We start from the raw sequence: 57,671 nt of genomic DNA, 5'->3' as shown, positions 1-57,671 counted from the left end.
GCCCGTGCCCTGGGCCGGCGTCCGCTTCCCGCCCGGTGTCGCCCCCGCCCTGCTCGGCGTCCCCGCGCACGAGCTGCGTGACCGCAGGGTCGACCTGGCCGAGCTGCGCCCGGCCACACAGGTACGGCGGCTGCGCGCCCTGATCGAGGCGGCGTCCGACCCGATGAGCGGCCTGGAGGCGGCGGCCGCGCGGCTCGCCGCCACCGCGGAACGGCCCGATCCGCTGCTGCGCCGCCTGGTCGCGGCCCTGGCCGCGGGCCGCCCGGTCGCCGCCACCGCCGACGAGCTGGGCCTCGGCGCCCGCACCCTGCACCGCCGCTCGCTCGCCGCGTTCGGCTACGGCCCCAAGACGCTGGCCCGCGTGCTGCGTCTCCAGCGGGCCCTGGCGCTGGCCCGGGCCGGTCTGCCGTTCGCACAGACGGCGGCCCGGGCGGGCTTCGCGGACCAGGCCCACCTGGCGCGGGACGTCAAGGAGCTGACGGGTCTCCCGCTCGGGCGGCTACTGGGCCGGTAGCGGCGCGAACAGGTCGACGCCGTTGCCGTCCGGGTCGTGCACGACGGCGTACCGCTGCCCCCACACGGCGTCCCACGGCTTCAGCTCGCCGTGGTGACCGGCGCCCACCAGCTCCTCGTACACCGCGTCGACCTCGGCGGGACTGTCGCAGCGCAGCGCCAGCGACGCCCGGGAGGCGGTCCCGGACGGTGGCTGCCAGCCGGGGTGGAAGGACTTCACGGTCTCCTCGACGTCCAGCATCAGCCGCAGCCCGCCGGGCAGTTCGGCCTCCGCGTGCGGCAGCTTCTCGGCTCCCTCGGGGAACGCGAAGCCCAGGCGGCGGTAGAAGGCGACGGAGGCGGCCATGTCGGAGACGACCAGACCGATGGCATCGAAACGTGGACTCATGCGGCCACCATAGGCAGGGCGGTGGCGCGGTGTATTGAAGGAATCGGACAGCCGACAGCCGACAGCCGCCGGCCGGCGACCTCGCGCGACACGGCCGAACGCCAAGAGCCCCCGTCCCTCCGAACGGAGGAACAGGGGCTCTTCTCGGAGCGCCGGGCAGGCCTTGCACCTGCATCTCCCCGCAGGAAGCGGGGCGTCTTTCCTTGGACCACCAACGCCTGACCGGTGACCGGTGTTCTCCGGCGGCCGGGCAAGATCGACTATACCCCAGGGGCGCGGTCGCGTCCAACGCGCTGCGGACGAGCTCCGGTGGTCAGTCGAAGGTGACGGGCGCGCGCGGGGTGCGCGGCGACGCCGTCCGTCAGCCGCCAGGCGAGGAGGGTGCCGTCGGGGGTGCGGCGGCTCATCGCGTGGGCGGGGCCCGGGTCGTAGCCGCGGGCGCGGGCGGTGGTGACGGCCGCGTCCAGGTCGGTGGTGCGCAGCGCCCAGGTGACCGTGCGGGGGCCGGTGAGCGCGTCCACCGCGAACGGGCGGGGGCCGGACGGAACGGACTGCTCCGGGTCGGGGCCGATGATCTCCAGATGGGCGCCGCCGCCCAGGCCGGCCAGATGGTTGCGGGTGCCGAGGCCGGAGTGGGTGCCTCCGGCGGTCGGTGCGACCCCGGTCCGCCGGGTGAACTCGGCCACCGTCGCCGCGAGATCGGGGGTGGCGGCCCCGAGGTGGTCCAGAGGTGCCGGGATCGCGTCCATCGCCGCCGAGAGTACGCCGGGCCCCACCCGGTCGTGGAACACCTGTGCGGAAAGATGAGGGGCATGACCCGTCTGCCGCGTGCCCTGCCGTACGCCTCCTTACTGCTGCCCGCACTGCTCCTGACCGGCTGCGGCGACGAGCGCCGCGCCGCGGACCCGGACGACGTAGCCTCCCGCGCCCGCGCGATGGGGATCGCGCCCGAGCACGTCTACGCCATCGAGGCCGACGGCTTCACCGTGGCCCGGCAGTCCGTCGGCGTGTACGGCGGCGACGGCTACTCGGCGGTCTACGTCTCCCGGTCCACCGGCGGCCAGATCCACCTGCGCGTCGACCGGGGCGAGATGACCGCGGCCACCTGCCCGGAGCTGCCGGCCGGTGATGTCTCCGGCGGGCGGACCGCATGCCGGAAGGACGGCGAGGCCTGGTACCGCAGTTCCGGTGACCAGCGTGAGTACGCCGTCCCGAAGGACGGTCACGTCGTCCGGGTCGGCGCCGGCCCCGAGGTCGGCCGCGACGTGCTGCGCGAGGCCGCCCTCGGTGCCCATCACCCCACCACGGACGAACTCGACGCCCTGCTGCCGGAGGGTCAGGGCGGCGCCGAGCCGCCGGTGGAGCGCGGCGACCTTCCTCCGGAGGGCGACGGGGCGCCGGACAACGACGTGGACGCGGGCGGCTGAGCCGGGCGGGGACACCTGTCCGGGAGGGGCGGGGGGAGTGCGGGAGCGCGGCCGAGGGCGCCAAGCCGCCGAGCCCCCCGGCACACCGCACACGCCGGGCACGTTGAGCCCTCAGCGCGCCGTGTGCGCCGGGAATCTCGCGATCGCCCACTCCCCCCGAGGCCGTGCCCCGCCCCGGCTTAAGGTCGTCACATGGCCCCCAGACTGCTCGTCTTCACCCGCACCACCGACTACCGCCACGACTCCATCCCCGCCGCCGTCGCGGCTGTCCGCGCGCTCGGTGCCTACGGCGTCGACCACACCGAGGACCCGGCGGCCCTGGAGGCGCCGTTGGCCGGATACGCCGCCGTCGTCTTCCTCTCCACCAGCGGCGAGGTGCTGACGCCGGCCGGGCGGGAGCGGCTGGCGGAGTACGTGGAGGCGGGCGGCGGGTTCGTGGGCGTCCACGCCGCCGCCTGCACGGAGTACGAGTGGCCCTACTACGAGCGGCTGCTGGGCGCCCGTTTCGACCGGCACCCCGCCCTCCAGCCCGGCAGGGCCCTCGTGGAGGACCGCGCCCATCCGGCCACCCGGCACCTGCCCGCCGTATGGAAGTTCACCGACGAGTGGTACGACTTCCGCACCAACCCCCGCGGCACGGTCCGCGTCCTGGTCGGCGCCGACGAGTCCTCCTACGAGGGCGGCGGTATGGGCGCCGACCACCCCCTCGCCTGGTGCCACGCCCAGGGCGCCGGCCGTGTCTTCTACACCGCCCTCGGCCACGCCGCCGAGGCGTACGCCGACCCCGCCTTCCGCGAGCATCTGCGCGGCGGCCTCGCCTGGGCGGCCGGGCTGACGGAGTGAGCCGACGGCGGGACGAGGCCCGCCCGCTCGGCCTCAGTCCCGTGGCGCCGCCGTGCTCTCGCGCGCGATCAGACGGGTCGACAGCTCCGTGCGGGTGCTCTCGGGGCGGTCGCCGTCCATCAGGCGGACCAGGAGGCGCAGGGCGGTGGCGGCCATCTCGGAGACGGGCTGGCGGACGGTGGTGAGGGCGGGGGAGGCCCAGCGGGCCTCGGGGAGGTCGTCGAAGCCGACGACGCTCAGGTCGTCGGGCACCCGCAACCCCCGTTCGGCCAGGGCCTCGTAGACACCGAGGGCCATGCGGTCCGAGCAGGCGAAGACGGCCGTCGGCGGCTGCGGCAGGTCGAGCAGTTCCCGCGCCTGCCGCCGGGCGGCGGCCTCGTCGGGCCCGGTGTGCCGGATGTACTCGGGCCGGTGCGGCAGCCCAGCCGAGGCGAGCGCCGACCGGTAGCCCGCCAGCCGCGCCCCGCCGCACAGCGTGCGCCGGGGGCCGGCGAGCACGGCGATCCGCTCATGGCCGAGGGACAGCAGGTGCTCGGTCGCCATCACCCCGCCCTGCCAGTTCGCCGCCCCCACCGACACCACGCCGGGCGGCGGTTCGAGCAGCGGGTCGATCATCACGAACGGGATGCGGTGCTGCTCCAGCCAGGTGTACTGCGCCTCGGTCAGCTCGGGCAGGTCGAACAGCACCCCGGCCGAGCCGCGCGCGGACAGCTTGTCCAGCCAGCCGCGTTCGGGGCGCCCGGCCCGGTTGCGGGAGAGCGCCGCCGAGACGACGACGTCCAGCCCGGCGTCGTGCGCCGCCTCCTCCACGCCGTGCAGCACCGCCCCCGACCAGGAGCTGGCCAGGGAGCGCACGACGAGGTCCACCATGCCCGGGGTGCGCGCCGCGTCGAACCGCGGCCGGCGCACGTAACCGAGGCGGACCAGGGCCTCGGTGACCCGGCGGCGGGTCTCGGGCGCCACGTCCTCGCGGCCGTTGACCACCTTGGACGCGGTCGGCACGGACACCCCCGCCTCCCGGGCCACCACCGCCAGCGTCGGACCGGCCGTCGTGCTCGAACGTGCCGTTCGGCCCATCGGAACCCACCCCTCCGGCCCGCCCGAGGGCCCTCGAACGTCACGACCCGCAGGCGGCTGCGGGGCCGTGACCACGACCGCATAGAAAGCGCTTCCTACCTTAGGTGGGTGCGGGGGAGTCGTGAAGAGAGGGGAATCGGCGGAGTGCGCCCGCGTGAACTCTCGCAACGCCGTGGGGCGAGGGTGCCCGGTGAGGGGCCAGGGGCGTGAGGTGCGGCTGTCAGGCGACCCTGGTCAGGTCCGCGTGGCGTACCTCGTGGGCCGGTGGCAGGCCCCGCGCCAGCCGCTCCAGCTCCTCCACGACGACCCCGCCGAGGCGCGCCAGCTCATTACCGAGCGAGCCCGCGATGTGCGGGGTCAGGAACACGTTGGGCAGCGTGTGGAGCGGCGAGCCGGGCGGCAGCGGCTCGGGGTCGGTCACGTCGAGAACCGCGCTCAGCCGCCCCGACACCAGCTCCCCGACGAGCGCTTCCTGGTCGACCAGGGCGCCCCGCGAGGTGTTGACCAGCACGCCGCCGTCCCGGATCAGGGCGAGTGCGGCCCGGTCCAGCATGTGGCGGGTCTCGGGGATGTCCGGCGCGTGCAGGGTGACGGTGTCACTGCCGCGCAGCAGCTCCTCCAGCGAGACCAGGCGCGCACCCAGCGCGGCGGCCTCGGCGGCGCCCACGTACGGGTCGTACAGCAGCACCTCGAAGTCGAACGGCCGCAGCAGCTCCAGCAGCCGGCGGCCCACCCGCGAGGCGCCGACGACACCGACGCGGCGGCCCAGATTGCCGAGGGCGGCGGTCTCGGCGGGCGACGGAAAGGGGTGCCCGGCGCGGTAGCGCTCGCGGTGCCCGAAGGCGTCCTTCCCGGTCAGCAGGATCATCGCGAGCGTGTACTCGGCGACCGGCAGCGCGTTGGCCGTGACCGCGCTGGAGACGGTCACCCCGCGCCGCCACAGGACGTCGCCCACCAGCGAGCGCACCGAGCCCGCCGCGTGCAGCACCGCCCGCAGCCCGGGGGCGGCGGCCAGGGCGCGCTCGTCGAGCCGGGGGCAGCCCCAGCCGGTGATCAGGACGTCCGCGCCGGCCAGCGCCCCGGCCGCCGCCGGATCGGCGAAGTCCCGTACGACCAGCGCGGGGTCGAGCTCGGCCGTCCCCCGCAGCCGGGCCATCAGCGGATCCGGGAACAGACGCGGGAGATGCACCGGGTCCATCGCGAACACGGCCCTGGGCAACCGGACGCTGGGCATGGGGCTCCTGACATGTGCCGGACGATCAGAACCGGTCGGTGAAAGCGCCTTCTACCGTAGGTGCGGGGGCGGGTGCGGGCAATCACGCAAGCGCCGGAATCGGCCCTCGCCCGGGCCCCGCCGCCGCCCGTGCCGCCCCCCCGTCGTCCTTCCGCGGAATAGATCCACTCGATGCGATGCTCTGACATGAACGGAGCGTCAGCGCGCGAGGAGCTGGTGGCGGATGGCGGCGGCAGACGGGACGGGAGACCGGACAGCAGACGGGACAGGACGCCGGGCAGCCGGCGGAACCGGGGACCGGGCAGCGGACCGGGCCGGCCCTGTGGTGCGCACGCCGTACGGGGCCGTACGCGGCCGGTACGAGCACGGTGTCGCCGTGTTCCGGGGCATCCCGTACGCGGCACCCCCCTTCGGCCCCCGCCGCTTCCGGCCGCCGGTCCCGCCCGAGCCCTGGCACGGGATCCGGGACGCCCTCGCCTTCGGACCCACCCCGCCCAGACCGCCGTACTCCGAGGCCTTCGCGCAGTACCTGTCCGACCCGGTCGTGCCCGGCGACGACTGTCTCAACCTCAACGTGTGGACGCCCGAGCCGGGCCCCGCAGCCCGCCTCCCGGTGCTCGTCTGGCTCCACGGCGGCGCGCTGACCAGGGGCTCCTCCGGTGTGCCGGTGTACGACGGACGCACCTTCGCGCGGGACGGCGTCGTCTGCGTGTCGGTCAACTACCGGCTCGGCGTCGAGGGCTACGGACTGTTCCCGGACGCCCCCGCCAACGCCGGTCTGCGCGACCAGCTCGCCGCCCTGCGCTGGGTGCGCGAGACGATCGAGGCCTTCGGCGGCGACCCGGACCGGATCACCCTGGCCGGGCAGTCCGCCGGCGCCATCAGCACCGGCGCCCTGGTCGCCGCGCCGCAGGCCCAGGGCCTGTTCCGGCGGGCCGTCCTGCAGAGCGGGGCGCCCGAGGCGGCCGACCGGGACAAGGTGCGGCGCATGGTGCGCCGGATGGCCGCCCGGCTGCGGATCCCCGCCACCGCCGAGGCCTTCGCCGCCGTCGACCGCGAGCTGCTGCTGCGCACCCAGGCCGAGGTGGGCCGGCTCGGCGGCCCCGTCCTCGGCGGACCCGCCTTCGGGATCGTCGTCGACGGCGACCTCGTCCCCCGCGACCCGCTCGAAGCGCTGGTCGACGGCGGGGCCGCGGCCGGCGCCGAACTGCTCATGGGCTGGACCCGTGACGAGTACCGGCTGTGGCTGGTCCCCGGCGGCCTGCTGGAGCGCGTCGACCGGCTCGGCGCCGTCGCCCTCGCCGGTGCCATGGCCCGCTGCCACGCCGGCCACGAAGTTCCGCGCGGCTACCGCGCCCTGCGGCCCGACGCCGGCACCGCCGAGATCGTCGGCCAGATGATCACCGACCACCTGCTGCGCCGTCCGCTGCACGGCCTGGCCGACGCCCGCCCCGGCACGTCGTACGTCTACGAGTTCGCCTGGCCCTCCCGGCTGCCCGGCCTCGGCGCCTGCCACGCGCTGGAGCTCGGTTTCGTGTTCGACAGCGGTGACGTGCCGGAGTCGGCGAAGCTGGCCGGCCGGGGCGCCCCGCGGGAACTGGCCGAGCGGATGCACCGGGCCTGGGTGCGGTTCGTCACCGACGGGGACCCGGGCTGGGAGCCGTGGGACTCCGCTCACCCGGTGCGCGTCTTCGGCGAGACGACCGAGCCGGGGGCGGACGGTTCCCCCGCGGTGCGCGCGCCCTACACGGCGTACGGTCCGCGGGACGCCGAGCTGGCGCTGTGGGCCGCGGCCGACGCCCTCGCCCGGGAGTCCACACCCGCGTCGGGCCCGGCCCCGGCTCCCGTGTCACCCACGCGCGGTGCGGAACTGCGGTCGGCGGTACGGCGGTTCCGCCGCTCCTCGGGCGCCCGCCGGTACTGATCACCGTCTCCAGGTCTACTCGGCGGCGGTGAGCAGCTGCGTCAACTCACGCGCTCACGTGCCGAGTCGGGCGTCGCACCGGCCTGTCCGGCCGGCTGCCGGGCCGCCGCCTCAGCGACTGCCTGGCTCCCGCTCCGCGACCGCACGAACCGCGCCTCGCCCCTGACCGGGCTGCCGTGCCCCGTGGGTGCCCGCCCCTGACCGGGCTGCCGTGCCCCGTGGGTGCCCGTCCCTGACCGGGTTGCCGTGCCCTGTGGGGTTACTCGCCCACGACCCCGCTGCCCATACCCCCCGCCCCCGACCGGCCGGGCCGCCGTACCGGTACGCCCGGCGCCAGCCCCGGCCACCCCGCCCCGCCCCGACGGCCGCCCCGCCCCCGCCGCCCGCGGGTCCGCTGCCGCCCGCGGTGGCGGTCCCCCGGAACGCCGGGGTCACGGCGTCAGCGTCGCCGCGATCGACGCGATCGCCTCCGGGCCCACCCGGCAGCAGCCGCCGATCAGCCGGGCCCCGGCGTCGCGCCAGCCGAGGACCTGGTCCGGGGTGAAGGTGGTGCGGCCCCGCCAGGCGCGGGCCTCGGCGTCCCAGGCCTCACCGCTGTTGGGGTAGACGATCACCGGCTTGCCCGTCACCCGCGCCGCGGTCTCCACGGCCGCGTCGACGTCGTGCGGGGCGCAGCAGTTGACGCCGACCGCGATGATCTCGTCCGCGTCGGCGGCCGGCGCGAAGGCCTCCTCCAGCGGCTGCCCCGCTCGGGTGCGGGTGCCGTCCACGGTGTACGACAGCCAGGCCGGCACCCCCAGCCCGCGCACCGCCCGCAGCAGGGCCGCCGCCTCGTCGGCGTCGGGGACCGTCTCCAGCGCCAGCACATCGGGCCCGGCCGCGGCCAGCGTCTCCAGCCGCGGCCGGTGGAAACGTTCCAGCTCGTCGACGCTCAGCCCGTAGCGGCCCCGGTACTCGGAGCCGTCCGCGAGCATCGCCCCGTAGGGGCCGGCCGACGCGGCCACCCACAGCGGCCGTGTCACACCCCGGTCGCGGGCCCGCGCCGCGGCCCGGCGGGCCAGCTCCACGCTCAGCGCGAGCAGCCGGGCCGCCTCCTCGCGGTCGATGCCGCGCTTCGCGAACCCCTCGAAGGTGGCCTGGTAGCTGGCGGTGATGGCGACGTCCGCGCCCGCCTCGAAGTAGGCCAGGTGCGCTTCGGTGACCGCCTCGGGCCGCTCGGCGAGCAGCCGTGCGGACCACAGCTCGTCGCTCAGGTCGTGTCCGGCGGACTCGAGCTGGTTGGACATGCCGCCGTCGAGGACGACGGTTGTGGAGGCGAGCGCATCGGCGAGGGGGAAGGTGCTGGTCATGCCGTCGACGGTAGTCGAGCCGGGGCCGGATCCCCCGCCCGAGTGTGTCCACCTCGTGAACGGATCGACGGGGCGCGGGAGTGCCGCCTCCGTCGGACCCGTTGACCGCCCAGCGGTACGCCCTTACCTTGTCGGCGTTCGGAATGACAGATGACGTTCGACATGTCGATCGACCGTCGAGCTCGTCCCCCTCGGTGCCAAGCTCGTCCCCACGACCGTCAAGCTCCTCCCCACGACTCGTCCCCCACGAGAGGCAGTCCGTATGAGCCGCGAGCACGTCCTGCCCCAAGAGCCCAGCCGACGACTGCTGTTCAAGGGAGCCGCGGCCGCCGGCGCCCTGGCCGCGGTGCCCGGCGTCGTCCAGGCGGCCGGGCCCGCCGCATCCCCCGAGGCGGCCCCGTACGTGAACCCCCTGGTCCGCAACCGCGCCGACCCGCACATCAACCGGCACACCGACGGCTTCTACTACTTCACGGCCACCGCCCCCGAGTACGACCGGATCGTCCTGCGCCGCTCCCGTACCCTCAACGGCCTGTCCACGGCGGCCGAGTCGGTCATCTGGCGGGCCCGCCCCACCGGTGACATGGGCGCGCACATCTGGGCGCCGGAACTGCACCGCGTGGACGGCAAGTGGTACGTCTACTTCGCCGCCGCGCCCGCCGAGGACGTGTGGCGCATCCGCATCTGGGTCCTGGAGAACGCCCACCCCAACCCCTTCCAGGGCACCTGGGTGGAGCGGGGGCAGATCAAGACCGCCTGGGAGACCTTCTCCTTGGACGCCACCACCTTCACCCACCGCGGCACCCGCTACCTCGCCTGGGCCCAGCACGAGCCCGGCATGGACAACAACACCGCCGTCTGGCTGTCGAGGATGGCGAACCCGTGGACCCTGACCGGCCCGCAGATACGCCTCACGACACCCGAGTACGACTGGGAGTGCGTCGGCTTCAAGGTGAACGAGGGCCCGTACGTCCTGCAGCGCAACGGCCGTGTCTTCATGACCTACTCCGCGAGCGCCACCGACCACCACTACTGCGTCGGCCTGCTGACCGCCGACGCCCGCAGCGACCTGATGAACCCGGCGAGCTGGTCGAAGTCCCCGACGCCCGTCTTCACCAGCAACGACGCCACCCGGCAGTACGGCCCCGGCCACAACTGCTTCACCGTCGCCGAGGACGGCCGCACCGACGTCCTCGTCTACCACGCCCGCCAGTACAAGGAGATCACCGGCGATCCGCTGAACGACCCCAACCGGCACACGCGCGTGCAGAAGCTCGGCTGGAAGCCGGACGGCACCCCCGACTTCGGCGTCCCGGTCGCCGACACACCGGCACGGGCGGAGGACTGAGATGAGACGTGCGTACGCGCTCCTCCTCACCCTCTGTCTCACCCTGCTCGGCGCCCTCGCCGCCGCCGGCCCCGCTCAGGCGGCACCGCAGACCGTCGTCAACGGCACCCAGTTCACCGACACCTCGGGCAACCCGGTGCACGCCCACGGCGGCGGGATCATCAAGGCGGGCTCGTACTACTACTGGTTCGGTGAGCACCGCAACGCCGACAACACCTTCCGCTACGTCGACGCCTACCGCTCCACCGACCTGCGGAACTGGGAGTTCAGGAACCACGTCCTGACCCAGGCCACCCACCCCGAACTGGCCGTCGCCAACATCGAGCGGCCGAAGGTGATGTACAACGCGGCCACCGGCACGTTCGTGATGTGGATGCACAAGGAGAACGGCAGCGACTACAGCGAGGCCCGCGCCGCCGTCGCCGTCTCCGACACCGTCGACGGGAACTACACCTGGCGGGGCAGCTTCCGCCCGCTCGGGCAGCACATGTCCCGCGACATCACGGTCTTCACCGACACCGACGGCACCGGCTACATGATCTCCGCCGCCCGCGAGAACTACGACCTGCACATCTACCGGCTCACCGCCGACTACACCGGCGTCGCGAGCCTGGTCGCCAACCCGTGGCCGGGCGGCCACCGCGAGGCGCCCGCCCTGTTCAAGCGCAACGGCGTCTACTTCATGCTGACCTCCGGCGCGACCGGCTGGAACCCCAACCAGCAGCGGTACGCCACCGCGACCAGCCTCGCCGGCCCCTGGTCGGCCATGGCCGATGCGGGCGACGCGACCGGCTACGGCTCCCAGACCGCGTACGTCCTGCCGGTGCAGGGCGCCTCGGCCACCTCCTACCTCTACCTCGGCGACCGCTGGGGCAACTCCTTCGGCGGCACGGTCAACGACTCGCGCTACGTCTGGCTGCCGCTGGCCTTCCCGACCGCGACCACCCTGTCGATGTCCTGGACCCCGGAGGTCACCGTCGACACGGCCGCCGGGACGGTCACCGGCACCAGCGCCGCGTACCACACGCTCATCGCCCGGCACTCCGGCCGGTGCGCGGACGTCACCGGCCAGTCGCAGTGGGCGGGCGCCCAGCTCAAGCAGTACGACTGCAACGGCGGCGGCAACCAGAGGTTCTGGTTCAAGCCCCTCGGCGGCGGCCACCACCAGCTGGTGGCCCGGCACAGCTCCCTGTGCCTGCGGGAGAACGCGAGCACGGTGACGCAGGAGAGGTGCGACACCTCGTCGGCCGCCCAGCAGTGGTCGCTCACCACCACCGGCTCCTACGTCACCGTCACCTCCCGCGCCACGGGCGAGTGCCTGGACGTGAACGGCGCGTCCACCGCCAACTCCGCCGCGATCATCACGTACACCTGCAACGGCGGCACCAACCAGCAGTGGACGCGCGGCACCTGACGGACCGTCGACTCCGGGTGAGCCGGGTCGGGTCAGATCCCGGAAAGGGCTAGAAAGCGCTTGCTGGACGCGGTACGGTCCCCGCCGGACCACGTCGTCGTGATCGAGGAGCGGGAATGAGACGTTTCGGTACGGCCGCGCTGGTGGCGGTCACCCTGGGGACCGCGCTGTCCGCCCTGCCCGCGCACGCCGACAGCGGACCCGGCGGCGGGCCGCGCCCGCTCGGCATCGAGCACTGCGCCGCCGGCACCTGCCACTTCGACGTCCCGCCCGGCACCTACGACGTGAAAGTCGTCCTCGGTGGCGAGACCGCGTCCAGCACCCGCGTCACCGGCGAGACCCGGCGCGCCCTGCTCCCCGAGACCGCGGTTCCCGCCGGTGAACGCGTCGCCCGCAGCTTCACGGTCGACGTCCGTACCCCCGAGGGCGAGCCGACCGGCCCGGCCGGCAGCGCGGGTCTGGACCTCGTCATCGGCGGCTCGGCCCCCGCGCTCGCCGGCATCCGCGTCACCCCGGCCGCCCGGGCCCGCCAGATCTTCCTGATCGGCGACTCCACGGTCTGCGACCAGCCCGGCGACCCCTACGCCGGCTGGGGCCAGCAGCTCCCGCAGTACCTCCGCAAGGGCCTGTCCGTCGCCAACCACGCCGACTCCGGCGAGAGCACGGTCACCTACCGGCAGGACCCGCGGCTGTGGGCCACCGTCCAGCCGCGCGTCCGCCCCGGCGACCTGGTCCTCGTCCAGCTCGCCCACAACGACAAGACGACCGACGGCCCCACCTACCGCGCCAACCTCGAAGCCCTGGTGGACGGCGTCCGCGCCGCGGGCGGCCGGCCCGTCCTCGTCACCCCCGTCGTCCGCCGCTGGTTCAGCCCCGACGGCACCCTGAACAACCCCACCGCCCTCCTGGTCAACGGCCTCGGCGTCGACCACCCGGCGGTCGTCCGCACCCTCGCCGCCGACCGCGACCTCCCGCTGATCGACCTCACGGCGAAGACGAAGGCCGTGGTGGAGGCCCTGGGGACCGAGGCGTCCAAGCCCCTGTACCTCTACAACGAGAAGCGCGACAACACGCACACCTCCGTGCACGGCGCCACGGTCTTCGCGGGACTGGTCCGCGACGAACTCGTCGCCCGGCACCTGGTGCCGCAGGGCCTGGTCCGCACCGGATGAGCCCATGAAGCCTCGGGGCCGCTCCTACACCCCCGTCGTGATCTCGATCGGCTCCGGGCTCTGGAGGGCGCGCAGGGAGAACCGCCACACCTGGCCCTCGTACGTGCTCGATGCCGTTCGCTGCGCCGCGTGGAGGCCGCGGCCACCGCGCGCGGTGTGACGCGTGGTTCGGCCGTGACGTCGACCTCCCGCAGGCTCCCCGTCTGGTCGCTGTTGCCGGTGTACGCCTTGCCCCTCCCGTCCAGGGCCACTGCCGAGGTGGACGTCCCCAGGCCCTCGGCCGGCTTCCTCGGGCTCTCGTCGGTCCGCAGGCCGACCTCGTACAGCAGCCCGTTCACGGTCGTGACGTACGCCTTCTCGCGCGACGGGTCCACCGCGACGTCCGGGGAACTCCCCATCCCGCCGACGACCAGGACCGCGCCCGCGGTGCGGCCGCGCGAAGCGGCAGTCGCCGGGACGGGCCACGGGGAGGGGTGCGCGGAAGCAGGAAGGCGCATCGGTGACCACTCGGGTAGTCATCCGATTGTCGGGATAGCCTCGTGCCCGGAGACGTCGGATGCCGGGGGACGCCGAGGGTGTCCGCTGTGAGGAGGCTGATGGTGCTCAGTCGGGGCGCGGGGTTGCTGGTGGGGGCCTTGGCCGTGGCCTGCCTGGTGCTCTTCGGCCGGAGCGCGCCGAGTGATCAGCCCGCCCGGTCACTGCCCGCGGAGGCGGTCCGGGACGTGGTGGCGAACCGGGTCATGACATGGAACATCTGCAACCCCTGCGAGGAGAGCGACCTCGACCGGGCGGCGGAGATCGCGACGTACGCGCCGCAGGTCGTCGGCTTGCAGGAAGCGTGTGTGCGGGACGTCGAGCGGATCAGGGACCACCTGGAGCGGCACTACGGGCTGGTCTACCACGTGGAGTACGGGGCGGTCCTGCGGAACTGGGGCCGGTGCGGAGGAGTGCCGTGGCGGCCGGGGGAGTACGGTCAGGCCGTCCTGTCCGCGGCTCCCATGACCGACGTGGTCGACGAGGAGTACCCCGACGGCGGGTCGGAGGACCGGGGGTACATGGCGGTCACGACCACGGTGGGCGGCCAGTCCGTCCGGGTCTTCAACACCCACCTCGCCGAACGACGCCAGGAGGCGGTGCGGGCGGAGCAGGCCGGCGTGCTCGCCGCGGAGGTCGCCCGGCACGACCGCGCGATCGTCCTCGGGGACTTCAACGCCGTACCGGGCGCCCCCGAACTGGACGACCTGTGGGCGCTGGCCGAGGACGCGGACCCGCAGTGCCATCCCACGGACCTCGGCGACTGCGAGGTCACCACCGACTGGCACAGCAAGTTCGACTACGTCTTCCTGCGCGGCATCGCCCCGCTCGAACACCGGGTGCGGCCCAGCCGGTTCTCGGACCACCACATGCTGTACACCGACCTGCGCACCGGCCGGGAGCACCGCGCCGCGTGACCGCGCCGCTCGTCACCGCCGAGGAACGAGGCCCCATGCAGCTGCCGCCCGAGGACCGCACCCGCAGCCCGTACACCGGCTGCACCCGCGCCCACTGGGAGGCGGCGGCCGACCAGCTGCTCTGCGCGGTCGAGCCGTACGCCACCGGGGACCGGGCCCTCTACCACCTGCCGGGCGACCGGGTCAGCTGGTCGGGCCGGCTCTCCGACGGCCTGGAGGGATACGCGCGTACGTTCCTGCTGGCCGCCTTCCGCCGGGACGAGACCGCGTTGCAGCGCTACGCCGACGGGCTCGCGGCCGGCACGGCGGGCGTCTGGCCGCGGGTCGAGAGCCGTACGCAGCCGCTGGTGGAGGCGGCGTCGATCGCGCTCGCGCTGCGGCTGACCCGGCCGCTGCTGTGGGACCGGCTGGACGAGCCGGTGCGGCAGCGCGCGGCGGACTGGCTCGCGGACGCGCTCGACGCGCAGGCGTGGCCGTGCAACTGGGAGTTGTTCCCGGTGACCGTCGGCGGGTTCCTCCAGGAGATCGGCCACGAGACGGCGGCGTCCCGGGCGGCGATCGACCGCGGCCTGGAGCGGATCGAGACGTGGTACCTCGGCGACGGCTGGTACACGGACGGCGACGGCCGGAAGTTCGACTACTACAACGGCTGGGCGATGCACCTGTACCCGGTGCTGCACGCGTGGCTGGCCGGCGACCGCGATCTGCTCACCCGGTACGGCAGGCGGTTGTCGCGGCACCTCACCGATTACGCCCGCCTCTTCGGCGCCGACGGCGCCCCCGTCCACCAGGGCCGCTCCCTCACCTACCGCTTCGCCACCACGGCGCCCCTCTGGCTCGGCGCCCTGACCGGCCACACGCCGCTCCCGCCCGGAGAGACCCGCCGGCTCGCCTCCGGCGCGCTGCGGTACTTCCTCGACCGGGGCGCGGTCGACGAGCGCGGACTGCTCACCCTCGGCTGGCACGGCCCCGACCCGTCCGTCCTCCAGGGCTACTCCGGCCCCGCCTCCCCCTACTGGGCGAGCAAGGGCTTCCTCGGCCTGCTCCTGCCGCCCGGCCACCCCGTCTGGACGGCCCGCGAGGAGCCGGGACCGGCCGAACGCGAGGACGCCGTCACCCCCCTCCGGCCGCCCAACTGGTTGCTCCAGTCGACCCGTTCGGACGGCGTCGTCCGCCTCCACAACCACGGCAGCGAGGACGTCCGCTACGACCCGCACTACACCCGCCTCGGCTACTCCACCGTGACGCGCCCCGACCCGTCGTACGACAACAGCGTGATCGTCGGCGGCGACGCGAGCCGCACCGGCATCGTGCCGCTGGGCGTGGGCGACGGCTGGGCCGCCTCGCGGCACACCGCGGGCGGCAAAGCCCGTGTCACCAGCGTCGTCCTCGCGCACGGCGCCACCGAGGTGCGGGCGCACCTGGTGACGGGCGCCGCCCCCGGCACGCCGGTCCGGATCACCGGCTGGCCGGCGGGGGACGGCCTACGCGCCGAACTGCTCCCCGCGCTCGGCCTCTCCGACACCCTCACGGGCGTCACCGCCGACGGCCCCACCCTCTTCGTCGCCCTCGCCCGCCTCACCGCCGAATCCCACCCCGCTCCGCTGCCCACGACCGTCACCGTCCGCACGGCCGGCGACCCGCACACACTGGAGATCCACTGGGCCGAGGGCACCGGGGCACGGGTCCGGCTGACCCCCGAGGAAGCCGACGTCACCCCTCTCTGAGCCCGCGACTCCGAGCCCGCGACCACACGGCCCCGGCCCGTGGACCGGGCCGCGCGCGGACGTTTCGGTGGGGGCCGAACGGAGTGGGGCCTAGCGTGCTTCCATGAACGCCTTCACCGAGCTTCACCGTGCCGGGGAACCGCTTCTCCTGCCCACCGCCTGGGATCACGCGTCGGCGCGGTTGTTCGCCGCGCAGGGGTTTCCCGCCATCGGTACCACGAGCCTCGGCGTCGCGGCGGGTGCCGGGCTGCCGGACGGGGCGGCCGCGACGCGCGACGAGACGCTGCGTCTGGCTCTCGCTCTCGGCGCGGAGCCGTTCCTGCTGTCCGTGGACGCGGAGGGCGGGTTCGGCGACGACCCCGACGAGGTGGCGCAGGCGGCTCGGGAGCTGGCCGACGTGGGCGTCGCCGGGATCAACCTGGAGGACGGCCTCGGGTCGGCGCGGCGGCACGCGGAGAAGATCGCGGCGGTGAAGGCGGCGGCGCCCGGGCTGTTCGTCAACGCCCGTACGGACACGTACTGGCTGGGTGACGGGGAGGACACCCGGCGCCGCCTGGAGACGTACCGGCAGGCCGGCGCCGACGGGCTGTTCGTGCCCGGCCTCACCGACCCGGCCGAGATCGCCGCCCTGGTGCGGGACTTCGACGGCACGCCCCTCAACGTGCTCTACGCGCCCGACGGGCCGGGCGTGACCCGCCTCGCCGACCTCGGGGTGCGCCGGATCAGTCTGGGTTCGCTGCTGTACCGGCGGGCGCTCGGCGCGGCCGTGGACGCGCTCGCGGACATCCGCGCGGGACGGCGGCCCGGCGGGTTCGTGCCCTCGTACGGGGAGGTGCGGGCGCTGAGCGATCAGCGTCGGGCCGGGGACTCGAAGATCTCCGTGAGCCGGTCGGCGAACGCGACCGGGTGCTCCAGCGCTCCGAGGTGACCGCCGGGCAGCTCGGCGAAGCCGCCGCCGGCGCGCCGGGCGAGGAACGCGGCGGTGCGGTGCAGCAGTCCGCCGCGTGAGGTCTCGCCCGCCGCCAGGGTGAGCCGGGTCGCGGTGGACGCCGCCGTCAGGCCGGGGACGTAGGAGGTGAACGGGACCAGGACGTGTGCCAGGAACAGAGCCTGCGGGCTCGAGCGTTCCTCGGCTGGGGAGAGGGGGCGGCCGTCCGGCACGGCGTCCGGTGCCCGCTCCTCCAGGACGGCCGTGAGCCGGGCCGCGGCCGCCGCCGGGCCCGCGGCGCGGTAGGTGCCGTACACCTCCCGGAACGCCGCGCGCTGCCGCGCCCCGTCGGGCAGGACGGCCACGCACGGCGACTCGTGGGCGACGACGTGCCGCAGCCGCCGCGGGTGCCGGGCGAGCAGGTCGAGTGCGGCGACGGCGCCGGAGCTGGTGCCGAGGACGTACGCCGCCTCCCCGTCGGGGAGCACCGCGTCCAGGACCTCCCGGGCGCCGTCGCTCCACGCCTCCACCCGCTGGTCTTCGACGGGTCGGCCGAGCCGTCCGTGGGCGAGGCCGAGCGGGTCGTACGTCACCACCGTGCAGCGTTCGGCGAGCCGCCCGGTCAGCGGGCCCAGACCCATCGGGTGCCCGGCGCCGCCGGGGAGGACGAGCAGGACGGGTCCCTCGCCGCGGACGTCGTGGTCACTCATGGGGCTCGTCGCTCTCCTCGCGGGGCCAGTGGGTCAGGGCCGTGTGCAGGGCGTCGACCGCCCGGTCCCAGGACGCGTTCACATCACGGGGGGCGCCGAAGCCTCCGGCGGCCTCCAGGACGCAGTAGCCGTGGAAGGTCGCGCGCAGCAGGCGGACGGCGTCGGTCAGGGCGGGTTCGTCAAGGCCGTAGGCGCGCAGCATGCCGTAGGTGATCTCGGTGGTGCGGCGCAGGGCGGGGGAGCCGGCGACGAGGGACTGGTCGATGCGGATCTGCGTGGCCGCGTACCGGCCGGGGTGCTCCCGCGCGTACGCCCGGTAGGCGTCGGCGAACGCGGTCAGCGCGTCCTTGCCGGCGCGGCCGGCGACGGCCGCCGCGATGCGGTCGATCAGCTCGCCGCCGGCCCGCAGGGCCATCCGGGCGCGCAGGTCCTGGAGGTTCCTGACGTGCGAGTACAGGCTGGCGTCCTTCACCCCGAAGCGGCGCGCCAGCGCGGACAGGGTCACGTTCTCGAACCCGGTCTCGTCGGCGAGTTCGACCGCAGCCGTGACGAGGCGGTCCGCGGTGAGACCGGCGCGGGGCATACGACCTCCCTGCCTAGGGCTTCTAGGTAACAGCCTAGGGGAGGAAGGCGGGCGTGGGACAGCAAGTTTCAGCCGATCGGCGCGTACAGCACCCCCAGCTTGTCGATCTCGTCGCCCGCGCGGCCGGTGAAGCCGGCGATCTGCCAGCCGGGGGGTGCCGTGAAGGTGGTCGCGTCCGAGGCCGGGGTGCCGGCGGCGAGGGTGCGGCCCCGGTCGGTGGTGAACGCGGCCGAGAAGATCCGCGTACGGCCGTCCCTCTGACCGCGTGTCAGCTTCACCGAGGTCAGGTGCTCGCCCGCCGGCAGCGTCAGCGACGCCGCGGTGCCGCCCGTGCCGCCGTGGGACAGGGTCGTGCCGTCGGCGTGGGTCAGGGCGACGGCGTCCAGGCGGGCCGCGCCGCGCAGGGTGAGGGTGCGCGGGGACGGGCTGTCCGGCAGGTCGTCGGCGTCGTTGAAGGCGGTGCCGTGGGGGCCGCCGAAGAAGTCGCTCGCGCGCAGCGCCGGGGCGAGGGTGTAGGAGAAGGCGGTGGTGTGCGGGAAGTGGTCGGACAGGTGCGTGCCGTCGGACCGCAGGAACCCGGCCCAGTCGTTGTGGTAGCGGGTGGCGGTCAGGGACACCAGGCCGTTGCCGCGGTAGAGGATCTTGTCGACCACCTCGCAGTCGTCGGCGGGCGCGGCCGGGTCGCAGAGCAGCGGCTCGCCGCCCTGTGCCGGGGCCGTGCCGCCCTTCACCAGCCGCACCCAGGCGTCGGTGAGGCCGTTCTCCGCGGCCAGGGCGCGGATGTTGTCGCCGGCGCGGGTGTAGCGGGTGTTGGTGTCGCCCATGACGATCACCGCGTTGCCCGCGGAGTGCGCCTGGACGAAGTCCGACAGCTGCTCGACGTTGGCGCGGCGCGCGGCCAGCGCCGCGTCCGTCACCTCGGCGTTGGTGTGCACGTTGTAGAGGTCCACGAAGACGCCCTCGGCGAGCCGGACGCGGGCGAGCGTGAAGCCCTTCGGGGTGAGGCAGTCGGTGCCGGCGCAGGACTTCCAGCCGACCCGCTGGAAGTCCTCGAAGGGGTGATCGGAGAGGGTGTTGAGCCCGTCGCCGATGCCGGCGCCACCGCTGGTCGCCGTCCGGTACGGATGGGTGTCGTGGGCGTAGAGGGCGGCGTGGTAGTTGAAGTCCTCCTGGACGTTGACGATGTCGTACGCGCCGAGCCGCTGCCCGATGAGCGGGGTGTTGGTCGCGGGGTCGCTGTCGCCGAGGCCGAGGGGGAGGCCCGCGATGTTGTACGTCAGCACGGTGAAGGAGCCGGTGGGGGAGGCGGCGGGGGAGCCGGGCGCCGCCGTGGCGGGGGCGGAACCGGAGGGGGCGAGTGCGGTGGCGGCCAGGGCGGCGGCGGTGAGGGCGCCGCGCAGTCCTCTTCTCATGGGGTCTCCGAGAGGCGGGAGGGAGGTGAGCGGTGTTCAGCTTCTTCAGACAACGTCCCTCACCACAAGGCGAGTCGGAGAAAGCTGTGAGCCGTGGGGCGAGCGGCCGTGTCCGGGACTCCTCATGCTCACCCCCGAGTCGTTCAACATTCATCTTCCGCCTTGATCCTCCTCACGCGGCGCACCAGCGCACCGCGGAAGGCGGCCGCGAGAAGGCAGCGGCATCGAGGAGGCACACCCATGGGCCACGCCCACCACCACGGTCACAGCCACGGCCACGGGCATCACCACCATCACCACGACCACCCGCACGACACCGCGGCCCTGCCCGCCGCCTTCGACACCTCCGTGCCCGACGAGGCCCTGACCCCCGAGCAGCGGTCCCGCCGCTCGCTGCTGCGCCGCGCCGGACTGCTCGGCGCGGGCCTGGCCGCCGCGAGCGTGCTCACCCCGCAGGCGGCGCCCGCGTACGCCGCGTCCGGCGGCCGCAAGCGCGACGGCTTCCTCTGGCTCGCGGGCGACCACCACATCCACACCCAGTACAGCAGCGACGGCAAGTACCGCGTCGTCGACCAGGTCCGCCAGGGCGCCCGGCACGGCATGGACTGGCTGGTCATCACCGACCACGGCAGCGCCACCCACGCCAGGATCGGCGTCGAGAAGGTCAACCCGGACATCCGCGAGGCCCGCGCCGCCCACGAGGACACCCTCGTCTTCCAGGGCCTGGAGTGGAACATCCCGGCCGCCGAGCACGGCACCGTCTTCGTGCACCCGGGCAAGCACGAGGTCGCCGTCCTCAAGCAGTTCGAGACCGACTACGACGGCTCCGTCAAGGGCGCCTCCGACTCCACGCCCGCCAACGAGGCCCTGGCCATCGCCGGCCTGAACTTCCTCTCCGAGCAGGTCCGCCGCCGCAAGGTCAAGGACGCGCTCATGCTCGCCAACCACCCCGCGCGGCGCGGCGTCGACTCCCCGCACGAGATCCGCGCCTGGCGCGACGCGACGCCCGCCGGGCACCGGATAGCCGTCGGCTTCGAGGGCGCCCCCGGCCACCAGGCCGCCGGTCTGCCCGCACCCCTCGGCATGGCCCGCGCCCGCGGCATCTACGACAACAACCCGGGCGCCAACTCCTTCCCGGGCTACCCGCCGGAGTCGTACCGCACCTGGGGCGGCTTCGACTGGATGACCGCCACCGTCGGCGGCCTGTGGGACAGCCTCCTCGCCGAGGGCAAGCCCTGGTGGATCACCGCCAACTCCGACTCCCACCAGGTCTACGGCGACACCGCCGTCCGCGGCCCGGGCGGCGACTTCAACGCCGACGGCCGCTACCAGGACCCCGTCTACGGCGGCAGGATCGACATCACCCAGGGCGACTACTGGCCCGGCCAGTACAGCCGCACCCACGTCGGCGCCGACGGCTTCTCGTACGCCGCCGTCATGGACGGTATCCGCGCGGGCCGGATCTGGGTCGACCACGGGCAGCTGATCAGCGCCCTCGACGTACGGCTCACCGGCGGCGGCCGCTGGGCCACGCTCGGCGGCGCACTGCACGTGAAGAAGGGCACGCGGGTCACGCTGACGGCGGACGTGGCCCTGGCCGGCGGCCCCAACTGGGCGGGATTCGTGCCCACGCTCGCCCGTGTCGACGTCATCCAGGGCGACGTCACCGGCGAGGCGCGGGACAAGGACACCTTCACCGCACCCACCGCCAGGGTCGTCAGGTCGTACGAGGTGAACAAGTCGACCGGCACCGTCCGCCTCACCTACGACCTCGGCCGGGTCGACCGCCCCGTCTACGTCCGGCTGCGCGGCACCGACGGCAACCGCACCGCCGTCGGCCCCATGGGCGCCGCCGTCGACCCGGCGGGCCCGGCGATCGACGTCGTCGGCGACGCCGACCCGTGGCGCGACCTGTGGTTCTACTCCAACCCGGTGTGGGTCCTGCCGTCATGACCCCGCCGCACCCCGCCCCGCCGCACGTCCTCACCGTGGACGCGGACCTGAAGGACCTGCGCGCGGCGGACCACCTGCTGCGGGAGCTGGCCGCCGAACTCGCCCTCCGGGAGGGTGTGTTCGGCTGCACGCACCTGGTGCGGGACGGCCGGCCGCGCGTCGTCCTCTCGCTCGCCACACCGCTCCCGGTGGACCGCGAACGGCTGACCGCGCGCGGCCACGAGGTGACGGACGGCGCGCCCGACGCACAGGGCCGCGCGGTGCTCTATCCGGGCGCCGCGCGGCTCACCGGCACCCTGACGGTCGCCGAACTGCTGGCCCGCTCCGCGATCGACCGGGTGACCGTGCTGGGCGGACCCGGCGACCCCGACCCGCGCACCCCGCTGGTGACCCGGGACCACGTCCGCCCCCAGTGGCAGCGGGGCGAGCTGGTGCTGACCGCCATGCCCGCCGCGGGCGGCCGGCTCACCCCGTTCGAGGTGCCGGATCCGACTCCCTGCTGCGCCGATCACTGAACTCCCGTCAGCCCGGCCCGCGGGGGACACCCGGAGCAGCCGCCCCCGACCCGGGGCACCCGCCCCCACGAGCGGCCGGCCGGTCACCCACCGGGGACCGGCCGGCCGCGCCCGTCAGCCGTCGGCCTCCGACAAGACGAAGGCGAAGGCGGCCGGCTCGGCCCGCAGGTGATATCGCGGCAGCACGCCGGGCCCGCAGGACTGGGAACCGATGCCCATCTGCCCGTGGTCGAGGTTCACCCACACCGTGTCGCCCGCGGTGAGGTCGGTGAGGTGCCCGGCCGCGTCGAGCTGCTCGCTGGTCCAGCGGCGGGCGGTGAACCAGAACACCGGGTCGCCCTCGATCCGCAGCCCGCCCAGCTCCGCCCAGCGCACGTCGGCGCGGGCACCGTTCTCCTGGGGGCGGACGTACGGCGTCTGCAGCTCGTCGACGGTCGAGTGCCAGCGGCCCACCCGCGACGCCGCCCTGGTGTCCGGGTAGGCCTCGCCGGGGCCGCCGCCGAACCACGTCACCGCGTCCGCCCGCGCCAGCCCCAACCGGACGCCGAGCCGGGGCAGCGGCAGCGTCCAGTCGCCCTCGGGGGTCACCGAGACGGCGAGCCGCAGCCGCTCGCCGTCCGAGGTCCACCGGTAGACCGTGCGCAGCCCCAGGTCGGTGCCGGCCGGCGCCACCCGGGTGCGCACGGTCAGCGCCTCGTCCGACAGCTCCACCCCGTCCAGCCGGTGCCGCATCCGGTGCAGGCCCAGCTGCCGCCACAGCAGGCCGTAGCGGGCGTCCGGCTGCCAGGGCGCCCCGTTGTCGTTGTCGGTGGGCGCCCGCCACACGTCCAGCCGCAGACCGGTCACCGCCACGCCGCCGACGGCCCGCAGCGCCCCGGTGCGCGCGTCGAAGGCGGCCGGCCCGAGGCGGATCACCCGCCCGTCCGGCGCGGGCCGGGCACTCGCCGCGACGGACGGCGCGGGCCGCTCGGTGACGGCCCACTGCCCCCACGCCACCACATGGTCCGCCGGCGCCCACGCGGTCGCCTCCGCCGCCAGCGCCCGTACCGTCCACCGGGTCTCCGCGCCGGCCGGAGCGCCGGCGGGCGGGCTCGGCAGCTTCACCTCCGCCGACTCGCCCGGCGCCGCCGCGGGCGCCGGCAGCGGGCCGGACGCCACCGTCTCGCCGTCGACCTCGTACGACCAGGTGAAGGCGAGCCCCGACAGGTCCGCGAAGTCGTAGCGGTTGGTCACCCGGACCGAGCCGCCGCCGTCGCCCTCGATCCGGACCGGCTCGATCACCTTCTTGTACTCGGCCAGCCCCGGCGACGGCGTGCGGTCGGGGAAGAGCAGCCCGTCGCAGACGAAGTTGCCGTCGTGCAGCTCCTCGCCGAAGTCGCCGCCGTAAGCGAAGCCCAGCTCCGGGTGGGTGATCCCGTGGTCGATCCACTCCCAGACGAAGCCGCCCTGGAGCCGGTCGTACGACTCGAACAGCCGCTGGTAGTCGGCGAGTCCGCCGGGCCCGTTGCCCATGGCGTGCGCGTACTCGCACAGGATCAGCGGCAGCCGGCGGCGCTTGGCGGTGCCGCCGTCCAGGCCGCGGCCGATCCGCTCCACCTCGTCGTGGGAGGCGTACATCCGCGAGTACACGTCCGTGTCCCGGCAGTCCGGGTCGCCCTCGTAGTGCACCGGGCGGGAGCCGTCCCGGCCGCGGATCCACTGCGCCATGGCGGTCAGGCCGCGCCCGGTGCCGGCCTCGTTGCCGAGGGACCACACGACGACGGACGGATGGTTCTTGTCCCGCTCGACCATGCGCGCGGCGCGGTCCAGCAGGGCCGGCGTCCAGCGGTCGTCGTCGACGGGGTTGTCCCGCCAGGCCTGCTCCACGAAGCCGTGGGTCTCCAGATCGCACTCGTCGATCACCCACAGCCCGTACTCGTCGCACAGGTCGAGGAAGGCCGGGTGCGGCGGATAGTGCGAGGTGCGCACCGCGTTGACGTTGTGCCGCTTCATCAGCAGCACGTCCTCGCGCATGGTCTCCGGGTCGAGGGCGCGGCCCCGCTCGGGGTGCCACTCGTGCCGGTTGACGCCCTTGAACAGCAGCGGCCTGCCGTTGACCTTGATCAGCCCGTCCTCCAGGACGACCGTGCGGAACCCGATCCGCAGCGGCACCCGCTCGCCCGGCGTGGCCAGCACCCCGTCGTACAGCCGGGGCGTCTCCGCCGTCCACGGCTCCACCGGGACTGTGACCTCCTCACCGGTCGCGATGTCCACGCCCAGCTCGGGGACGGTGACCCGCCCGGCGACCTCGGAGTCGACGCGCAGCGTGCCCTCGCCACCGACATGGTCGTAGGAGGCGTGCACGAAGAAGTCACCGGCGGCTCCCTCGGGGCGGTGCAGCAGGGTGACATCACGGAAGATGCCCGGCAGCCACCACTGGTCCTGGTCCTCCAGGTAGGACCCGGCCGACCACTGGTGGACCCGGACCGCCAGCACGTTGCCGCCGGGGCGCAGCAGAGGGCCGACCGCGAACTCGTGCGGCAGCCGCGAGCCCTTGAACTCGCCCAGCTCCGTGCCGTTCAGCCAGACCCGCGCGCAGGACTCCACGCCGTCGAAGCGCAGCACCGCGCCGCCGTCCGCCGGCCAGTGCGGGGGCAGGTCGAAGACGCGCAGATGGTCACCGGTCGGGTTCTCGGTCGGCACGTGCGGCGGGTCGACCGGGAAGGGATACAGGTGGTTCGTGTAGACCGGCGCGCCGTGGCCCTGGAGGACCCAGTGGCCGGGGACCGCGATCTCCGTCCAGTCCCCGGCGTCGTAGCCGGGCGCGGCGAACGCGTCGTCCTCGGCGTCCGCCGTCGCGGACAGCCGGAAGCGCCAGCGGCCGTTCAGGGACAGGGAGGGCGCGTCGGAGGAGGCGTACCAGGCGCGCGGCGGCAGGGTGCCGCGGCCGGGCGAGACGTCCTCCACGTAGGCGAGGGGGGTGGTGCGCACAGATATCGGTCTCCTAGGTCAGCCCTGGATGTCAGCCCTTGATGCCGGTCTGCGCGATCCCCTGCACCAGCCAGCGCTGGAGGAAGAGGAACACGAACACCAGGGGCAGAAGGGAAATGGCCGTGGCCATGAAGATCAGATGGAAGTTGACGGTCTGGTTCGTCATGTACGAGGAGAGGGCCACCTGCACGGTCCACGCGCTCGGGTCCTGGCCGATGACCAGGGGCCACAGGAAGGCGTTCCAGCCGCTGATGAACGTGATCGTCGCCATCGCCGCGAAGAAGTTCAGCGAGTTCGGCACGACGATCCGCCAGTACGCGCCCCAGTAGCCGAGGCCGTCCACGCGCGCCGCCTCCTCCAGCTCCTTGGGGAACCCCAGGAAGTACTGCCGGAACAGGAAGCAGGTGAAACCGCTGAACAGGCCGGGGATGATCAGTCCGCGGTAGGTGTCCACCCAGCCGAGTGACGACACCAGCACGAAGCTGGGCACGAAGGTGACGGCGGTCGGGACCATCAGGGTCGCCAGCACGGCGTAGAACACCTTGTCGGCGTGCCGGTAGGGGATGCGGGCCAGGCCGTATCCGGCCAGTGAGCACACCAGCAGCGTGCCGGCCGTGTGCAGCACGCCGACGACCAGCGAGTTCCACAGGGAGCGGGCGAAGTCGACGGTGGGGTCGTCGAACGGCTCGGTGATGTTGCCCCACTGGATGTCGGTGGGGAAGAACGCCCACTCCTCGCCCGTGATCTCCGGATCCGTCATCAGGGCGTTGCGGACGATCAGGTAGAAGGGGACGAGGAAGAGGAGGGCGGCGGCCCCGGTGGCGACGTAGAGGCCGGTGGAGGCGAGGACGCTGCCGCGCCGGACCTTGCTCATCGGGAGCCCTCACCCCTTCCGAAGCCCATGAACCTGCCCTGGAGCAGGGTGACGAGGCAGATCAGCAGCGTCAGGATCACGGCGCCCGCGCTGCCGGCGCCGTAGTCCTGGTTCTCGCCGAGGGCGACGTAGTACAGCTCGACCAGCGGCGGGCGGCCCCAGGTGGCGTTCGACAGCAGGTTGAAGAACTCGTCGAAGGCCTGGTACGCCTGCACGAGCAGCAGCAGGATCACGGCGGTCGAGGTGGCCCGCAGCTGGGGCAGGGTGATGTGCCGGAAGGTCTGCAGGCCCGGTTTCGCCCCGTCGATGGCGGCGGCCTCGTACAGCTCCCGCGGGATGTTCTGCAGCGCGGCCAGGAACAGGATCATGAAGAACCCGGCCTGGAGCCACAGCCGGACGGTGACGACGACCAGCCAGTACCACGGCGGGTCGGGGCTGGCCAGCCAGGCGATGTCCTCGGCGCCGAACCAGTCGAGGACGGTGTTCATCAGCCCGAAGCGCACCCCGCTGAAGATCGACATCTTCCAGATCAGCGAGGCGGCGACGTAGCTCACCGCCGTCGGCAGGAAGAACACCGACCGGAAGAACGCCCGCAGGAACCGCAGCCGGTTCACCATCAGCGCGAGCGCCAGCGAGAACGCCCAGGTGGTGGGCACGATGAACGCGGCGAAGACGGTGAAGGTGACGAGCGACCCCATGAAGTCGTCGTGCGTCAGCATGTACCGGTAGTTGTCGAAGCCGATGAACTCGCTCGGCGTGACGGTGAACCGGGCGTCGAAGAAGGACAGCCACAGGCTCCAGCCGATCGGGACGTAGACGAAGACCGCGAGCCCGATGAGGAAGGGGCCGGTGAAGAGCCAGAAGTGGGCGGTGGCGCTGCCCCGCAGGCCGCGCCGCGGCCCGGCCGGGGAGGCCGTGGACGCCGGGGCGGGGCCCTCGACGTCGCGCGTGGTCGTGGTCGGCATGACGTGGTCTCCCTGCCCGCCGGGTTATCCGAAGAGCTTCTTCAGCTCGCGGTTCACCTTGCCGTCGGCCTTGTCCAGCGCGGCCTCCGGGTCCCCGCCGGCGCGGACGCAGTCGCCGACCACGTCCTCGATCGCGTCGATCATGGCCTGGGTGAAGCCGATGTTGTCGAAGTGGCCGTACTCGTCGAACAGGCGCACGCCCTCGGCGGGCAGTCCCGACTTCAGCTTCCCGGCGGACTCGGCGATCGACAGGCGCGGCGGGATGTGGAAGCCGTAGGAGAGCGCCCAGTCCTCCTGGTACTCCTTCCGGTCGATCCACAGCCACTTCACGTACTCCTTGGCCGCGTCGACGTTCCCGCTCCTGGCGTTGACGAACATCGACCAGCCGCCGTTGTACACCGCGGGCCTGCCCGCGTCGGTCACCTTCGGGAAGGGGAAGACGCCGAGGTCGTCGCCGAGGGCCTGCTGCATCTGCGGCATCGCCCACATCCCGCACCACTGGATCGCGGTCAGGCCCTGGTTGAGCGCGGAGGGGTCCCAGAAGTCGGTCGGGGCGCCGAGCAGCAGATGACCGCTGGTGAACAGCTCGCGCAGCTTGACCAGGCCCTCCTTGACCCCGTCGGTGTGGTAGGCGATCCGGTTGTTCTCGTCGAGGGTGTCGGCACCGGCCGCCCAGATCAACGGCCGGACGATCGCGTCCAGTTCGTTGCCGAGGAAGACGCCCTTGACCTTGTCGGTGGTCAGCTTGGCGGCGGCCTCGATCAGCTCGTCCAGCGTGGCCGGCACGCCGACACCGGCCTTCTCGAACATCGACTTGCGGTAGAAGAAGAACTGCGGGTCGTCGATCATCCGGACGCCGTATATCTTCCCGTCGACCGTGTGCGAGGCGATGTCGGCGTGGTGGAAGTCGTCCTTCACCGGCTCGACGAGGTCCGTTAGATCCGCCACCTGACCGCTGCGCACGAGCTGGATCTGCGGGTGGAACTCGAACAGGTCCGGCGCGTTGTCCGTGAGCAGTGCCGAGAACAGCTTGCTCTCGAAGTTCTCCCCGGTGATCCACTGCGTGCGGACGTTCGCCTTCCGGTAGGCCTTCGCGTACCGCTTGACGGCCTGCTCGGTGCCGGGCTCGCCGTAGGCGTGGAAGTACTGCACGAGGTTCTCGCCCGAACCCGCGCCGCCGCCCCGGCCGTTGTTGCCGCCGCACGCGGCCAGCCCGCCGGCGGCGGCCAGGCCCATCGCGGCCCGCAGGACGGAACGGCGGTCCCAGGAGGTGGTGCTGAATGCCGGCATGCGGACGTCCTTGTCTGTCGAGTGCGGCTGCGGTCGGTGCGGGACGCTAACCTTCGGCTAATCCTTCGGCAAGGGGTTGAACGAAGTCTGTTCGAAACGTTGCGTGACGTTCGGGATGCCGAACGTGAGGGGGTGGCGGGAGCCGCATCGACAGCGCCCGCCACCGCCCCGGACGATGAACTACCGCCGGAACCACGCCTGGTTGGCGCCACCGGTGCAGCTGTAGAGGATGACCCGGCTGCCGTCGGCGGTCGCCTCACCGCTGACGTCCAGGCAATTCCCGGACGCCTCACTGACGATCTGCCCGTTCGCGTTGAGCAGCCAGCGCTGCCCCGCCGCCCCCGTGAACCCCGAGCTGGTCGTGAGCCCTGAAGCAGTCGCCGTCAAATACCCGCCGGCGCCCTTCAGCGCGCCCCGCGCGTCGTACGACCACGACTGCTCCGCGCCGCCCGTACAGGTGGCGATCGAGGCCCCCGAGACGTCGGCCGTCAGGCACTTCCCGGACTGCTCGCCCTGCCAGGCACCGGTCAGGGCCGAGGCGCCGGGCCCGCCCCTCCGGTCGAGGACGTACGTCGTGATGGAGCGGGCGGGCAGCGTCGCGGAGACCGTGCCGCCGCTCACGGCCGGCTGGGCCACGGAGGCCCAGTCCTCGGTGGCCGAGGTGCGCACCGCCTTGGTCACGCGGACCGGCGTCTTGCTGTTGAAGTGCAGGTTCAGCGCGGTGTCGGTGGTGTTGTGGTTGTTGACCACGACGACCCACGTGCCCTTCCGGTCGTACGCGCTGACCTCGACGCCCGGCGGCGCGCCGGTCACGTTGTGCAGCACCGCGCCCGGCTTCACGAACTTGCTGTACTGGCCGAGCGCGTAGTACCGCTTGGTGAAGTACAGCGTCTGGTTGCCGTTCTCCGCGTAGTCCGGGTCGTAGTAGATCAGGCCGTCGTTCCAGCCCTGGTCGTTCTTCGCGTACGGGTCGGTGCCGATCATCTCGGACAGGGCGACCCACCAGTGGAACGCCGAGTCGTGGGCGGTCGCGAAGTCCTTGTACACGATCCGCGAGAGGTTCAGGCCGCCGTCGATCGTCGGGTCGTACTCCTGCGCCCAGCCGGTGCCGCCCTTGCCGAAGCAGCAGATCTCCGTGGACCAGGACGTCCTGCCGGCGGACTTCGCCGTCTCGTGCACCTTCGCCCGGTCGCCGTCGGACGGGTTGTCGTAGGTGTGGTGGGCGAGCTTGTCGACGTACCGGGCCGTGTCCGGCTGGGAGATCCAGCGCGGGACCTCGTCGTTGAACTTCACCGTGCTGGTGGACTCGTCCGCGATGATGCCCGTCCGCTGCTTCCGGGCCCGCTGCTCGGCGCCCAGCGCCCGCACGATGTCGTCGCGCTGCCCGACGTCGACGAGCATGCCCTCCTGGCCGCAGGAGTCGAAGCTGTTCGTCGGCTCGTTGAACGGGCTGATGTAGTCGAGCCGGATGCCCCGCTTGGCGAAGTGGTCGGTGACGTCGGCGATGTAGCGCGCGAAGTCCCGCTCGTGCCCGGCCTTCAGATGGCCGCCGCAGCTCTTGCCGTTGGTCTTCCACTCGGCGGGCGCGCTGTTGACGAACCCGATCAGGTCCTCCACGCCGTACTCGGCGGCGTACTTCAGGAACGTACGGCCCGCCTCGTCCCTGCTCCAGTCGTACGTGCCGTCGTCGTCGCGGAAGTCCTCGGGGGCGCGGGGCGCGTACGTCACGCCGGTGCCGCCGCCGCCGATGTTGTAGCGGTAGGCGCTGAGATCCAGGCCCTTCTTGGAGAACAGCAGCCGGGCGACCCGGGCCCGGACCCGCGGGTCGAAGTTCTTCAGGTCGTTGACCCACCAGGCGCCGGACGCGCCGATGTTGTCGATGGTCTGGGCGGGGTGGGGGGACACCTCGGCGGTCGCGGCGGCCGTGCTCGGTGCGGCGGCGGCCGATGGGGGCGCGGGGTCGGCCGGTCGGGGTGCGGCGGCGGTCGATGGGGGCGCGGACATCAGGGCTCCGGTGACGGCCAGCGCGGCCGCGGCCGTCCCGAGGATCGATCTGCTGGTGCGCAACGTGCATCCCTTCCGTCGTCATGAAGGCGGTGCGGTACGGCTCCTCGCAGGGGTGGTGTGACGTCGTACGGCCCTCTGCGCCCCGGCCGGCCGCAGCGCGCCCTCCAGCGCGAACGTCGCCGCGCCCAGGCACACCGGATCGGTGGGGATCGGGGAGAGGACGATCTCGGTGGCGGCCAGCGGACGCCGCAGCGCGTGCCGGGCGACGGCCTCGCGCACCTCGGCGAGCAGCGGCTCGCCCAGCGTGGCCGCGACCCAGCTGCTGAGCACGACCACCTCGGGGTTGAGCAGGTTGACCAGGTCGGAGATCGCGGCGCCGAGATAGCGGGCGGTGTCCCGGACCACCTTGACCGCGACCGGATCGCCCGCGGCGACCCCGCGCGCCAGCGCGTCCACGGTGGCGGTCTGGTCCTCCGGGTGCAGCAGGGCGCTGCCGGGGCTCAGCTCCCGCAGGTTCAGCATGATCCCGGGCGCGCCGACATACGTCTCCACGCAGCCGTGGTTGCCGCAGTGGCACAGCCGGCCGTCCAGCACGAGCGTGGTGTGCCCCCACTCGCCGGCGCTATTGCTGACCCCGCGGTGCAGCCCGCCGCCCAGCACCAGACCGGCGCCGACCCCGGTGCCGAGGTTCACCACCACGGCGTCCCCGCGCCCGCGCGCCGCCCCGAACCACAGCTCGGCCACGGCGCAGGCGCGCAGCGGGTTGTCCAGGTGGACGGGGTAGGCGATGTGCTCGCCGAGCAGGTCGAGCAGCGGCACGTCGTGCCAGTCCCAGTTGGGCGCGTACTCCGCGACCCCGGTCTCCCGGTCCACCTGCCCCGGCACGCTCACCCCGACGCCCAGCACCCGGGCGCCCGCCACCCCGGCCTGCGCGACCACCGAGCCGACCGCCGCCGCGACATGGCCGACGACCTGCTCGGGGCGGCTCTCGCCGGGCCGCATGTCCTCCTCGGCGCGGGCCAGCACGTTCAGCGCCAGGTCGAACAGCTCGACATGGACGTACGTCTCGGCGATGTCCACGCCGATCAGCGCGCCCCCCGACGCGTTGACGGCGACCAGGCCCCGCGGGCGCCCGCCCGCCGAGTCCTCGAACCCGACCTCGGTGATCATTCCGAGGTCGAGCAGCTCGCCGACGAGGGTGGCGACCGTGGCGAGGCTCAGGCCGGTCGCGGCGGCCAGCTCCTGCCGGGAGGTGGGGGACGCGGCGATGATCTGGCGCAGCACCTCGTAGCGGTTCGCGGTGCGGATGTCGCGGGATGTGCGCTTCACCGGGTCTGTCCCCCCGTCCTTCGGCTCGTGCGCGGCCGGGCACGTCGGCACCGGCGCGCGGCAAGGCTATGGGGAACGGGTACTTTCGACAAGGGGTTCGGAAAGGGGCTTGATAAAGTCCGGCGGCGGTGCGTCCGGTGGGTCAGCCCGCCAGGACGTCCCGCACGAAGACGTTGGCGAACGTGCCGGAGGGGTCCAGCTCCGCGGCCAGCGCAGCGAACTCCCCGAGCCGCGGATACCGCTCCCGCAGCACCGCCGGCGGCACGGTGAAGACCTTGCCCCAGTGCGGCCGCGCCCCGAACGCGTCCAGCGCCGCCTCCACCCGCCGCACCACCGGCAGCGCGACCGCTGTGTCCGCGACCCAGGTGAAGTGCACGGCCACCGAGTCCCGCCCGTGCGCCGGGCTCAGCCACTGCTCGTCGGCGGCGACCGCGCGGACCTCGCAGGTCTGCAGGACCGGGGCGACCGCCCCCCGGACCGCGTCCAGCGCGGACAGCGCGTCGATTGCCGACGCCCGCGGCAGCAGATACTCCGACTGCAGCTCGTCCCCGCTGCTCGGCGTGAACTCCGCCCGGAAGTGCGGCAGCCGCTCGTGCCAGGGCCCCGCCACCCCGAACTGCGCGGTGCAGTTCACGGCCGGCATCCCCGGCACCGGATGCATCGCCTCGGTCGCGGGCGCGGCCCGGTCGAACCCGGCGTACGGCTGATCGGTCCGCCGCTTCACCCACACCTGCCGGAAACCGGGCGCGCCCCAGTCGGTGAACAGGCTCACGCTGTACGCCGCCCCCATCACCGCCTCGAACCCCGCCAGGTCCAGGCCGGCCGACGGCAGCTCGGTGAACACGTGCTGCTCCACCTCGTACGCCGGCTCCAGGTCGAGGGTGAGCGCGGTCACCACGCCGAGCGCGCCCAGCGAGGTCACCGCGCCGCCGAACCGCTCGTCCCCGCGCGCGATCCGCACCACCGACCCGTCGGCGACGACCAGCTCCACCTCCCGCACGGCCGCCGCGAGCGGGGCGTTGCCCACCCCCGAGCCGTGCGTCCCGGTCGCCACCGAGCCCGCCACCGAGATGTGCGGCAGCGAGGCCATGTTCGCCAGCGCCAGCCCGTGCCGGTGCACCGCGCGGGCCAGCTCCGCGTACCGGACCCCGCCCGAGACCCGGACCGTACGCTCCGCGGTGTCGACGTCGATCCCGGCCGGCAGCTCCGACAGCGACAGCAGCACCCCCTCCGGCCCCGGCTCGGCTATCGCGTTGAACGAGTGCCCGCTGCCCAGCACCCGCGCCCGGACACTGCCCGCGACGACGGCCCGCAGCGCGTCCAGGGTGCGGGGGCGGTGCACCTCCTTCGCGGTATAGGTGATGTTGCCCGCCCAGTTCGTCACCGGCGCGGTCTCGTCGGTCACGGATGCCGTCTCGGTCATACGGTGGTCCCTCCCCGGAAGCGCGGAGGAGGCAGTGTAACGACCGGCCGAGAGCGCTTTCCGGATCGCCCGGGACACGGCGGCGGACCCACCCCGGCTGCACACCCCCACCGGCATGGGGCATACCGTGAGGACTCGCACGCGCACCACCGATTCGCCGCAGGGAGGAGACACGGATGGGCAGCCGCACCGCGCTCGTCGAGGATCTGATGGAGCGCTTCCCGCATGTGCCGCGGGAGGCGGTCTTCAAAGAGGACCTGCTGCGCGGAGGTGTGGCCTTCGACCCCTCGGCGCTCAGTGACAACGAGGACGGCGAGGTCAAGCCGAAGTCGTACTTCATCTTCTCCTTCGACCACGGCACCCTGCCCGAGCTGGGCGAGGCCGCGCTGCGCCGCCCGCCGGAGGAGATCATCCTCACCGGAGGGCCGTACGACCTGCGCCGGACCGTCGTCTCGGTGCGGGTGAACCCGTCCTCGCCGTACCGGGTCTCCGCCGACGACGCCGGCGTGCTCGGCCTCTACCTCGACGGCAAGCGCATCGCCGACGTCGGCGTGCCCCCGATGCCCGAGTACTACCGGCACACCCTCTCCAACGGGAAGTCCGTCATGGAGGTGGCCCCCACCATCCAGTGGGGCTACCTGATCTACCTCACCGTCTTCCGGGTCTGCCAGTACTTCGGCGCCAAGGAGGAGTGCCAGTACTGCGACATCAACCACAACTGGCGCCAGCACAAGGCCGCCGGCCGGCCCTACACCGGGGTCAAGGACGTCGAGGAGATCCTCGAAGCCCTGGAGATCATCGACCGGTACGACACCCAGAAGGCGTCCACCGCCTACACCCTCACCGGCGGCGCCATCACCAAGACCGTCGCGGGCCGCGACGAGGCCGACTTCTACGGCCACTACGCCAAGGCCATCGAGGAGCGCTTCCCCGGCCGCTGGATCGGCAAGGTCGTCGCCCAGGCGCTGCCCAAGGCGGACGTCCAGCGGTTCAAGGACTACGGCGTGCAGATCTACCACCCCAACTACGAGGTGTGGGACGAGTACCTGTTCAAGATGTACTGCCCCGGCAAGGAGCGCTACGTCGGCCGCGACGAGTGGCACAAGCGCATCCTCGACTCGGCGGACGTCTTCGGCGCGCGCAACGTCATCCCCAACTTCGTCGCCGGTGTCGAGATGGCCGAGCCGTTCGGCTTCAAGACCGTCGACGAGGCGATCGCCTCCACCACCGAGGGCCTGCGCTTCTTCATGTCGCACGGCATCACCCCGCGCTTCACCACCTGGTGCCCGGAGCCCACCACCCCGCTCGGCAAGGCCAACCCGCAGGGCGCCCCGCTGGAGTACCACATCCGGCTGCTGGAGGCCTACCGCGCCACCATGGACGAGTTCGGCCTGTCCTCCCCGCCCGGCTACGGCCCGCCCGGCCCCGGCCGCGCCGTCTTCTCCGTCAGCTCCTTCATGGACAGCCTGCCCGCGCAGGAGGCGGTTCCTGCCGGACAGTGAACCCGGGGACAGCGCTTGTCAGTCGTGGGGGAACCGTGAAAGGGTCGTCCCGCCCCCGAGGTACCCCACAACTCCCCTTGCGTCTGTGGTGAGTTGACCTCGCATGCGCACGCAGGAGACACATGCCCGACCTGCCCCCTCCCCAGGACGCCACCGAGGCGGCGCTGCTCACCGAGTACTGGGACACGGTCCTCTCCTACGCCGACCTGTGCACCTCCGGCTCCGGCGCCGCCACCCGGCTGGCCCGGGAGGCCTTCGCGCGCGGGCTGCGCGAGGCGCGTGACACCGGTGCCGCCCTGCCGCGCGGCACCGGCCGCCGCCCCGCCCGGCTGCCGCACATCCCGCTGCTGCTGACCGCCGTGCGCACCACGGCCGCCGCCTGGGAGAGCGCCGGGGAGGGCCACCTCCTCCACCCCGAGCTGCGGCTGTGGCTCACCTCCGACCAGGCCGCCCGCCACACCGGGCCCCCGCCGCGCCGCCCCCTCGCCCTGCGCGCCCTGCGCGACCTCCAGGAACCGGACGCGGCCCTGCTCTGGCTGGCCGAGGTGGAGGCGCTGCCGCTGCCCGTGGTGGCCCGGCGGCTCGGCCTCGACCCGGCCGGTGTCGCCGGCGAACTCGACGAGGTACGCCGCTTGTTCCGCGACCGCTGCCGCCGCGCCCACCTCGACGCGCCGCTCGATGCCGAGTGCGCCCGCTACGCCCGGCTGCTCGACGCGGTCACCCGCACCCCGGCCACCGAGATCCCCGCCGACCTGTCCCGGCACCTCGCCCGCTGTGTGACCTGCGCCGAGGCGGCCGCCTGTCTGCGGTTGCACGGCGGCGGACCGGCCGCCGCCCTCGCCGGCGGGGTGCTCGGCTGGGGCGGCCTGGCCTATCTGGAGCGCCGCCGCCGCGCCGCCGAGGCCCGGCGCGGCCCCGGCCGCCCCGACACCCCCGACCACGATGCGGAGGAGTGCGGCACACCCCAGCCGCGCGTGCTGCGCAACGGGCTCCTGGTCGCCGCCGTCCTCGTCTCCGCGCTGGCGCTCGCCGTCACCCTGATGCCCTTCGACAGCACCGGCGACCGCGCCGCCCCGCCCGCGGACACCACCGACCGCCAGCCGGTCGCCGACCCCCACCCGTCGGCGCCGGCGCCGCCCGCGCCCCGGACCGTCGACCCCACCTCCGCGACCCGGACGCCCACCCGCCCGGCCGCCCCGGCCACCGGACGGGACCGCCGCACCACCAGCCCCGCCCCCGCGCCCCAGCGCACCGCCGCCCCCGCCCGCACCACGCGCGCCCCCGCCCCGGCCCGCACCGAACCCCCCGCCTGCCGGGTCTCCTACGACCTCGCCGGCCAGTGGCCCGACGGCTTCCAGGCCACCGTCACCGTCCACACCGACCGCGCCCTCGACGACTGGCGGGTCGCCTGGACGTTCCCCGACGGCCAGCGGGTCAACCAGATGTGGGACGCGACGTACGCCCAGCACGGCTCCCGCGTCACCGCCCGCGCCGCCGACTACAACAAGACGGTCCCCGCCGACGGCACCCTCTCCTTCGGCTTCCTCGCCTCCTGGCAGGGCCGCAACGCACCCGCGCACGACTTCACCCTCGACGGCCGGCCCTGCGCGGTCGCCGGACCAGCCGAATAATCACTGGCGCCCGGCGGCACCCCCCTCTACGGTGGTGCGAGCACGGTGGCCGACGGCCGCCGCGACCGGCCGAGCGACGACGAAGGGAGGTGTGACCGATGGCTGTCTCTGCGACGGGCGCTGCCCGCATCCAGGAACTCGTCACGTCCACCTCCGCGGTCACCGGCTGACCTCACACACCGCCTTCTCGCGGTGCCGGGACCGCCCTTGTGAAGGGCTCTTCCCTTGACTTCCACCTCTGCTGTGCCGTCCGCTCTCGCTCCCTACGGCTGGGACGCCGACTGGGCGGACACGTTCGCCCCGTACGCCGCCGACGGGCTGCTGCCCGGACGGGTCGTACGGGTCGACCGGGGCCAGTGCGACGTCGTCACCGCCGACGGCGTCATCCGCGCGGACACCGCGTTCGTCACCCCGCACGACCCGCTGCGGGTCGTGTGCACCGGAGACTGGGTCGCCGTCGACCCCGCGGGCACCCCGCGGTACGTACGCGCGTACCTGCCGCGGCGCACCGCGTTCGTGCGGTCCACCTCCTCCAAGCGGTCCGACGGACAGATCCTCGCGGCCAACGTCGACCACGCCGTCATCGCCGTCTCGCTCGCCGTCGAACTCGACCTCGGCCGGGTCGAGCGCTTCCTGGCGCTCGCCTGGGAGTCCGGGGCGGCGCCCGTCGTCGTGCTCACCAAGGCGGATCTCGTGCCGGAGCCGGCGACGCTGGCCCACCTCGTCCACGACGTGGAGACCAGCGCGCCGGGCGTCCCCGTGCTGACCGTCAGCGCGCACGACGGGGACGGCCTCGACGTGCTCACCGCCGTCCTCGGCACCGGCACGTCGGTGCTGCTCGGCCAGTCCGGCGCGGGCAAGTCCACCCTCGCCAACGCCCTCAAGGGGGAGGACGTCCTGACCGTCCAGGCCGCCCGGGACGTCGACGGCAAGGGCCGGCACACCACCACCACCCGCAATCTGCTCGCCCTGCCGGGCGGCGGAGTGCTGATCGACACGCCCGGACTGCGGGGCGTGGGCCTCTACGACGCCGACACCGGCGTCGCCCAGGTGTTCTCCGAGATCGAGGAGCTGGCCGAGGGCTGCCGGTTCCACGACTGCGCCCACGAGGCCGAACCGGGCTGCGCGGTGCTCGCCGCCCTCGACAGCGGCGACCTGCCCGCCCGCCGGCTGGACAGCTACCGCAAGCTCAAGCGCGAGAACCAGTGGATCGTCGCCAAGACCGACGCCCGGGTCCGGGCCGAACTGCGCCGGGACTGGAAGCGCAAGGGCGCGGAGGGCCGCGCGGCCGTGGAGGCCAAGCGGAAGGGCTGGCGGTAAGGGCCAGGGGAACGACCGGCGGTAGCGGCCAGGGGAACGACCGGCGGTAGCCGGCAGGGGAACGACTGTCGGCAGCGGCCCGGCGAACGGCAGGAGGACATGGCGTCCAGGGCTCCGGACGCCATGTCCGATTTCCGCCAGCCGCGCCCCGCGCCATGGCGGAGACTGGATCGCGTGATGGACGACGACAGCAGGTACGAGGCCGTGCGCAGCCGGGACGCCCGGTTCGACGGGGCCTTCTTCTTCGCGGTCGAGACCACCGGCATCTACTGCCGGCCCAGCTGCCCGGCGGTGACACCGAAACGGCGCAACGTCCGGTTCTTCGCCACGGCCGCCGCCGCGCAGGGCTGCGGGTTCCGGGCCTGCCGGCGGTGCCGGCCGGACGCCGTGCCCGGCTCGGCGGACTGGAACGTCCGCGCGGACGTCGTCGGCCGCGCCATGCGGCTGATCGGCGACGGCGTGATCGACCGGGAGGGCGTCGCCGGACTCGCCGCCCGGCTCGGCTACAGCGCGCGGCAGGTCCAGCGCCAGCTCACCGCCGAACTCGGCGCGGGCCCGGTCGCGCTCGCCCGCGCGCAGCGCGCGCACACCGCGCGCGTCCTGCTGCAGACCACCACGCTCCCGGTCACCGAGATCGCGTTCGCGTCCGGCTTCGCCAGCGTCCGCCAGTTCAACGACACCGTCCGGGAGGTGTACGCCATGACCCCGAGCGCGCTGCGCGCCGCCGCGCCCAGGGCCGCCGGCCGCACCGCCCGGCGCTCCGGCACCCCGACCGCCGGAATCCCGCTGCGCCTCGCCCACCGCGGCCCCTACCAGGCCGCGCCCGTCTTCGACCTCCTGGAGCGCGAGGCGGTCTCGGGCGTCGAGGAGGTGACCGGCCCGCCCGGCGCCCGCGTCTACGGCCGCACCCTGCGGCTCCCCTACGGCACGGGCATCGTCGCGGTCGAGGAACGGCGGGGGAGCGGGCGCCCGCGCGGCGCGGTCGCCCATCCGGGCGGCTGGCTCGACGCGCGACTGCACCTGACCGACCTCCGCGACCTGACCACCGCCGTGCAGCGGCTGCGGCGGCTGTTCGACCTCGACGCCGACCCGTTCGCCGTCGACGAGCGCCTCGGCGCCGACCCCCGGCTCGGCCCGCTGGTCGCCGCCCGGCCCGGACTGCGGTCACCGGGCGCCGCGGACCCCGAGGAACTGGCCGTGCGGGCCCTGGTGGGCCGTACGGCCGCGGGGGACCTGGTACGGCGGTACGGCAAGGCGCTCGACGCGCCCTGCGGCACCCTCACCCACCTCTTCCCGGAACCGGCCGTCCTCGCCGAGGCCGAGCCCGACGGCCCCCTCGGCGCACTGGCCGCGGCCCTCGCCGACGGCGCCGTACACCTCGACCCCGGCGCCGACCGCGAGGACGCGCAGGCCGCGCTGCTCGCCCTGCCCGGCCTGGACGCGGCGACCGTCGCCGTCATCCGCACCCGCGCCCTCGGCGACCCCGACGTCGCCCCGCCCGGCGCGGACATCCCCGACACCTGGCGCCCCTGGCGCTCGTACGCCGTCCGACACCTGCGCGCAGCAGGAGAGTGGAAGTAACCCGTGAACACGTACTGGACGCACCTCGACAGCCCCGTCGGACGGCTCCTGCTCACCGCCGACCCGAGCGGCGCGCTCACCTCCCTGTCCGTGCCCGGCCAGAAGGGCGGCCGGACGGTGCGGGACGACTGGCGGGCGGACGCCGGCCCGTTCCGCGAGGCCGCCGACCAGCTCGCCGCGTACTTCGCGGGCGACCTCAAGGAGTTCGACCTGCCGCTGCGCGCGCACGGCACCGCCTTCCGCGAGCGGGTCTGGGCGGCGCTCGACACCATCCCCTACGGGGCCACCACCACCTACGGCGAGATCGCCGCGCGGATCGGGGCGTCCCGCGCCGCCGTCCGGGCCGTCGGCGGCGCGATCGGCGCCAACCCGCTGCTCATCGTCCGCCCCTGCCACCGGGTCATCGGCGCGGCCGGCGCGCTCACCGGCTACGCGGGAGGCCTCGACCGGAAGGTACGGCTGCTCACCCTGGAGGGGGCGCCGATCCAGGCACCCGTGCAGCCGGGGCTCTGAGGACCGCGCCGCTCAGCCCCAGAACACCGCCCCCAGCCACGCCCCCATGATCAGCAGGCAGGCGTACAGCTCCGTCAGCACGCTCCACCCGCCCGACCGCATCGTCGTCCGCAGCGCCGCCCGCGCCTCACCGGCCCGGCCCAGCCGCAGCCGCTCGCCCAGGTAGACGCCGCCCAGGAAACCGGGGACCGCGCCCAGCACCGGCAGCAGGAAGAAGCCGAGCAGCGCGCCCAGTCCCGCGTACACCGCCAGCCGGGCCGTCGCCCCGCTCGCCCGCAGCCGGCGCGGCGGCAGCGCCCAGCGCACCACCTGTGACAGCAGCAGCACGACCGTGGCGCCCACCAGCACCCACCAGGCGACCGCCCGGGGATCCTGCAACGCCCACCACAGCACCGCGGCCCACACCAGCCACGACCCCGGCACTCCGGGCAGCAGCACTCCGCACAGGCCGAGCAGCATCACCAGGCCGACCAGCAGGAGCTCCCACACTCCCATGAGTTCAGACTGCCGGAGCCCGCCGGGGCCCGCAGATCCGGCGGACCTGCACCCCAGGGCAGGACCGCGGGACGGCTCCCGCGGCGTCACGGCCCTTCGCGTGCCACCCAGCCCCGCTCGTGCGCGCGCCGGCCCAGCTGCGACCGCCGACCCCCGCCGCCCGCACCCCCGTTCGACGCCTCCCCCGACACGCCGTCGTCGCGCGTCGCGGCGTACGGCATTTTCCCGATGCCCCGTTCCCTTCCGGCGCCCGCGGTGGACAATTACCGGCATGAGCCAGCAGGGGGGAAGGCCCACCGGTCACTCCGACGACTGGTGGAGGCAGCTGTACGACGACTCCGTCGAGGACACGGGTCCCACGCCCACACCGGACTCGCTGGACGACCGGTTCGCCTCCGCGTCGGACGCACTGACCGGCCGCCCACCGGAACCACCACCACCTCGCGTACCGGCACCAAGGGTCCCGGCACCACGCAGGGGCTCCACACCGCCCGCGGATGCGGCGGAGGGACCCGCGGCCCGCCCGGAGGTGACCGGGGCCCGCCCGGAGGGGACCGCGGCCCGTCCGGAGGACTCCGCCCCGGAGCCGCTCGGCAGGCCCACGCCGGACACTCCCACCCCCCGGCCCGAGGCGCCCCTCCCGAGACCCGCGGCGGATCCCCGGCCACCCCGAGGCCCCACCGCCTCGGCGACCGGCAGCCCCGCGCCGCCCCCGCCCCCACTCCCACCCGACGGCCGGCGACAGCCACCCGCCGCTCCCGCAGCCTCAGCCGCCCCCGCCCCCGCGCCCGTCACCCCCGCCGCCCCGCCCCCCACCGCACCCACCCCCCTCGCCCACGTCGGTTCCGGCCCCCCGACCTACGACCCGGAGCCGACCGCTCTCCCCGCCGCCGACCCCGACGATCTCGGGAACCTCGTGCCGGACACGGTGCTCGACGGCGCCCGGTACGGCACGTGCACCCTGCGCGCGGCCTCCGTGCGCGGCGACTCCGCCCGGTACCGCGGGGAACCGCGCCGCGACGCGCTGCTCACCGCCCGCTTCGGCACCGGCGACCAGGCGCTGCTGCTGGTCGCGATGGCCACGGGCGCGCGGGCCACCCCGCACGCGCACCGCGCCGCCGCCGAGGTGTGCCGGTGGATCGGCGGAGCCGTGGGCCGCAGCCACGCCCGCCTCGCGGAGGACATCCGCGCGGGCCGCCGCGGCGACCTGAAGTCCGGCCTGCACCGGCTGACCGACCGCAGCCTCGGCAGACTCCGGGCGAGCGCCGCCGACCAGGGCCTGCGCCCGGAGGAGTACGCGGCCACCCTGCGCTGCCTGCTCCTGCCGACCGACCCGCAGTGCCGCACCCGGGTGTTCTTCGGTGTCGGCGCGGGCGGCCTGTTCCGGCTCCGCGACGGCGGCTGGCAGGACATCGAACCGCGGGTCACCGAGGCCGTGGGGGAGCCCGTCGTCGGGTTCGGCTCACCGCCGTCCGAGACCCCGGAGGGTGACCGGCTCACCCAGGACCTGGGCATCCCCGCCCCTCCGAGCCCGTACGAACCGGCCCCCGGGCCGCCCCGCGAACCCTTCCGCTTCCGCGCCTCGGTCGCCCGTCCGGGTGATGTCCTTCTGCTGTGCACCGAGGGCCTCGCCGAGCCCCTGCGGGGCGAACCGGAGCTCCCCGCCCATCTCATCGAACGGTGGTCGCACCCGCAGCCGCCGGGCCTCGCCGCGTTCCTCGCCGACACCCAGGTCCGGGTGAAGGGGTACGCGGACGACCGTACGGCGGCGGCCGTGTGGGAGGCGTAACCGCGCACGGTGTGGATTCATGGACCGGGGGACCGCACCGCCGCATCCGCCGCCGAGCGAAGGGGCTCAGGGATCCATGGCCAAGCAGAACGTCGCCGAGCAGTTCGTCGACATCCTCGCCCGCGCCGGGGTGAAACGCCTGTACGGCGTCGTCGGCGACAGCCTCAACCCGGTCGTCGACGCCGTCCGCCGCAACCCCGCCCTGGAGTGGATCCACGTCCGGCACGAGGAGACCGCCGCGTTCGCGGCCGGCGCCGAGGCCCAGATCACCGGGAAGCTGACCGCCTGCGCGGGCTCCTGCGGTCCCGGCAACCTGCACCTCATCAACGGCCTGTACGACGCCCACCGCTCCATGGCCCCGGTCCTCGCCCTCGCCTCGCAGATCCCGTCCAGCGAGATCGGCCTCGGCTACTTCCAGGAGACCCACCCCGACCGGCTGTTCCGCGAGTGCAGCCACTACTGCGAACTGATCTCCAGCCCGCAGCAGATGCCCCGCCTGCTGCAGACCGCCATCCAGAACGCGGTCGGCCGCTCCGGCGTCAGCGTCGTCTCCCTCCCCGGCGACCTCGCCGCCGAACCGGCACCCGACAAGACCGTCGAGACCGCCCTGGTCATCGCCCGGCCCACGGTCCGCCCCGGCGACGAGGAGATCGACAAGCTCGCCGACCTGATCGACCGGGCCGAGAAGGTCACCCTGTTCTGCGGCAGCGGCACCGCCGGCGCGCACGCCGAGGTGATGGCCCTCGCGGAGAAGATCAAGTCACCGGTGGGCCACGCCCTGCGCGGCAAGGAGCACATCCAGTACGACAACCCGTTCGACGTCGGCATGAGCGGCCTGCTCGGCTACGGAGCCGCCTACGAGGCCACCCACGAGTGCGACCTGCTGATCCTGCTCGGCACCGACTTCCCGTACAACGCCTTCCTGCCCGACGACGTCGCCATCGCCCAGGTCGACGTACGCCCCGAACACCTCGGCCGCCGCTCCAAGCTGGACCTCGCCGTGTGGGGTGATGTGAAGGAGACGCTGCGCTGCCTGATCCCGCGGGTGAAGGAGAAGACGAACCGGCGCTTCCTCGACAGGATGCTGAAGAAGCACGCGGAGGCGCTGGAGGGTGTCGTCAAGGCGTACACCCGCAAGGTGGACAAGCACGTGCCCATCCACCCCGAGTACGTGGCGTCCGTGCTCGACGAGATCGCCGCCGACGACGCGGTGTTCACGGTCGACACCGGCATGTGCAACGTGTGGGCCGCCCGCTACATCACCCCCAACGGCCGCCGCCGCGTCATCGGTTCCTTCTCCCACGGCTCCATGGCGAACGCGCTGCCCATGGCGATCGGCGCCCAGTTCACCGACCGCCGCCGCCAGGTCGTGTCGATGTCCGGGGACGGCGGATTCGCCATGCTGATGGGCGACTTCCTCACCCTCGTCCAGTACGACCTGCCGGTGAAGGTGGTGCTGTTCAACAACTCCTCGCTCGGCATGGTGGAGCTGGAGATGATGGTCGCCGGACTGCCCTCCTACGGCACCACCAACAAGAACCCCGACTTCGCCGCCGTCGCCCGCGCGTGCGGTGCCTACGGCGTACGGGTCGAGAAGCCCAAGGAGCTGGCCGGCGCGCTCAAGGACGCCTTCCGGCACAAGGGCCCCGCCCTCGTCGACGTCGTCACCGACCCCAACGCCCTGTCCATCCCGCCGAAGATCAAGGCCGAGATGGTCACCGGCTTCGCCCTCTCCGCCTCGAAGATCGTCCTGGACGGCGGCGTCGGCAAGATGCTCCAGCTGGCCCGCTCCAACCTCCGCAACGTGCCCCGGCCTTAGCTCCACCCCCTGTCCGGCCGTGCGTCGGCTCGGTGACACCTCCTCAGCTGTCCGCCGCCCAGGCGCGGGCCGAGGTGTCGTACGTGTGGTGGGGCAGGCCCTCGATGGCGCTCGTGCGGAACGGGCGGCCGCGGTCGTCGACGCGGACCGTGCCGGTGCGGCCCTGCGAGGACCAGTCCAGCTCCAGCCACCAGCGGCAGTCGCAGCCCGAGGTGCGCGCGGTGACCAGCAGCACCTCCGGATCCTCGGCGGACACCCGGTACGGCAGCCTGACCGCGGGGATCGGGGTGCCGGCGTCGTTCCCGGGCACCGAGCGGGCGATCGGCCGGTCCTTGTCCAGGTCCACCGCGAAGTGGCGGGGCGTGAGCGCGCCCCCGCAGCCCTGGTCCATGGCGTACGCGTGCCCCCGCGCGGGTTCCGCCCGCCCCGCCACCCGCACCCGCAGCGCCTCCAGCACGACCGCCGTGGCGGACAGGCCCTGCACGGAGATCCGTACGTTCGTCTCCTCGCCGTGCACCGCGCTCTGCGCCGCCGCCCACACCCCGGCGTCCTGCGGTGCCGGGGGCGGCGGGACCTGGGCGGGCGGCTTCCCGACGACGTAGTCGTGACCGCACCCCTGCGCCCACACGTGCGAGTCGACGGTCCAGGCGAGGGGGACGGCGGCGGGGGAGGAGGACGGGGCGGCGTCGGGAGCGGGGTCGGTGCGGTCGGTGGCGGAGGAGCTGGGGCCGGACCTCTTGCGCTCCTTCTTCCTTCCCGGCGTGGTGGGTGACGCGGTCGCCGAGGACGCGGCGGGGGACGGGGACAGCGTGGGTGCCGGCGAGTTGTCCGGCGCGGCCGCGGTGGCGGTCGTACGGGACCGCGGCGCCGCCTCGCCGGAGGGACCGCGGTCCGTGGGGAGCGCGGCGAGGCTTCCGAGGCTGCCGAGGGTCGCGAGGAAGGCGCCGGAGACGGTGGCGGTGACGACGATCCGACGGCGGCGGTACCAGGGGGCAGGGGGCTGCGCCGGGGCGGCGCGACCAGCGCGCTCGCCGGGCTCCCGGGACGCTACGGGACCGTCGGGCTCGCGGGAGGCGTCAGGCTCTTCGGGCTCTTCTGGCTCTTCGGGCTCCGCGGGCTCTCCGGGCGCCGCCCCCGGCTCTCCTGGCTCTTCCGGCTCCTCCGGCTCTCCCGGCTCCTCGTCGGCCGTGGGGCCGGTGGCCGGTGCCGGGCGGGGGCGGGTGCGGGCCGCGAGGGCGGCCAGCCAGCGGCGGTGCAGGTCGAGGCGTTCCTCGGGCGTCGCGCCGCACAGCGCGGCGAAGCGTTCGACGGGGGCGAAGTCCTGGGGGACCGCGTCGCCCGCGCAGTAGCGGTGCAGCGTGGAGGTGTTCATCCGGAGGCGGCGGGCCAGCGCGCCGTAACTGCGGTCCGTACGCTCCTTCAGCCCGCGCAGCAGCGCCGCGAACTCCGCGACCTCGTCGTCGTGTCCCGACACCCTTCCCCCGTGTGCTCGCGTCCCCGGGACGGCATCCCAGGCACTCCCTGTACGTGCACGTCAGACGGGGTGGGATGGTTCCATGCCGACGGATCCGGCATCCCCTGTTGCGCCCCCGCCGCAGCCCGCCGATGCTCGAAATGTCGCCCCGGGAGCCGGTCCGGCCCGCCGGCGGTGGGCGGCAGTCCACACTCACGCACTCGCACCCGGGGAGACCCATGCCCATCCGTACCCGAGCCGGAGCGCTCACCGCAGTCGCCGCCGCCGCGCTCACCGGCGTCACCGCCCTCGCCGCCCCGGCGGCAGCCGCGCCCCCGCCCGCGTTCCTCTCGGCCGCCGACCTGCCGCCGCACCCGTCCTCGTCGTGGACCGCCGGCGAGGTCACCGACGGGGTGCCGGACGAGCTGCGGCTCTGCCTGGACGAGGTGTTCCCCGGCTACGACTCGCGCTACCGCCCGTTCCACACCGACCTCGACACCAGCGCCCGGCAGCTGACCATCGTCACCGGCAGCACCGCGAAGGCCGCGGCCCTGGCCGACCGGATGAACCGGGAGATCCGTTCCTGCGCGGGCCGTATCGAGCGGAGCGACCCCCAGGTCGAGGCCGGCTACCGCCATTACGGCAGGGTCGCCGTCGAGGAGGGCGCCCGCGTCCACGGGCTGCACACCGAGACCTCCTGGGGCGCGACGGACATCCGTCTGCTGTCGGTGGGACGCGACGGGCGGACCGTGACCGTCGTGGAGTGGTCGCAGATGGGCGACTTCGGGGACGCGCCCGTCCGCGCGTTCCGGAAGACGACGGCCACCGCGGTGAACAAGCTCTACTGACCCGGCGGCCGACCGCCGCGCGGTCGCCGGTGGCCGCCGTCCCGCCACGGGGGTGGGGACGGCGGTCACGGACATCGGGACCGCGGCCACCGGGACTCGGGGACGGCGGCCACGGGGCGTCGGGACCGCGGTCGGCGGGTCGCTGTCACGGTCGCATTCCGGCCACTTTCGCCCCGGCGGTTCCGGCGCCGCGACGGTTGCAGATATGCCACGGCCGGGGAACCACCCGCCTCACCACTGGGCCGTGTACGGCCGGATGGGCAGACGGCAATAGACATGTGAGCCGATCCACGCCGGTCGCCCGCGGGGCCGGACACGCCGTCCGCGGCCTGTCCGGCGGCCCCCGGCCGCCTCGGGGGTGGCCGAACACCCGGTCGTCGGCGATCCGGTATGACTGGCCCGGAGCCGACCGGGCAAGGATCCCCGTGAACGTGTTCGACCAGGAGGGGAACCGACATCGGCACGCGGGCGGGGGACATGAGGAGTCAGACACGAGGAGGCGGGCCCACCACGGTCGGGGCTCTCACGGCGGGGACGGTGGAGGAGGAGACCGACGGCACCGCGGAGCGGATACCGGCGCCGCAGCTGCGGCGCAGACTCCACCGGGCGGATCTGCGGGCGGTCCCGGAGGCCCGCCGGGCGCTGCGCGAACTGCTGAGGCAGTGGGGCAGCCCCGGCTGCTCGGCCGTGGCGGAGCTGCTGACCAGTGAACTCGTCACCAACGCGCTGGTGCACACCGACGACGACGCGGTCCTCACGGCCACCGTCGGACCGCGCGGACTGCGCGTGGAGGTGAGGGACTTCGTGGCCCGCCGACCCACACCGCGCGTACCGGCCGCCGACGACGGTACGCACGGCCGGGGCCTGATCCTGGTCGAGGCGCTCGCCGCCGACTGGGGCGTACGCCCGCACGCGGTCGGCAAGGCCGTCTGGTTCGAGCTGACCGAAGACACCACGGACACCACGGACACCGCTGACACCGCCGACACCGTGGAAGCCGTGGACGCCGCGTGAGACACGGGGGATGAGCGCGAGGGACGACACGTGAACGGGACGGGGTGCGGCCCCGTGCGGCCGCACCCCGTCCCGTTGTCGCCCGGTCCCCGGTCCGGCGCTAGCCGAACTGCTGCTCCAGATCCTTGAGCTTGCGTTCCAGGGAGTCGAGGCGCGGCAGGGCCTGGGTGTCGTCCTCCGCGGTCAGGTCCACGGTGACCGGGTCAGCGGATCCGCCGCGGACCGGCTGAAGGGAAGGCCGCACGCGTACCGGCAACGGTTCCGGCGCGGATATGGCAGGCTCCGCGGAGACCATCTCGGAGCCCTGCTCCACCGACGGCAGATCCACCTGGCGTCCGCCGCCACGGCCGACGAAACCGCGGTGGCCCCGGCTGATCGCCTTCAGCTGGGCGCGCTCCAGGCGCTCCTTGTCGCGGCGGCGCATCCGCTCCTGCTCCTTCTGGCGCTTGTCCTCGCGGACCTCCTCGACCGCCTCGTCGAGGCTGCGCACCCCTTCCAGGAGCATCAGGGACCAGGCCTTGTACGTCTCGCGCGGGGCCCGCAGCCAGCGCACCACCCGGATCTGCGGCAGCGGTCTGGGCACCAGGCCCTGCTCGCGCAGGGCGGCCCGGCGGGTCTGCTTCAGGGCGCGGTCGAAGAGGACCGCGGCGGACAGGGACATGCCCGCGAAGAAGTGGGGGGCGCCGGCGTGCCCGGCACCGCGGGGCGCGTGCACCCAGTTGAACCAGGCGGCGGCGAAGGCGAAGGTCCACACCAGTATGCGGGAGCCGAGCGCCGCGTCACCGTGGCTCGCCTCGCGGACCGCGAGCACCGAGCAGAACATCGCCGCGCCGTCGAGTCCGAACGGCACCAGGTACTGCCAGCCGTCGGCCAGGCCCAGGTTCTGCTCGCCGAAGCCGACCAGGCCGTGGAAGGAGAGCGCCGCCGCGACCGCGGCACAGCAGAAGAGCAGGACGTAGGAGACGGTGCCGTAGATGGCCTCCTTGCGTCTGCGGCGTTCCTCGTTGCGCTCCCAGGAGTCGTCGGCGCTCGCGTCCTTCCCCGCGGTCCGCTTGCCGCGCGCGAGCACCGCCACCGCCGCCAGCATGCCCAGGAGCAGTACGGCGCCCGGAAGCAGCCAGTTCAGCGATATCTCGGTCAGTCTCATCCGGTGGTCCCTTGCATTGGGATAGGGCGTGACGCCCGCCATAGTGGCCCAATGCCGCGGGCCCTCTGGGGGTTTCGGGGCAAGAGGCCGCCAAGGGGACCCGGGAGGGAGACGGGGACGGCGTTCTGCTCGAACTGCCGTGTGAGCGTGCGGAGTTGAGTTCGAAGAAGACAACCCCTGCGGGTGGTTCCCGGCAGATTTCCCGCAACACGTGAGGAAACGGTAATCGGCTGCCATCACAGGGACCACCGGTTCAAGGGTGATCGTACGGGACGGAAGTGGCGGAAGATCAACTCGCCGCGGCGGCGGTCAGCTTGACGACACGGTCGGCGTCACAGGTGCGCGGGCAGGTGGCACAGGTGTCCTCGGGGCGCACGGTGTAGAACATGCAGCAGCTCACCCGGTCCCGGGTGGGCAGCCGCTCGCCGTCCGGTCCGGTCAGCTCGCGGAAGGCCGCGGAGCCGACGTACGGCTTGGTCGCCCCCGGCAGCAGCAGCTCCAGCTCGTGCCGGGCCCGGCCCTGCTCGCCGAACAGGTGGGCGACGTACCACAGCCCCTCCACGACCTCGTCGGTCGCCATGCCCCACAGCGCGCGGCCGCGCCGGCGCATCCGGGGGCCGAAGCCGGCGAGGACCGGCTCCAGGTGCTCGGCCACCGCCGCCCGCACCTCGGCGCGCAGTGCCTCCTCGCCGTCGACCACCCGGGCGCCGGGCAGTGCGGCGGCCGGGTCGCCGGGCAGGCAGGCGAAGCCGGCCGGGCGCACGGCGAGACGGCCCATGGAGAGGTTGGGGGCGGTGCGGTCGTACGAGACGTGCGTCACGGGGTAGCGCGGGACGCGGCGGTGCAGGAACCAGGGGACGGTGATCAGCAGGCAGGCGGGCCAGGCGTAGCGGTGCAGGCCGAAGCCGGCGATCACGTCGGGGCGGGCCCGGTGGCCGTAGTCCCGCAGGACCTGGGCGTCGTCCCAGGCCAGGAAGGTGTCGAGGGCGGCTCCGCCGTCCGCCAGCTCGGCGGCACCGACCCATCCGCCGCCCTCCGGGGCCGGCTGTCCGGGGGCCAGCTCGGTGACGGTGAGGCCCGGGAACACCTCGGTGAGGCGGGCGTACGCGTCCGCTACGGCCGAAGAGGGCACAGGCATGCCGGAACCGCCCCTTGGGGTCGAGGAACTGATCACTCGGAGGTCTCTCAGAGGTAAGGCTTACCTTACCCAATCGATCGCGAGTTTGAACTACCGCGTCCTGGCTCTAAGGTGCTTGACGGACGAGTAACAACCGGCCGTGATCTCCCCGACCACCGATAACCACCGACAACCGACGACAAGCCCGCAGGAGGCCCCCGTGAAGCAGCGCGCGCACGGCTCCTCCGACACGGGGGCCGAGTCGGAGCCGGCGGCCTCCGGTGGTGCGGCGGGCGGCGGGGAGACGCCCGCGGTGAGGCTGCCGCCGCAGGCGCGGGCCACGGCACCCGAGTCGGCGCGGGGTGAGCACACCCACGGTGAGCAATCGATTCCGCGGGCGCGGTCCGGGGCGGAGCCCGTGCGGCCGGTCGTGCGGCGGTCGTCCGTGCGCGGGCAAGTCCTCCAGGCGCTGCGCTCCGCGCTGGTCACGGGAGAGCTGCGGCCCGGCGAGGTCTACTCCGCGCCCGCCCTCGGCGAACGGTTCGGGGTGTCGGCGACGCCCGTCCGCGAGGCGATGCAGCAGCTCGCGCTGGAGGGCGCCGTCGAGGTCGTGCCCAACCGGGGCTTCCGGGTCGTCGAGCGGGGCGCGCGTGAGCTGGCGGAGCTGGCGGAGGTGCGGGCGCTGATCGAGGTGCCCGTCCTGCTGCGGCTCGCCCGGACCGTGCCCGCCGCCCGCTGGGCCGAGCTGCGGCCGCTCGCCGAGGCGACGGTGCGGGCGGCGGCCTCCGGGTGCCGGGTGACGTACGCCGAGGCGGACCGGGCGTTCCACCGGGCCGTGCTGGGCCTCGCCGGGAACGACCAGCTCGTGCGCATCGCGGACGATCTGCACCGGCGCGCGCAGTGGCCGCCGGCCGGGCTGGCCGGGGGCCGCGACCGCACCGAACTGATGACCGACGCCGCCCAGCACGTCGCCCTCCTGGACGCGTTGATCGCCGACGACACGGAAGCCGTACGAGCCCTCGTCACCGACCACTACCCAGGCACCCCTACCTGACCCTCGCCCCCGATCCGCCCGGCGGCACGCCTGCCGGCGGTTTCGGCCGGTGGGTTGCCCGCTGCGGGAGTCCGAGCCGGCCGTGGCCGGGTGCGGGTGCCCCGGCGATGGTGAAGCCGCCCCCGCCCGTCCGTGCCCTCCCGGCGGCGTGGCGCCCGCTGCTTCGGCGGGCCGGTCGTGCGCTCGCGTGCCGCGGTTCGAGCGAGCCGACTGCCGCGGCAGCAGCCCGCGTCGGCATGAGCCGATCGGCCGCGCGGAGCCTGCGACCGGTGCGGGACGGTTGCCCCGCGTGGTCGCCGTCGCGCGGTCGGCTTCGCCGGCCACGGCGCCAACCGTCTCGGCGCCTCCGCGCTGGTGCGCGGCCTCGCCGTCCCTTGCGGTCGCGGCGGGGCAGGTGCCCGCGTGGTGCCTTGGGGTTGGTGCGGGGTGCCTGGCCGGTGTGCTCCCCGCGGTGGGTGCGGGCCGGCTGTTCCATCCGCGCGCCCCGTGGCCGGTGGGGCCCTGTCCCGTATGGCGTCTGTGGTCGGACCGGCCCGGCCGGCTCGCGTGCCCCCGCGGTCGGGGTGCGGCCGGGCCTCCTCCGTGCGGCTCAGGCCGTTGCCGTGCCCGGGGTCGGGGGTGTCAGGTGGCGGGTGAGCCAGGTGGGGACGCCGCCCAGGAGGTGGAAGAGGCGGCGGGCCTCCTCGCGCAGGCGGGAGGCCTCCGGTTCCGTCTCGGCGTCGGCCAGGGAGACCAGGGCCGGGGCCGTGCCCACGAGGTAGCCGAGTTCCTCGCGGATGCGCAGCGACTCGGCGAAGCCGTGCCGGGCCTCGGCCAACTCGCCGTCGCGCAGGGCGAGTCCGGCGAGGTGGCGCCAGGTGAAGGAGAGCAGGAGGGCGTCGGAGTGGGCGGTGGCGGCCGCGTGGGCGCGGCGGTAGGCCGCGCGGGCGGCCTGGGGGGAGCGGGTCAGGTTCTCGGCGAGCAGCCCCCGGCGGAAGTCCAGCAGGGCCCGGGCCGGCGCCCCCGGCGGGATCAGCGCCGCCGCCCGGCCCAGCGCGGCGCGGGCCTCGTCGGCGCGGTCCCGAACCGCGAGGAGGGTCGCGGCGTACGCCAAGTACCCGCGTTCACAAGCGGCCGCGCCCCGCTCGTCGTCGGTGTGGGCCAGCGCCTCCGCGGTGCGCAGCGCGTCCTCGGCGTCCTCCCAGCCCTGCTCGGTGTACAGACAGCGCTCCACCAGCAGCGCGGCACGCTGCAACGCGGCGCCCGGCGTGACCGGTTGGAGCAGGGCGGCCGCGTCGGCCCAGCAGGCCCGCGAGCGCAGCCGCCATACCGCGGTCTGGAGTGGATCGTCACCGGCGGTCGTTCCGTTACCAGACATGGCGGTATACGCCACCTCGCCCTCCCCGAGCACGCCATCGAGCTGTTGAGTGGTGGCCGCATCTCAGCACGGATCGCACGGCCCGGCCAAGAGGGTGGGTGAAGGATTTCACAAAGTCGTGGGTCTCCGCGCCCGCGGAGGTTTCAGCCGCTCCCCGGCGCGTCCTCAGCTCATCCGCAGCGCCAGGAAGAAGTCCAGCTTGTCCTCCAGGCGGGACAGGTCACGACCCGTCAACTGCTCGATCCGGCCCACCCGGTACCGCAGCGTGTTGACGTGCAGGTGCAGCCGGGACGCGCAGCGCGTCCAGGAGCCGTCGCACTCCAGGAACGCCTCCAGCGTGGGGATCAGTTCCGCCCGGTGACGGCGGTCGTAGTCGCGCAGCGGGTCCAGCAGCCGGGCGGTGAACGCGCGGCGGACGTCGTCGGGGACGAAGGGCAGCAGCAGGACGTGGGAGGCCAGCTCCTGGTGGCCCGCGGCGCACACCCGGCCGGGGCGGGCGGCGGCCACCCGGCGGGCGTGCCGGGCCTCCTCCAGCGCGCCGCGCAGCCCCTCGGCGGAGTGCACGGCCGCGCTGACGCCGAGCGTGACCCGGCCGTCGCCGTCGAGACCCGCGGACAGCGGCTCGCGCACGGCCGCGAGCAGCGCGTCGGCGAGGACACCGCTCTCGGAGCCGTCGTGCTCGGCGGAGACCGCGGGCAGCGGGACGAGCGCGATGGCCTCGTCGCCGGCGTGGGCGACGGCGATCCGGTCGGACGGCTCCGGCCCGGTCGCCTGCGGGTCGACGAGGATCTCCTCCAGCAGCGACTGCGCGGCCGGGCCCGTCTCGCCCTCCCCGCCGTCCCATTCGACGCGGGCGACCACGACCTGCCAGTGCGGGGCGGCGCCGAGCCCGGGCAGCAGCACCGGGGCGGCCACCCGCAGCCGGGCGGCGATCTCGGCGGGCGCGGCGCCGGTCTGCACCAGCTCCAGCACCTCCTGGGCGAGCCGCCGCCGCACGGTGCGCGCGGCGTCCCTGCGGTCCCGCTCCACCGCGATCAGCTGGGTGACGCCGTGCAGCAGGTCGAGCCGTTCCTCCGCCCAGTCCCCGGCGTCCGCCTCCACGACGAGCACCCAGTCCGCCAGCACGTTCTCGCGGACGTCGCGGGAGGCCTGCGGGGTGCGGGCGGTGCTGCGGATGGGGAACAGGGAGTACGTCGAGGAGCCGGCCGGCACCCGGTGCGGGCCGCGCCGGCCGGTGCGGGCGGCGGACAGGTGCTCGGCGGCGAGCCGGGCGCACAGCTCCGCCGGCAGCTCGGCGGACTGCCCCGGCCCGGCGGCCTTCGGCCCGGCGATGAGCCGGCCGGTCGGCGACAGCACCCAGGCGCGCAGGTCCAGGTCGGAGCCGAGCAGGTCCAGGACCACGTCGGGGCCGCCGCCCGCCGGACCGGAGGTCATCATCCGCCGGTGCCGGTCGACGACGGCCGCGAGATCCCCGGCCCGCTCCCCGGAGACCTGCCGGACGACATGCTCGGTGATCGTCGCGAAGGCCACCGACTCGTGCACCGCGAACAGCGGCAGCCGGTGCTTGGCGCAGGCCTCCAGCAGGTCCTCGGGGATGTCCCCCAGCTCGGCCTCACCGGCGGCCAGGGCGGCCACGCCCGCCTGCACGAGGATCCGCACGAACGGCTCGGAGTCGGCGGCGTCCCGGCGCCAGGCGAGGCCCGTCAGGACCAGCTCGCCGCCCGAGAGATAGCGGCTGGGGTCCCGCAGGTCGGTGGTCATCACGCCCCGCACCGTGCGGTCCAGCTCGTCCTCGCCGCCGAGCAGCCTGAGGCCCAGCGCGTCGGTGTCCAGCAGTGCGCGCAGCCGCATTCTCGTCGCCGCCGTTCTTTGTCTCGAAACTTACGATGAAACTGTTGCTGTTGGTGGGTTGTGGTCCGCGGGCCGTTCGACGGGCCGACACAGGGTCGTCCGATGCGGTTGCTCGCCGTCTCCTCCGCGCCGTCCCAGGTCACGCGCCCGGGTCGGACGTTCCCGGAGGAAAACAGAGAGGTTGCTGAGGGCCTTCGTTCATACGAATCTACAAGATGACCGCCCTCACCAGCCAACTCCTTCATGGTTTCTGCGACTGACCGCCCTGGAGTACGGCGCTGTGTACTGGCTCCACTCCGCATGAACGGAAGGTGAACGAGCCGGGCCCGGGACCCACGGATTGGCTCGATCTGCACGACCCCACCCGAAGAAGAGAGCCGGTCATGGACTTCCTTCGCCCCGCCAGCCGGGAGGAGGCGCTCGCCGCGAAGGCCCAGCACCCCACCGCTGTGCCGATCGCCGGGGGCACGGATGTGATGGTCGAGATCGACTTCGACCACCGCCGGCCCAGCCACCTCATCGACCTCGGCCGCATCGGCGAGCCGGCCGAGTGGGAAGCCGGCGCGGAGTCCGTACGCCTGGGCGCCCGCGTCCCGTACACCGCGATCATGGAGAACCCGCGCGCCGAGCTGCCGGGCCCGGCCCTCGCCGCGCACACCGACTACCTGATCCCCACGACTCTCGACACGCCGGCCGTCCCGGTGGGCGTGCTCCAACTCGCCGACCACCACGCCCCGTACGGGCTGCGCGGAGTCGGCGAGGCCCCCACCCTGTCGTCGGCCCCGGCCGTCCTCGCGGCGATCCGGGACGCGACGGAACTGGAGCCCAACCGGACGCCGGTCCGCCCCGAGCACCTCACCGGCACCGCGTAGACCCTCCGGGCGGCGCACCGGAACGTCACAACCTCCCCGCGCCGCCCGGAGCACCCCACACGCACCGCACCGCTCGCGGGGCGTGGCACGACAAGCGTGATCGTTCGTCTCGGGCCGTCCCCCGGGTCGTGCGGCCGAAGCACCTTCCCAAATCCCGCACGGCGCCGACGGCGACCGGCGGGTGCCCCTTTGAACCTTGGGAGTAGGCCCACATGACCCAGCAGTCGCTTGAGCCGAAGACCGTCGCGGAGGACGCGGGTGAGGGAACCCGCGTCCCGGCCGGACGGTCCTGGCTCGACCGGTACTTCCACATCACCCACAGAGGATCCACGGTCGCGCGTGAGGTGCGCGGCGGCATCACCACCTTCATGGCGATGGCGTACATCCTCCTGCTCAACCCCCTGATCCTGTCCGGCAAGGACGCGGCGGGGAACACGCTCGGCCAGCAGGCCCTCATCACCGCCACCGCGTTCGCGGCGGCCCTCACCACGCTGCTGATGGGTTTCGTCGGCAAGGTGCCCCTGGCGCTCGCCGCGGGCCTCTCCGTCTCCGGAGTCCTCGCCTCCCAGGTCGCCCCGGAGATGACCTGGCCGCAGGCGATGGGCATGTGCGTGATGTACGGCGTCGTCATCATGCTGCTGGTCGTCACCGGCCTGCGCGAGATGATCATGAACGCCATCCCGCTCGCCCTCAAGCACGCCATCACCATGGGCATCGGCCTGTTCGTCGCCCTGATCGGCATGGTCAAGGCCGGTTTCGTGCACGAGAACCCGGACCCCGGCGGCGGCCCGGTCCTCCTGGGGCCCGCCGGTGAACTGTCCGGCTGGCCCGTCCTCCTCTTCGCCCTCACCCTCCTCGCCATCTTCATGCTCCAGGCGCGCGGCATCCCCGGCGCCATCCTCATCGGCATCGTCGGCGGCACGCTGCTGGCCGTGGTCCTCAACGGCCTCGGCGTCATCGACCCCAGGCAGTGGGCGAGCGGCGCCCCCGAACTGCACGGCAGCGCCCTCTCGATGCCCGACTTCTCACTCTTCGGCGAGGTCGAGTTCGGCGGCTGGGGCGAGGTCGGCGCGATGACCGTCGGCATGATCGTCTTCACCCTGGTGCTCGCTGGTTTCTTCGACGCGATGGCGACCATCATCGGCGTCGGCACCGAGGCCAGGCTCGCCGACGACAAGGGCCGGATGCCGGGCCTGTCCAAGGCGCTGTTCATCGACGGCGCGGGCGGCGCGATCGGCGGCGTCTCCGGTGCCTCCGGCCAGACCGTGTTCGTCGAGTCGGCCACCGGCGTCGGCGAGGGCGCCCGCACCGGCCTGTCCTCCGTGGTCACCGGCCTGTTCTTCGCGGCCTGTCTGTTCTTCACCCCGCTCACGGCGATCGTGCCGGGGGAGGTCGCCGCGGCCGCCCTGGTGGTCATCGGCGCGATGATGATGATGAACGCCCGGCACGTCGACTGGGCCGACCGCGCCACCGCGATCCCGGTCTTCCTCACCATCGTGATCATGCCGTTCACCTACTCCATCACCGCGGGTGTCGCGGCGGGTGTCATCGCGTACGTCGCCATCAAGACCGCCCAGGGGAAGTTCCGCGAGATCGGGGCCTTCATGTGGGCGCTGACGGCGATCTTCGTGGTGTTCTTCGCCCTGAACCCCATCGAGGGCTGGCTGGGCGTCCACTAGCCGTACCGCCTGGCCGTGCCCTTCCGCACCCCGCCGGCAGGCGCTCCAGGACGGCCGGCCCGTTCTGGAGCGCCAGGGGACGGCGCTGTCCATCGCCGCCGAGATCGTCGCCACCCGGCGCGGCGGCAGCGGCCGCCCACTCACCGGCACGCACATTCCCGTCCACCCCGACACCCCACCACCGCCGGCGGCGGGGCGCGTCGGGTCGGTGGGGGGACGTGGCCCGGTGGGGTGAGGGGGGCCGGGCGGCTGGGTGGGGTGATGTGGACTCGGGCGGCTGGGTGGGTTGACGTGGACCTGGGCGGCTGGGCGGGGTGACGTGAACTCGGTCGGCTCGGTGGGGTGACGCGCCATGGGTCGCCTCAACCCGGTCGGCTCGGTGGCCCGACGCGGCCCTGGGCGGTGACCTGATCCGCGGCTCGGCCCCCGAAGCCGTACCGCCCGGTCGCCGAGACCCGCACGGGCTCGGGGGCCGACCCCGCGCCGGATCACGGCTGCCGCAGCAGCCGGTTCACCGCCCGGCCGAACATCGCCCGCGCCGCCGCCTCCAGCGGCCGGTCGAACGCGGCGGGCAGCAGCCGTACGGCCAGTTCCTCGCGCCACACCACCCGCGCGCGCCCGCCCGGTCCCGGCCGCACCTCCAGCTCCGCCCAGCCGAGCACCACCCGGCCGCGCTTCTCCAGCCGGCAGCGGCCCGGCGTGTCCTCGCCGGGCGGTTCCCAGACCGTGACCTCCATCGGATCGTCGAAGAACAGCGGGCCGACGCCCGTGCGGGCCACGAACACCGTCCCGACGCGGTCCGGCGGGGGCGTGCGCACCCGTACGCGCGTGAGCGGGACGGCGTCCGCGTGCCGGGGCCACTCGGTGAGCCGGCGCCAGGCCTCGGGCAGGGGGAGCGGCACGGTGCGCTCCAGGGTGAAGAAGACCACGGGACGATCCTAGGAACCCCGCTCACGATCGGCGTGCACGCGCAGCCGGAGGCCGCGCCCGCGTTTGATCGGGCCCCACGTTGGCACCCGCGAAAGAGCGGTACGCCGGTACGCCGGTACGCCGGTACGCGCCAGGGGAGCCGACACGAAAAAGGGGGCCCGCATGACCGCCTACGCCGTGGTGATCCCCACCCTCGTCCGCGCCTCCCTCACCGACTGCCTCGCCGCGCTCGCCGCCTCGATCGGACCGAAACCGGACCAGATCGTCCTCGTCGACGACCGGCCCCACCCCGAGCCCGGCGCCCTCGACCACCCGCTGAGCGTCCTCGGCGACCTGCGCCCGCGCGCCACCGTGCTGGCCGGAGGAGGCAGGGGCCCCGGCGCGGCCCGCAACACCGGCCTGCGCGCGGTCACCACCCCCTGGGCCGTCTTCCTCGACGAGGGCGTCCAGCCGGGCCCGCACTGGTGTGCCCGGCTCGACCGTGACCTCGCGGCCGACACCCCCGACATCGCGGGCAGCCAGGGCGTCATCGCCGTACCCCTGCCCGGCGGACGCGCCCCCACCGAAGCCGAACGCGAGACCACCGCGCGGGCCCGCGCCCGCTGGATCACCGCCGACATGGCCTACCGCACCGACGCCCTGAAGCAGGCCCGTGGCTTCGACGAACGCTTCCACGGCGCCCACCGCGCCGACGTCGACCTCGCCCTGCGGCTCCTCGACGCCGGACTGCGCATCCGGCAGGGCCGCCGCACCAGCAGGATGCCCGTGGCGCCGCCCGACCGCTGGGCCTCGCTGCGCGCCCAGCGCCGCCACGCCGACGACGCCCTGATGCGCCGCCTGCACGGCCCCCGCTGGTGGCACCGGGCCGTCGCG

45 protein-coding genes and 3 pseudogenes (1 of these 48 running past the window's edge) are annotated in these 57,671 nt (G+C 74.1%); 26 read left to right on the top strand and 22 right to left on the bottom strand.

The genetic code is table 11. The annotated features are described in order from the left end of the window. Positions 1–514 carry the 3' portion of a helix-turn-helix transcriptional regulator gene (locus AB0K92_RS17735; protein ID WP_365923829.1) on the top strand. It extends 170 nt beyond the left edge of the window, so only the last 514 of its 684 coding nucleotides appear in the window; its start codon lies beyond the left edge, outside the window; it ends in the stop codon at positions 512–514. Here AB0K92_RS17735 and AB0K92_RS17730 read toward each other — a convergent pair. Further along, a complete protein-coding gene (locus AB0K92_RS17730; RefSeq protein WP_365923827.1) occupies positions 500–901 on the bottom strand; it encodes a VOC family protein in 402 nt (133 codons plus the stop codon). The genes AB0K92_RS17735 and AB0K92_RS17730 overlap by 15 nt on opposite strands. A gap of 335 nt (positions 902–1,236) precedes the next feature. Then, positions 1,237–1,650, bottom strand: a pseudogene (locus tag AB0K92_RS17725) (VOC family protein); the annotation flags it as partial. A gap of 63 nt (positions 1,651–1,713) precedes the next feature. Here AB0K92_RS17725 and AB0K92_RS17720 point away from each other — a divergent pair. Together AB0K92_RS17720 and AB0K92_RS17715 are read left to right on the top strand one after the other, a co-directional pair. Continuing rightward, positions 1,714–2,328 carry a hypothetical protein gene (locus AB0K92_RS17720; RefSeq protein ID WP_365923825.1) on the top strand — a complete coding sequence of 205 codons (615 nt, stop codon included), beginning with the start codon at positions 1,714–1,716 and terminating at the stop codon, positions 2,326–2,328. Positions 2,329–2,520: 192 nt separating this feature from the next. Then, positions 2,521–3,171, top strand: a complete 651-nt coding sequence (locus AB0K92_RS17715) for a ThuA domain-containing protein (RefSeq protein WP_365923823.1) — start codon at positions 2,521–2,523, stop codon at positions 3,169–3,171. A 33-nt stretch (positions 3,172–3,204) separates the two neighbouring features. Here the strand turns inward: AB0K92_RS17715 and AB0K92_RS17710 are convergent, their stop codons facing one another. Both AB0K92_RS17710 and AB0K92_RS17705 read right to left on the bottom strand, forming a co-directional pair. Next, a complete protein-coding gene (locus tag AB0K92_RS17710; protein WP_365923821.1) occupies positions 3,205–4,248 on the bottom strand; it encodes a LacI family DNA-binding transcriptional regulator in 1,044 nt (347 codons plus the stop codon). A gap of 220 nt (positions 4,249–4,468) precedes the next feature. Then, a complete protein-coding gene (locus AB0K92_RS17705) occupies positions 4,469–5,482 on the bottom strand; it encodes a hydroxyacid dehydrogenase (RefSeq protein ID WP_365923819.1) in 1,014 nt (337 codons plus the stop codon). Positions 5,483–5,804: 322 nt separating this feature from the next. On the opposite strand from AB0K92_RS17705, the gene AB0K92_RS17700 reads away from it, so the two are divergent. Further along, on the top strand, positions 5,805–7,406 hold the full coding sequence (locus tag AB0K92_RS17700; RefSeq protein ID WP_365923817.1) for a carboxylesterase family protein: 1,602 nt from the start codon (positions 5,805–5,807) through the stop codon (positions 7,404–7,406). Between the two features lie 431 nt (positions 7,407–7,837). Here AB0K92_RS17700 and mmuM read toward each other — a convergent pair whose 3' ends face one another. Then, positions 7,838–8,755, bottom strand: coding sequence for a homocysteine S-methyltransferase (mmuM, locus tag AB0K92_RS17695; protein WP_365923815.1), 918 nt, complete (start codon positions 8,753–8,755; stop codon positions 7,838–7,840). A gap of 262 nt (positions 8,756–9,017) precedes the next feature. Here mmuM and AB0K92_RS17690 point away from each other — a divergent pair, with 262 nt between their 5' ends. From AB0K92_RS17690 to AB0K92_RS17665, 6 genes are all read left to right on the top strand, one after another. After that, complete coding sequence (locus AB0K92_RS17690) at positions 9,018–10,103, top strand: glycoside hydrolase family 43 protein (protein WP_365923813.1); 1,086 nt, start codon at positions 9,018–9,020, stop codon at positions 10,101–10,103. Position 10,104: 1 nt separating this feature from the next. After that, on the top strand, positions 10,105–11,517 hold the full coding sequence (locus tag AB0K92_RS17685) for an RICIN domain-containing protein (RefSeq protein WP_365923811.1): 1,413 nt from the start codon (positions 10,105–10,107) through the stop codon (positions 11,515–11,517). 116 nt (positions 11,518–11,633) lie between these two features. Next, complete coding sequence (locus AB0K92_RS17680) at positions 11,634–12,689, top strand: rhamnogalacturonan acetylesterase (protein ID WP_365923809.1); 1,056 nt, start codon at positions 11,634–11,636, stop codon at positions 12,687–12,689. A gap of 596 nt (positions 12,690–13,285) precedes the next feature. Next, positions 13,286–14,140, top strand: a complete 855-nt coding sequence (locus tag AB0K92_RS17675) for an endonuclease/exonuclease/phosphatase family protein (RefSeq protein WP_365923807.1) — start codon at positions 13,286–13,288, stop codon at positions 14,138–14,140. 35 nt (positions 14,141–14,175) lie between these two features. After that, positions 14,176–15,867 carry a DUF2264 domain-containing protein gene (locus AB0K92_RS17670; RefSeq protein ID WP_365923932.1) on the top strand — a complete coding sequence of 564 codons (1,692 nt, stop codon included), beginning with the start codon at positions 14,176–14,178 and terminating at the stop codon, positions 15,865–15,867. A gap of 103 nt (positions 15,868–15,970) precedes the next feature. Beyond that, complete coding sequence (locus AB0K92_RS17665; protein ID WP_365923805.1) at positions 15,971–16,795, top strand: isocitrate lyase/phosphoenolpyruvate mutase family protein; 825 nt, start codon at positions 15,971–15,973, stop codon at positions 16,793–16,795. On the opposite strand, the gene AB0K92_RS17660 is transcribed toward AB0K92_RS17665, so the two are convergent. From AB0K92_RS17660 to AB0K92_RS17650, 3 genes are all read right to left on the bottom strand, one after another. Then, positions 16,717–17,505, bottom strand: coding sequence for an alpha/beta hydrolase (locus AB0K92_RS17660; RefSeq protein WP_365923803.1), 789 nt, complete (start codon positions 17,503–17,505; stop codon positions 16,717–16,719). The two genes, AB0K92_RS17665 and AB0K92_RS17660, sit on opposite strands and share 79 nt — an antisense overlap. Continuing rightward, positions 17,498–18,088 (bottom strand): WHG domain-containing protein, encoded by a 591-nt coding sequence (locus tag AB0K92_RS17655; protein ID WP_365923801.1) that lies wholly within the window; start codon positions 18,086–18,088, stop codon positions 17,498–17,500. The genes AB0K92_RS17660 and AB0K92_RS17655 overlap by 8 nt, the downstream gene beginning before the upstream one ends. Before the next feature lie 68 nt (positions 18,089–18,156). Further along, positions 18,157–19,500, bottom strand: a complete 1,344-nt coding sequence (locus tag AB0K92_RS17650; protein WP_365923799.1) for a jacalin-like lectin — start codon at positions 19,498–19,500, stop codon at positions 18,157–18,159. 240 nt (positions 19,501–19,740) lie between these two features. On the opposite strand from AB0K92_RS17650, the gene AB0K92_RS17645 reads away from it, so the two are divergent. Then, entirely contained in the window at positions 19,741–21,453 is a 1,713-nt protein-coding gene (locus tag AB0K92_RS17645) for a PHP domain-containing protein (protein WP_365923797.1), read from the top strand. Then, positions 21,450–21,968: a hypothetical protein gene (locus AB0K92_RS17640; protein WP_365923795.1), complete on the top strand. Its 519-nt coding sequence runs from the start codon at positions 21,450–21,452 to the stop codon at positions 21,966–21,968. Before AB0K92_RS17645 ends, AB0K92_RS17640 begins: the two co-directional genes overlap by 4 nt. A 114-nt stretch (positions 21,969–22,082) precedes the next feature. Here AB0K92_RS17640 and AB0K92_RS17635 read toward each other — a convergent pair whose 3' ends face one another. The 7 genes from AB0K92_RS17635 to AB0K92_RS17605 all read right to left on the bottom strand — a co-directional run bounded on the left by AB0K92_RS17635 (position 22,083) and on the right by AB0K92_RS17605 (position 32,826). Then, positions 22,083–24,944 (bottom strand): glycoside hydrolase family 2 TIM barrel-domain containing protein, encoded by a 2,862-nt coding sequence (locus tag AB0K92_RS17635; protein WP_365923930.1) that lies wholly within the window; start codon positions 24,942–24,944, stop codon positions 22,083–22,085. A gap of 25 nt (positions 24,945–24,969) precedes the next feature. After that, positions 24,970–25,812, bottom strand: a complete 843-nt coding sequence (locus AB0K92_RS17630; protein WP_365923793.1) for a carbohydrate ABC transporter permease — start codon at positions 25,810–25,812, stop codon at positions 24,970–24,972. Further along, positions 25,809–26,777, bottom strand: coding sequence for a sugar ABC transporter permease (locus AB0K92_RS17625; RefSeq protein ID WP_365923791.1), 969 nt, complete (start codon positions 26,775–26,777; stop codon positions 25,809–25,811). Before AB0K92_RS17625 ends, AB0K92_RS17630 begins: the two co-directional genes overlap by 4 nt. A 24-nt stretch (positions 26,778–26,801) precedes the next feature. Continuing rightward, entirely contained in the window at positions 26,802–28,067 is a 1,266-nt protein-coding gene (locus AB0K92_RS17620) for an extracellular solute-binding protein (RefSeq protein ID WP_365923789.1), read from the bottom strand. Positions 28,068–28,247: 180 nt separating this feature from the next. Then, positions 28,248–30,134, bottom strand: a complete 1,887-nt coding sequence (locus AB0K92_RS17615) for a glycoside hydrolase (RefSeq protein WP_365923787.1) — start codon at positions 30,132–30,134, stop codon at positions 28,248–28,250. An 18-nt stretch (positions 30,135–30,152) separates the two neighbouring features. Beyond that, positions 30,153–31,403, bottom strand: coding sequence for an ROK family transcriptional regulator (locus tag AB0K92_RS17610; protein WP_365923785.1), 1,251 nt, complete (start codon positions 31,401–31,403; stop codon positions 30,153–30,155). A gap of 142 nt (positions 31,404–31,545) precedes the next feature. Next, entirely contained in the window at positions 31,546–32,826 is a 1,281-nt protein-coding gene (locus AB0K92_RS17605) for a D-arabinono-1,4-lactone oxidase (protein WP_365923783.1), read from the bottom strand. Between the two features lie 176 nt (positions 32,827–33,002). Between AB0K92_RS17605 and AB0K92_RS17600 the strand changes: the two genes are divergently transcribed. The 5 genes from AB0K92_RS17600 (at position 33,003) to AB0K92_RS17580 (ending at position 39,373) form a co-directional block, all read left to right on the top strand. Beyond that, a complete protein-coding gene (locus AB0K92_RS17600; RefSeq protein WP_365923781.1) occupies positions 33,003–34,328 on the top strand; it encodes a radical SAM protein in 1,326 nt (441 codons plus the stop codon). A gap of 122 nt (positions 34,329–34,450) precedes the next feature. Then, positions 34,451–35,959 carry a cellulose-binding domain-containing protein gene (locus AB0K92_RS17595; protein WP_365923779.1) on the top strand — a complete coding sequence of 503 codons (1,509 nt, stop codon included), beginning with the start codon at positions 34,451–34,453 and terminating at the stop codon, positions 35,957–35,959. A 225-nt stretch (positions 35,960–36,184) separates the two neighbouring features. Beyond that, on the top strand, positions 36,185–37,279 hold the full coding sequence (gene rsgA / locus AB0K92_RS17590) for a ribosome small subunit-dependent GTPase A (RefSeq protein ID WP_365923777.1): 1,095 nt from the start codon (positions 36,185–36,187) through the stop codon (positions 37,277–37,279). 177 nt (positions 37,280–37,456) lie between these two features. Next, the gene (locus AB0K92_RS17585) at positions 37,457–38,860 is read left to right on the top strand and encodes an AlkA N-terminal domain-containing protein (RefSeq protein ID WP_365923928.1); all 1,404 of its coding nucleotides are present in this window, start codon (positions 37,457–37,459) and stop codon (positions 38,858–38,860) included. Between the two features lie 3 nt (positions 38,861–38,863). Then, entirely contained in the window at positions 38,864–39,373 is a 510-nt protein-coding gene (locus AB0K92_RS17580) for a methylated-DNA--[protein]-cysteine S-methyltransferase (protein WP_365923775.1), read from the top strand. Positions 39,374–39,385: 12 nt separating this feature from the next. Here the strand turns inward: AB0K92_RS17580 and AB0K92_RS17575 are convergent, their stop codons facing one another. Further along, on the bottom strand, positions 39,386–39,868 hold the full coding sequence (locus AB0K92_RS17575; protein WP_365923773.1) for a DUF456 domain-containing protein: 483 nt from the start codon (positions 39,866–39,868) through the stop codon (positions 39,386–39,388). Positions 39,869–40,139: 271 nt separating this feature from the next. Between AB0K92_RS17575 and AB0K92_RS17570 the strand changes: the two genes are divergently transcribed. Both AB0K92_RS17570 and AB0K92_RS17565 read left to right on the top strand, forming a co-directional pair. Further along, complete coding sequence (locus AB0K92_RS17570) at positions 40,140–41,657, top strand: protein phosphatase 2C domain-containing protein (protein ID WP_365923771.1); 1,518 nt, start codon at positions 40,140–40,142, stop codon at positions 41,655–41,657. A 76-nt stretch (positions 41,658–41,733) separates the two neighbouring features. Beyond that, positions 41,734–43,476 (top strand): pyruvate dehydrogenase, encoded by a 1,743-nt coding sequence (locus AB0K92_RS17565; protein ID WP_365923769.1) that lies wholly within the window; start codon positions 41,734–41,736, stop codon positions 43,474–43,476. Positions 43,477–43,519: 43 nt separating this feature from the next. Here AB0K92_RS17565 and AB0K92_RS17560 read toward each other — a convergent pair whose 3' ends face one another. After that, entirely contained in the window at positions 43,520–44,950 is a 1,431-nt protein-coding gene (locus tag AB0K92_RS17560; RefSeq protein ID WP_365923767.1) for a helix-turn-helix transcriptional regulator, read from the bottom strand. Between the two features lie 218 nt (positions 44,951–45,168). Between AB0K92_RS17560 and AB0K92_RS17555 the strand changes: the two genes are divergently transcribed. Further along, positions 45,169–45,777, top strand: coding sequence for a hypothetical protein (locus AB0K92_RS17555; RefSeq protein ID WP_365923765.1), 609 nt, complete (start codon positions 45,169–45,171; stop codon positions 45,775–45,777). 537 nt (positions 45,778–46,314) lie between these two features. Further along, entirely contained in the window at positions 46,315–46,791 is a 477-nt protein-coding gene (locus AB0K92_RS17550) for an ATP-binding protein (RefSeq protein WP_365923763.1), read from the top strand. A gap of 100 nt (positions 46,792–46,891) precedes the next feature. Here the strand turns inward: AB0K92_RS17550 and AB0K92_RS17545 are convergent, their stop codons facing one another. Further along, positions 46,892–47,938, bottom strand: coding sequence for a DUF2637 domain-containing protein (locus AB0K92_RS17545; protein WP_365923761.1), 1,047 nt, complete (start codon positions 47,936–47,938; stop codon positions 46,892–46,894). A gap of 289 nt (positions 47,939–48,227) precedes the next feature. Then, positions 48,228–49,076, bottom strand: a complete 849-nt coding sequence (locus AB0K92_RS17540) for a (2Fe-2S)-binding protein (protein ID WP_365923759.1) — start codon at positions 49,074–49,076, stop codon at positions 48,228–48,230. A gap of 199 nt (positions 49,077–49,275) precedes the next feature. Between AB0K92_RS17540 and AB0K92_RS17535 the strand changes: the two genes are divergently transcribed. Next, the gene (locus tag AB0K92_RS17535; RefSeq protein ID WP_365923757.1) at positions 49,276–50,109 is read left to right on the top strand and encodes a GntR family transcriptional regulator; all 834 of its coding nucleotides are present in this window, start codon (positions 49,276–49,278) and stop codon (positions 50,107–50,109) included. Positions 50,110–50,698: 589 nt separating this feature from the next. Here AB0K92_RS17535 and AB0K92_RS17530 read toward each other — a convergent pair. Together AB0K92_RS17530 and AB0K92_RS17525 are read right to left on the bottom strand one after the other, a co-directional pair. Next, positions 50,699–51,466 carry a hypothetical protein gene (locus AB0K92_RS17530; RefSeq protein WP_365923755.1) on the bottom strand — a complete coding sequence of 256 codons (768 nt, stop codon included), beginning with the start codon at positions 51,464–51,466 and terminating at the stop codon, positions 50,699–50,701. Positions 51,467–51,631: 165 nt separating this feature from the next. After that, positions 51,632–53,317, bottom strand: a complete 1,686-nt coding sequence (locus AB0K92_RS17525; RefSeq protein WP_365923753.1) for a PucR family transcriptional regulator ligand-binding domain-containing protein — start codon at positions 53,315–53,317, stop codon at positions 51,632–51,634. Positions 53,318–53,700: 383 nt separating this feature from the next. On the opposite strand from AB0K92_RS17525, the pseudogene AB0K92_RS17520 reads away from it, so the two are divergent. From AB0K92_RS17520 to AB0K92_RS17510, 3 genes and pseudogenes are all read left to right on the top strand, one after another. After that, positions 53,701–53,976 (top strand): annotated as a pseudogene (locus AB0K92_RS17520) (FAD binding domain-containing protein); the annotation flags it as partial. Beyond that, positions 53,974–54,189: pseudogene (locus AB0K92_RS17515) on the top strand (hypothetical protein); the annotation flags it as partial. The pseudogenes AB0K92_RS17520 and AB0K92_RS17515, both read left to right, overlap by 3 nt. Before the next feature lie 212 nt (positions 54,190–54,401). Next, positions 54,402–55,868 carry an NCS2 family permease gene (locus AB0K92_RS17510; protein WP_365923751.1) on the top strand — a complete coding sequence of 489 codons (1,467 nt, stop codon included), beginning with the start codon at positions 54,402–54,404 and terminating at the stop codon, positions 55,866–55,868. Between the two features lie 488 nt (positions 55,869–56,356). Here AB0K92_RS17510 and AB0K92_RS17505 read toward each other — a convergent pair whose 3' ends face one another. Beyond that, positions 56,357–56,797, bottom strand: coding sequence for an SRPBCC family protein (locus AB0K92_RS17505; protein WP_365923749.1), 441 nt, complete (start codon positions 56,795–56,797; stop codon positions 56,357–56,359). A gap of 163 nt (positions 56,798–56,960) precedes the next feature. On the opposite strand from AB0K92_RS17505, the gene AB0K92_RS17500 reads away from it, so the two are divergent. Then, positions 56,961–57,671 (top strand): glycosyltransferase (locus AB0K92_RS17500; RefSeq protein WP_365923747.1); only part of this gene is annotated, 711 nt, incomplete at its 3' end.

Origin of the sequence: Streptomyces sp. NPDC052687, assembly GCF_040678395.1 — a bacterium.
GTDB lineage: Bacteria > Actinomycetota > Actinomycetes > Streptomycetales > Streptomycetaceae > Streptomyces.
Note: the sequence above shows the minus strand (reverse complement) of the source record. Positions and strands in the feature narration are given on the sequence as shown.

Bases quoted from the DNA above. Each gene is read 5' to 3' on its own strand.
- AB0K92_RS17730 (WP_365923827.1), bottom strand. From the start codon at position 901: ATGAGTCCACGTTTCGATGCCATCGGTCTGGTCGTCTCCGACATGGCC.
- AB0K92_RS17720 (WP_365923825.1), top strand. From the start codon at position 1,714: ATGACCCGTCTGCCGCGTGCCCTGCCGTACGCCTCCTTACTGCTGCCC.
- AB0K92_RS17715 (WP_365923823.1), top strand. From the start codon at position 2,521: ATGGCCCCCAGACTGCTCGTCTTCACCCGCACCACCGACTACCGCCAC.
- AB0K92_RS17710 (WP_365923821.1), bottom strand. From the start codon at position 4,248: ATGGGCCGAACGGCACGTTCGAGCACGACGGCCGGTCCGACGCTGGCG.
- AB0K92_RS17705 (WP_365923819.1), bottom strand. From the start codon at position 5,482: ATGCCCAGCGTCCGGTTGCCCAGGGCCGTGTTCGCGATGGACCCGGTG.
- mmuM (WP_365923815.1), bottom strand. From the start codon at position 8,755: ATGACCAGCACCTTCCCCCTCGCCGATGCGCTCGCCTCCACAACCGTC.
- AB0K92_RS17690 (WP_365923813.1), top strand. From the start codon at position 9,018: ATGAGCCGCGAGCACGTCCTGCCCCAAGAGCCCAGCCGACGACTGCTG.
- AB0K92_RS17685 (WP_365923811.1), top strand. From the start codon at position 10,105: ATGAGACGTGCGTACGCGCTCCTCCTCACCCTCTGTCTCACCCTGCTC.
- AB0K92_RS17680 (WP_365923809.1), top strand. From the start codon at position 11,634: ATGAGACGTTTCGGTACGGCCGCGCTGGTGGCGGTCACCCTGGGGACC.
- AB0K92_RS17675 (WP_365923807.1), top strand. From the start codon at position 13,286: ATGGTGCTCAGTCGGGGCGCGGGGTTGCTGGTGGGGGCCTTGGCCGTG.
- AB0K92_RS17670 (WP_365923932.1), top strand. From the start codon at position 14,176: ATGCAGCTGCCGCCCGAGGACCGCACCCGCAGCCCGTACACCGGCTGC.
- AB0K92_RS17665 (WP_365923805.1), top strand. From the start codon at position 15,971: ATGAACGCCTTCACCGAGCTTCACCGTGCCGGGGAACCGCTTCTCCTG.
- AB0K92_RS17660 (WP_365923803.1), bottom strand. From the start codon at position 17,505: ATGAGTGACCACGACGTCCGCGGCGAGGGACCCGTCCTGCTCGTCCTC.
- AB0K92_RS17655 (WP_365923801.1), bottom strand. From the start codon at position 18,088: ATGCCCCGCGCCGGTCTCACCGCGGACCGCCTCGTCACGGCTGCGGTC.
- AB0K92_RS17650 (WP_365923799.1), bottom strand. From the start codon at position 19,500: ATGAGAAGAGGACTGCGCGGCGCCCTCACCGCCGCCGCCCTGGCCGCC.
- AB0K92_RS17645 (WP_365923797.1), top strand. From the start codon at position 19,741: ATGGGCCACGCCCACCACCACGGTCACAGCCACGGCCACGGGCATCAC.
- AB0K92_RS17640 (WP_365923795.1), top strand. From the start codon at position 21,450: ATGACCCCGCCGCACCCCGCCCCGCCGCACGTCCTCACCGTGGACGCG.
- AB0K92_RS17630 (WP_365923793.1), bottom strand. From the start codon at position 25,812: ATGAGCAAGGTCCGGCGCGGCAGCGTCCTCGCCTCCACCGGCCTCTAC.
- AB0K92_RS17625 (WP_365923791.1), bottom strand. From the start codon at position 26,777: ATGCCGACCACGACCACGCGCGACGTCGAGGGCCCCGCCCCGGCGTCC.
- AB0K92_RS17620 (WP_365923789.1), bottom strand. From the start codon at position 28,067: ATGCCGGCATTCAGCACCACCTCCTGGGACCGCCGTTCCGTCCTGCGG.
- AB0K92_RS17605 (WP_365923783.1), bottom strand. From the start codon at position 32,826: ATGACCGAGACGGCATCCGTGACCGACGAGACCGCGCCGGTGACGAAC.
- AB0K92_RS17600 (WP_365923781.1), top strand. From the start codon at position 33,003: ATGGGCAGCCGCACCGCGCTCGTCGAGGATCTGATGGAGCGCTTCCCG.
- AB0K92_RS17595 (WP_365923779.1), top strand. From the start codon at position 34,451: ATGCCCGACCTGCCCCCTCCCCAGGACGCCACCGAGGCGGCGCTGCTC.
- AB0K92_RS17585 (WP_365923928.1), top strand. From the start codon at position 37,457: ATGGACGACGACAGCAGGTACGAGGCCGTGCGCAGCCGGGACGCCCGG.
- AB0K92_RS17575 (WP_365923773.1), bottom strand. From the start codon at position 39,868: ATGGGAGTGTGGGAGCTCCTGCTGGTCGGCCTGGTGATGCTGCTCGGC.
- AB0K92_RS17570 (WP_365923771.1), top strand. From the start codon at position 40,140: ATGAGCCAGCAGGGGGGAAGGCCCACCGGTCACTCCGACGACTGGTGG.
- AB0K92_RS17565 (WP_365923769.1), top strand. From the start codon at position 41,734: ATGGCCAAGCAGAACGTCGCCGAGCAGTTCGTCGACATCCTCGCCCGC.
- AB0K92_RS17555 (WP_365923765.1), top strand. From the start codon at position 45,169: ATGCCCATCCGTACCCGAGCCGGAGCGCTCACCGCAGTCGCCGCCGCC.
- AB0K92_RS17545 (WP_365923761.1), bottom strand. From the start codon at position 47,938: ATGAGACTGACCGAGATATCGCTGAACTGGCTGCTTCCGGGCGCCGTA.
- AB0K92_RS17540 (WP_365923759.1), bottom strand. From the start codon at position 49,076: ATGCCTGTGCCCTCTTCGGCCGTAGCGGACGCGTACGCCCGCCTCACC.
- AB0K92_RS17530 (WP_365923755.1), bottom strand. From the start codon at position 51,466: ATGTCTGGTAACGGAACGACCGCCGGTGACGATCCACTCCAGACCGCG.
- AB0K92_RS17525 (WP_365923753.1), bottom strand. From the start codon at position 53,317: ATGCGGCTGCGCGCACTGCTGGACACCGACGCGCTGGGCCTCAGGCTG.
- AB0K92_RS17510 (WP_365923751.1), top strand. From the start codon at position 54,402: ATGACCCAGCAGTCGCTTGAGCCGAAGACCGTCGCGGAGGACGCGGGT.